The following is a 57,362-nucleotide window of genomic DNA, read 5'->3' as shown; positions in this document are numbered from 1 at the left end:
CGAGAAGAAGGAACCGTATGACCGGTTCCGTGGCCGGTTGATGATCCCGATCAAGGACGCGCGCGGCCGCGTGATCGGCTTTGGCGGACGCATCATCGGCGAGGGGGAACCAAAATATCTCAACTCCCCCGAGACCCCGCTCTTCGACAAGGGGCGGACGCTCTACAATCTCGACCGCGCGCAGGCGGCATCGCGCAAGACCGGGCGAGTAATTGCGGTCGAGGGCTATATGGACGTGATCGCGCTGGCGCAGGCCGGATTCGGCGAGGCGGTCGCTCCGCTCGGCACCGCGCTGACCGAGCATCAGCTGGAGCGGCTGTGGCGAATGGCCGACATCCCCTTCCTCGCCTTCGATGGCGACAATGCGGGGCAGAAGGCGGCGATCCGCGCCGCCCACCGTGCCCTGCCCCATCTCGGCCCGGGCCGCAGCCTCGCCTTCGTCACCCTGCCCAATGGCCAGGATCCCGACGACCTCGTTCGCGCATCCGGCCCTCAAGCGTTCGAGGCGCTGCTTCAGGCCGCTCAGCCGCTCGCCGACCGCATCTGGCAGCACGAACTTGCCGCCGAGCCGCTGGAAACGCCCGAGGCGCGCGCCGGCCTGAAGCGCCGTCTGTCCGATCTCGCCGCGACGATCCAGGATGGCAATGTCCGCCACGAATATGTGACGGAGTTCCGCAACCGCTGCGACGCGCATTTCGCCCCCGCTCCCCGCGCCTTTACGCCACGCGCGCAGGGTAACCGCACACCCGGCCGCCCCGGCCAGCGCTGGCAGCCGCCCGAACCGCCACCCAGCCCCGCCGTCCAGGCGCTGGGCGCCACCGGGATCGACCGCGTGTTGGCCAAGGCGGTGCTCGCCGGACTGATCCGGCACCCGGCCGAAATCGCCCGCCATATGGAGACATTGTCCAGCCTGCGCCTCGTAGACGGCGCACTTGGCCGACTATTCGAGGCGGTCATCGATGTCGCGTTGGAGGATCAGGCGCTTGATACCGCTCGCTTGCGTACCATATTGGCGGCGTCCGGTTTTGATCAGATAGCTGCGGAACTGCTCCGCGCCGACGCGCTGCGCTTCACCTTCACACAGAAGGACTGGGATGCGGAGCGGGCGGCGCTCGACCTTGGTGAAGCGATCGCGGTGCTTGTCGCAAGGCCGCAAGTCGACGCCGCGCTGGCGGAGGCAACCGCGGCGGTTCAGGCGCGTTTCAGCGACGAAGCGTTCGAGCGTCAGGTGGCGCTGGTACGGCGCAAGGCGGAGCTTGAGGCGCGACTCGCGAATCTGATGCTTGCGGACGAGGCGTAATTCAGGAATAGGGCGGCGTATAATAGCCGCCATCCGATACAAAGGCATTCGATGGCAAAGGCAATCATGGCAGACGACGGCGATACGACCGAAACCGGCGACGCGCCGCTGATCGACCTCAATGAGGGGTCCATCAAGAAGCTGGTCGCTCGCGCCAAGAAGCGCGGCTACATCACCGTCGATCAGCTCAACGAAATGCTTCCGCAGGATCAGTTCACGACCGATCAGATCGAGGACGTGATGTCGGCGCTGTCCGACATGGGCGTCAACGTCGTCGAGAATGAAGACGTCGGCGAGGACGAGCAGCCCGACGACGATACGCCGGACGAGGCCGATTCGTCCGACAAGGACGACGAGCCCTTCGAAATCGCGAAGAAGAAGGAGACGGTCGATCGCACCGACGATCCCGTCCGCATGTACCTGCGCGAGATGGGCGCCGTGGAGCTGCTCAGCCGCGAGGGCGAGATCGCGATCGCCAAGCGGATCGAGGCCGGCCGCGACACGATGATCCTGGGGCTGTGCGAATCGCCGATCACCTTCAACGCGATCATCGGCTGGTCGGACGCGCTCAACGAAGGCACGATGCAGCTGCGCGAGATCCTCGATCTCGACGCGATGCTGTCCAAGGGACCGTCGGCCGAGCAGGTCGAAGGCGCCGAGGAAGACGATAACGGCGAGATCAGCGAAAAGACCGCCGGCACCTCGTTCAAGGAAGAGGAGGAGCCCGAAGAGGCTCCCGCCGACGACGATGACGACGAGATGACCGAGCGCCGCACGCCGCGCCAGTCGGACGATGAGGAGGAGGACAACACCCTCTCCCTCGCGCAGATGGAAGAGACGCTGAAGCCGCAAGCGCTGGAGCGCTTCGCGAGCATCACCTCGATCTATAAGAAGTTCAGCAAGGTCCAGCAGCAGCGGCTCGATGCCATGGCGGCTGGCGGCGAACTCAGCGCCGCGGACGAAAAGAAATATCACAAGCTGCGCGAGGAGCTGACCGCTGAGGTCGAGTCCGTGCAGTTCCACCAGGCGAAGATCGAGTATCTCGTCGACCAGCTCTACAGCTTTAACCGGCGCCTGACCGCGCTGGGCGGCCAGATGCTGCGCCTTGCCGAGCGTCACAAGGTCAACCGCAAGGACTTCCTCGACCGTTATATGGGCCATGAGCTCGACGAGAGCTTCATCGCCTCAGTCGAGAAGATCGACAAGAAATGGGCGGCGTTCGCAGCCAATGAGGGCGCAGCGGTCGACCGCATCCGCGTCGAAGTGAGCGAGATCAGCCAGCAGACCGGCATGGCACTCACCGAGTTCCGCCGCATCGTCAACATGGTGCAGAAGGGCGAGCGCGAGGCGCGGATCGCCAAGAAGGAAATGGTCGAGGCGAACCTGCGCCTCGTCATCTCGATCGCCAAGAAATACACCAATCGCGGCCTGCAGTTCCTGGACCTCATCCAGGAAGGAAATATCGGCCTGATGAAAGCGGTCGATAAGTTCGAATATCGCCGCGGTTACAAGTTCAGCACCTATGCGACCTGGTGGATCCGTCAGGCGATCACCCGCTCGATTGCCGATCAGGCGCGCACCATCCGCATTCCGGTGCACATGATCGAGACGATCAACAAGCTGGTCCGCACCAGCCGCCAGTTCCTGCACGAGCAGGGCCGCGAACCCACGCCCGAGGAAATGGCCGAGCGTCTGTCGATGCCGCTCGAGAAGGTTCGCAAGGTGATGAAGATCGCCAAGGAGCCAATCAGCCTCGAAACGCCGATCGGCGACGAGGAAGACAGCCATCTCGGCGATTTCATCGAGGACAAGAACGCGATCATCCCTGTGGATGCCGCGATCCAGGCGAACCTCAAGGAAACGGTCACCCGCGTCCTCGCCAGCCTCACCCCGCGTGAAGAGCGCGTGCTGCGCATGCGCTTCGGCATCGGCATGAACACCGATCACACGCTCGAGGAAGTCGGCCAGCAGTTCAGCGTGACCCGCGAACGCATCCGCCAGATCGAGGCGAAGGCGCTGCGCAAGCTCAAGCACCCAAGCCGCTCGCGGAAAATGCGGTCGTTCCTGGATCAGTGAACTGAAGCGCCGATCATCAAACGCAAGGAAGGCGGAGGATAGTTCCTCCGCCTTCTTTTTGTTTCCGGCATATGAAAACCGACGACTCCGGCGCGATTGTCCAATGATCTGGTTCCACCCAGCCCCAAAGCGCGGTAAGCGACAGCCTCAGTCGTGTATCAGGGGCCAAGATGCTGAACCGTATCGGATATTATATTCTGCCCGCGGCACTCTCAGTAACGGCTCCCGCCCTCGCACAGACTCAGACCATTACGACCGTCGACGGGAGGATCCTCTCCTCCGACGGCTCGCGCATCCTCTATGTGCCGACAAACAGCCCGAACGAGTTGCGCATTCGCACCTCGGGCGGGCAGGAACAGATCATCACCTCCGGTTTGACCGGCTTGCCGACCTACGGATACTTGACCTCCACAGGAGCGATATTCGCAGCGGACATCGGCCAGATCTCGCAACGACTGTTCAATTTCAACGGTTCGGGACTTCAGGCGGTCGCCTCGCTCAACAGTAACACCTCGCTCATCGCACGAGGGGGCTATGCCGCGTTCGCCGGCGACATCACGTTACCGTCCGCAGCCTTGCCTCCCTACGTCTATCGAATGGATACCACCACCGGACAGATTATCCGGATGCCCGGCTCCAATGGGAACATAGACCTCGATATTACGTCTCAGGGAGTTTTGGCTTACTGGACAAGTGAAGGCTATAGCGGCCCCGGAGATCCGTCAATTGACTACAACATCGTTGCGTTTGACGGAACAACTCGACGCAATATCACAAATTTCACCAACAATATCGCCAATTTCCACCCGGTTACAGACGGAGTTAACTTCGTCTTCATTCGCGAGCAGGTTTGCTGTTCGAGCAGTTACTCAAATCTGATCCTTTCCAACGGAACGACAGAAATCATATTACGCTCCGGGGCGGGCGGGCAACGCCCCTCCCATCTGTCGGACTACCAGATCAACGCGGGTTGGGTCGCCTATCGCGCAATTGACGGCACGCTGATGCTGCGGGATCCATCCGGGACCTCCGTTGCAATCGGCAGCAGCCGTTCGATTCAAGCGGTGTCGGAATTCGGCGAGGTTGTCTTCACAAGAGGCACCGAGACTTTCCTTCGTTTGGCCAGCGGCCAGGTGGTGGATATCGGCAGCTACACGAACGCGTTCAATGTCGGCCGCGACTGGTATTTCTACGGCGCCGGCCGTTTGGTCCGCTACGTCGATGGCAGCATGGTGGCGCTCGACACCGCCTTCGCGGCAAATCTCAACCCCTATACCGCGATAGCGGGCGCGACGCTTTACGGTGTTTCCGACATCGCGATCGCACGTGCGATGACACTGACCGGACAGACGACGCTGGACACGCGCGGATACGCGATCCAGCTCAACGGCGTGATCGACGGTAACGGCAGTCTTGACGTCCGCGGCGGCGGCAGGCTGACCTTGCTCGGCGCGAACCGTTACACGAACGGCACCAGCATCACCGACGCTACCCTTATCGGAAATACGGTCAGCCTTGGAGGCGCCATCGCCAATGCCGGCACCCTCGTTTTCGATCAGACCTTCGACGGCATCTTTCGAGGAACCCTCTCCGGTAGCGGCATGATTACGAAGACCGGGACGGGTGTACTTGCGCTGGCGGGCTTTCAGCCCTTCTCGGGCAGCATCCATCTGAACGGCGGGGGCGTCAGCCTGCAAGCCATCGATACGCCGTCGAGATTTGAAGTCATCGCGGGGACATTATCGGGTGCTGGCCGGATCGGCGATCTGGTGATGACGGGAGGCGTCGTGCGGCCAGGCGGGCTACTCGCGAGCACGGGCAACATAACGCTCGGCCCGAGATCGACCTTCGCTTCGGACTTGTACAGCGATGGACGTGCGGGGCAGCTCTCCGCCGCGGGAACGGCGACCATCGGAGGCGGCAGGTTGGCATTGGCCTTCGCCCCCGGCGCCTACCGGCTTGGCACGTCCTGGAAGATTCTGAGCGCGGCAAGCGTCACCGGCAGGTTCGAAGCGATCGATACCGTTTCGCCAAGACTCATGGCTCCTTCCGTCAGCTATGACGCAGGCTCGGTGACCGTGCAGCTCGTATTGGATCGCACCGCCCTGGCCGCGATCGCGGTAACCCGCAATCAAACGGCAACTGCGGACGCCGCCTCACGATTGGCGGTGGGCTCGCCCTTGCTGAACGAGCTGATCAAGCTTTCGGACAATGGGATTCGTACAGGACTGTCCTCGCTGAGTGGTGAACTTCACGCATCGTCCATTGCCGCGATCGCGGACGCGACGACATTCGCCCGCGGCGCGCTGATGGACCAGCTGGACCGGGAACCGGGTACGGTGTGGGGAAGCGCGGCTGCCCGCCGCACGACGATCGAATCGTCCTTCGAGGCCGGCGGCCTCAATCAAAGCGGACGCGACTACATCGTCGGCGCGGATACAAGGCTGTTTGCCGGCGCTACGGGCGGCATCGCGATCTGGTACGGCAATGCGGAAAGCACGGGTCGGAACGGCAGGCTCGATTACGATCAGTTTGGTGTGGCCCTGTACGGCCGGACCAGCCTCGGTCCGGTCGTACTGCGGGGCACCGCTGGCTGGACCCGATATGATCTGAAGACAGATCGCCGGGTAGCGTTCGACACCGACACACCCTTTGCGAATCGTCTCACCGGCAAGTCACACGCCACCGCCGTGGACGCGACGATGGAAGCGGCACTCCCTTACACCATGGGCGATCTCACGCTGACGCCCTTTGGCGGCATCCGCTTTCAGGCGCTGGATCTCGACCGCCTCACGGAAACGGGCGGGGAAGCGTCACTCGCAGCCACGGCACGCACGACAAGCCGGGTGCTCAGTCGCCTCGGTCTACAGGGCAAGCTTGATATCACCGCGGGGTCGGCGAAAGGCTCGGTAAGAGCCGGCCTGACCTGGGAACATGGGTTGTCCGATTTGGAGATCGAACGCGGCATGGAATGGCCCGCCGCCGGTGGCGCTTCCTTCAGAGTCATCGGGGTAGGTCTGCCTGATGATGTACTCGAAGCCTCGCTGAGTGCCGAACATCAAGTGTCGGATTGGTCTCTACAGGCGGGCCTTCACTATAAAGCCGGCGGCTCATTGGAGATGACCTCGGCGAGAATCACGGCCCGCCTGGGCTTCTGAAGCGACACGGATCCTCGCGGTGCGGCAAAGGCCATTCATGGCGACCGGCTACTCCAATGTATCTCCATAACGCCGCACCGCGATCACCGCGAACACAGCGCCCAGCGCGGCGAGGATCAGCAGCTGCGTCAACGCCTCGCCGGGGTACCAACCCTTGAGCATGACACCGCGCACCACGCGGAGATAGTGGGTGACCGGCAGCAGTTCGCCTAGCCACTGTGCCCAGCGCGGCATCCCGGCATAGGGAAAGGCGAAACCCGACAGCAGGATGCTGGGCAGGATGTAGAAGAAGCTCATCTGCATCGCCTGCATCTGCGTCTTGGCGAAGGTCGACAGGGTGAAGCCGAGCAGCAGGCTCACGGTGATGAACACTAGGGTCGCCAGTGCCAACAGCCAGGCGGCGCCCGCAAACGGCACGTGAAAGATCAACCCCGCCAGCACCACGATGATCACCGTCTGCGCCGCGCCGATCAGCACATAGGGCAGGATCTTGCCCGCCATCACCTCCATCGGGCGCAGCGGCATGGCGAGCAGGTTCTCCATCGTCCCGCGCTCACGCTCGCGCGCCACCGCGATCGAAGTCATCATCACCATCGTCATCGACAGCACCACGGCAAGCAGACCCGGGACGATATTGTGGCTGGTGATCCCCTCCGGATTATAGCGGCGCTGGATCACCACTTCGACCGGCGCGGGAGTCGCGGCGCGCGCCGCGAGTGGTCCGATCAGGTCGTGGCGCAGGCCTGACAACACCGCCTGCTCCACCGCCGCGGTCGCATTGCCGGTGGCCGCAGGATCGGTCGCATCGGCCAGCACCAGCAACTGGGGCCGCTCGCCCCGGATCAGATCGCGGGTGAAGTTGCTCGGCACCACGATCAGGAACTGTACCGATCCGCGGCGCAACATCGCCTCGCCCTCGCCCGGCTTGCTCACCGGAACCAGCTCGAAATAGCTGCTCGCCCGCAGTGAGCTTTCGACCGTCCGGGTGATCGAACTATGGTCGTTCATCTCCAGTGCCGCGCGCAGGTGGCGCGGATCGTTGTTGATCGCGAAGCCGAACAGGATCAGCTGGACCAGGGGCAAGCCGACCGCCATGCCGAAGGTCAGGGGATCGCGGCGCAACTGGTGCACCTCCTTGACCAGCACGGCCCAGATGCGGCGCCATGCGAGGATGAAGCCCTGCGTCATGCCCGCGGCTCCGTGCTGTTATCCGTGGCCCCGCGCATCAGGTGGATGAACACATCCTCCAGCGTCGGATCGGTCTCGCGCCAGCTGATCTCGGGCGCGACATTGGCGACTGCCGCCCGCAGCGCAGCCATGTCGCGGCCGCAGACATGGACCGTCGGCCCGAACGCCGCCGCCATCGCGACACCGGGGGCTTTCTCCAGCTTGGGGGCAAGCCGGTCGGCGCCCGGCCCCTCGCCCGCCAGCGCGACCAAGCCCGACCGCGCCACGATCTCGTCGGCGGTGCCGCGCGCCAGCAGCACGCCATAGGCGATATACGCGATGTCGTGGCACCGCTCGGCCTCGTCCATATAGTGGGTCGAGACGAGCACGGTGGTACCCTCGGCCGAAAGCATGTGAACCTGATCCCAGAATTCACGCCGCGCGAGCGGATCGACGCCTGCGGTCGGCTCATCGAGCAGCAGGATCTCGGGGTCGTGCAGCACGCAGGCGGCCAGCGCGAGCCGCTGCTTCCACCCGCCCGACAGCGTGCCGGCGAGCTGGCCCGCGCGGGTTTCAAGACCCAGCCGTTCGAGCGCCGCGTTTACCCGCACTGCCTTGTCGTCCAGCCCGTAAGCATCGGCGACAAAGGACAGATTCTCGCGAATGGTCAGGTCTTCGAACAGGCCGAAACGCTGGGTCATGTAACCGATCCGGCGCTTGATCAGCTCGCGCTGCGTCAGCAAATCCATCCCAAGCACCTCGCCGCCCCCGCCATCGGGGATCAGCAGGCCGCAGATCATTCGCAGCGTGGTGGTCTTGCCCGAACCATTGGGGCCGAGAAAGCCGCAGATGCGCCCGCGACCGACCTCAAGGCTGACCTGGTCGACCACTGTCCGGTTGCCGAACCGCTTGGTCAGCCCCTCGACCGAGATGGCCGCGTCTGCCTTCACCGCGGCTGCACCTCGACAGGAAGGCCAGGACGCAGCCTTTCGACGCCGCTGTCGGGATAGGCCTCGACCAGGAAGACCAACTTGGCCCGCGCCCGTTCGCTGTAGATGACCGGCGGGGTGAATTCGGCTTGTGGCGCGACATAGCGGACCGTCGCCATGATTGGCCCGCCGCATCCGTCGCAGGTCACGCTCACCTTCGATCCCTGCTTGAGCGCGGAGACCGCCGCTTCCGGGGCGTAGAAGCGGATTTTCACCCGGCCCGGCGGAAGCAGCCGCACCACAGGGGTATTGGCCGTCACCCACTCGCCGGGGTTGAAATAGGTCTGTTCGACCAACCCCGCGGCGGGTGCGACCGGTGCGATCTCCTCCCCGCGCCGGCTCTGTGCCGCGATCGCCGCCCTTGCCGCCGCGATCTGCGCGTCGGCCGCGGCGATCTGATCGGTACGACCCGGCAGTTCGCCCGAGGCTTCACTCGCTTGTGCCTGGCTCAGCGACGCGCGGGCGCTCTCGGCGGCGGCGCGCGCGGCGTCGAGCTGCACCTTGGTCGCGAAACCGCGCTGCGCGAGCGTCGCGATGCGCTGATAATCGCGTGCGGTCCGCGTCACTTCGGCCCGCGCCGCCGCCTGCTGCGCTCTCGCGACATCGAGTTCGGCGGGCCGCTGCCGCGCCTTGGTCAGGTCGTCGCGTTGTGCTTGCGCGGAGGAGAGTTGTGCCTCGAGCCGCTGGAGTTCCGCCTGGGTCGTCGCCGCGTTGAGTGCGAACAACGCCTGCCCCGCGGTCACCTGTCCGCCGCGCTGGACGTTGAGCGCCGCGAGCTGGCCCGAAACCGGTGTGGCGACCTCGATCGCCTCGCCCTCGACATAGCCGAGCCAGGGTTCCGGCCCGTCGTCTCGCCGGAACGCCCACCAGATCAGTGCGGCGATCACCGCGATCCCGATCGCGGCCAGGGGCAATATCCGCTTCACATCCGCTCTCCCGTCGAAAGCCCATGCAGGATGATGTCGATATGCGAGGCGGCGAGCGCCCCCATGTCCAGTGGTTTCGCACCGACCGGCTCAAACACCGTTTTCCACAGCACGCCCAGCAGCAGCGCCCCCGCGACGCTTCGCGCCGTCAGATACGGATCGACCCGCCGGAAACTCCCATCCGCCACGCCCCGCGCGACGATATCCGCGACCAAAGCCAGAATCCGGTTGACCGCCCGATCGTGATAGGTGCGCGCGATCTCCGGGAAATTCCCGCCCTCACCGATCACCAGCCGGGGCAGGAACGCGATTTCCAGCTCAGCGAGCTGCGCCGCGCCTAGCCGGACCAGGCCCTCGAGTTGCGTAGCCGGTGAAGCAGAGTCGAGCGCAGGCGGAAGCGCAGCGGGCAGACGCGTTTCGAGCATCCAATCCACCATCTCGCGGAACAGCGCCGCCTTGTCGGAGAACTGCAGGTAGAGCGCGGCCTTCGAGATGCCGACCCCAGCCGCGACATCCTCCATCCGCGTTCCGGCATAGCCGCGCGCCGCGAATTCGATGCGGGCGGCGTTCAGAATGGCCTCGCGGCGGTTCGGCGGCGTACGGCGCGGCATATGAGGTAAATAACTGACCGGTCAGTTATTGAAAAGCGTTTCCGATCGGCCGATCGCACCCTGAGATCCCTTCACCGTGGTAAACTCGATATCAACCAGGTCTTTACGCGCTTCGGTATAGACCTGTGGGTCACATCAGTTCCGCAGGCGCCGGATTCTCCGGTGCGGATCAGGCATGGGGATCGAATGGCTTTGGAGTCGGTACAGACGGCGGGGCTTGGCGGCGCTTCGGGCACTCTGACGGCGCTGGTTGCCGCGGACGGTAGTGCAAGCCATCGTTTCCTGGCGCGGTTGACCACCGGCATCGCGCCGATGCGCGATCTGGCCGACGCCGTACACATGATCTGCCTGCTCCATGCTCGCCACCCCGATGTGGTCGAACAGGCCGCCACGCACTCGCGTGAGCCGGCCACCACCGGCTGGATGGCACAGGCGGCGGAAGGATTCTCAGCCGAGCGTGCGTTCATCGTCCGCCTTGTCGCCGCGGCTGGTCCGCTGCCCAGCACGCCGGGGCAGGCGCAGTCCGAGGCCGCGGTCGCAGCTCAGCGTCACGCGCTCGACATGCTCGCCCAGTCGGATCGTACCGGCTGCGCGGATGGCACGGCGATCGCGCTGGTACTGGATTGGCCCGCGATCCGCGGACTGCTCGACATCGCAGCCGGACGCCTCGGCCTCGACTCACCCGACTCAGCCCTTCCCCCTGTGCACGAGAGTGCAACGGTGATCGATGCGCTCGCCGCCACCTTGCCCGCCGAACGGGCGATGCTGTTCGGCGCGCAACAGATGCTGGCCCAGCATCGTGGCATCTGGGACGTGCTCGAAGCGCGCGCCTCCGCCCGCGATATGCTCTGAAGCAAGAGGGCGGGACGCGATCACTCGCACCCCGCCCCCAGCATCCCTACGCTAGATCAGCTCTTGCGCTCGCTGCAGCTCGAAACCTTCTTCTCATCGGCATCGGTGCCGCCGACCTTGCCCTCATAGAGCGTGCCCTCGGGGCCCTTGGTCCACCAGACCAGCGTCTTGCCTGCCGAACGCCCCTGATCGGTGACGTACTTCGCGCCGCTCGCCGCCTGCACACCGGTAAGATCGTAGCTCTTGTCACCGATGGTCAGCTTCGCCTTGGGGGTTGCGCCGCTATTGTCATAGGCCGCGCTCAACAGCAGCGCCGGCAAGCAGTCATAGCCCACCGAAACCGGGGCAGCAGCCGTCCCGTTTCCAAGCGGAGCCGTCTCATTCGCCATCATTGCGGGTTCGTTCGTGTTCGCCGGTGCGGTCTCACTCTTCTTGCCGCACCCGGCGAGCAGCGCGAGAGCCAGGACGGGTGAGCTGGCAAGAAGGATTCCGGAAGACGACTTGGGCATCGGACGTTCCTCTCTGTTGGCTATGCGGCGCGGACTCGAACCGCGCGCGGACAGTACGAAAGCGCCATCCGGCTGGCAAACCGCTTGCGTCCAGGCGTTCAACCCCGCTACCCGCATACCCGATATTCCAACTTCAGGCAGGGACGCAGATGCGCTTCGAAGGCACTCAGAGCTATGTCGCGACCGATGACCTAAAGGTCGCCGTCAACGCCGCGGTCACGCTGCGCCGCCCGTTGCTGGTCAAGGGCGAGCCGGGCACCGGCAAGACCGTACTCGCCTATGAGATCGCCAAGGCAGTCGGTGCGCCGCTGATCGAGTGGAACGTCAAATCGACGACCAAGGCGCATCAGGGCCTGTACGAATATGACGCGGTCGCGCGCCTGCGCGACGGCCAACTCGGCGACGAGCGCGTCCACGACATCTCCAACTATATCCGCAAGGGGAAATTGTGGGAGGCCTTCACATCCCCCACGCTGCCCGTCCTGCTGATTGACGAGATCGACAAGGCCGATATCGAGTTCCCGAACGACCTGCTCCAGGAACTCGATCGCATGGAATTCCACGTCTACGAGACTGGGGAGACCGTCCGCGCCACCGAACGCCCAATCGTCGTAATCACCAGCAACAACGAGAAGGAACTGCCCGACGCGTTCCTGCGCCGCTGCTTCTTCCACTATATCAAATTCCCAGATCGCGAGACGATGCAGGCGATCGTCGACGTCCACTTCCCCGGCATCCAGAAGATCCTGGTGAGCAAGGCCATGGATATCTTCTACGACATCCGCGAAGTGCCCGGCCTCAAGAAGAAGCCCAGCACCAGCGAATTGCTCGACTGGCTCAAGCTCCTGCTGCACGAGGACATGCCGCTCGACGTTCTCCAGTCGCGCGATCCCAGCAAGGCGATCCCGCCGCTGCACGGCGCGCTGCTCAAAAACGAGCAGGACGTGATGCTGTTCGAACGACTGGCATTCATGGCCAGAAGGCAGAAATCCTGACCGCAACCCCTTGGCGGGACACCGCTTGCATCTTGCCGACAACGATCTAGCGTACGGCCAACGGAACGCGGGGGAGCGTGATGCGGGGTACGGTTCTCGACTATGACAAGCTGGCCGGCGAAGGCGTGATTTCAGGCGCGGATGGTGGACGATATGCGTTCCGCGGCCTCGAGTGGAAGGCGGCGCCAAGCCAGTTGCAGCGTGGCGCTTCCGTCGACTTCGAAGTGACCGAAGGCCTCGCCACCGCGATCTACGCGACCGGACCGGCCCCCGCTTCAATCGCTGCCGGCGATCAGAAATCCCCCTTGGTGGCAGGACTGCTAGCGCTGTTTCTGGGTGGCCTGGGCATTCACAAATTCTACCTCGGATATAGCGGCCCCGGCATCACCCTGCTGATCGGAACCGTCGTGTCCTGGATCCTGACCGTGGTCATCATCGGCCTGCTGGGACTGATGCTCATCGGCGTGATCTGCCTGATCGAAGCGATCATCTATCTGACCAAGACCCAGGATGAGTTTACGCAGATCTATGTTGTGGGTCGAAGAGACTGGTTTTGAGGTAGAGCTATTGCTCAAGACGCCCAGCCGCCCGTGACTCGTCCTACCGGCGCAACGCGCTTCGCCCGCATTCGCGCGCGGCTTGAGGCTGCCCAGCCCATCTCGGGCTGGCAGGGGGCGTGCTACGAGTTCCTACTGTTCGGGTTCAAACAGGGTTGGGCGTGCCTGTTCGGCGGATTGATGCTCGCCTTGTTGATGGCGACGCATTTCTTCTATCCCGCCGAGGCGCCGATCGCACGCTACGACTTCCTCACCATCGGCGCCGTTGTGATCCAACTGGGGATGCTCGCCTTCCGGCTGGAAAGTTGGAACGAGGCGAAGGTGATCCTCGTCTTCCATATCGTCGGCACGGTGATGGAGTTGTTCAAGACCGCGTACGGTTCCTGGCTCTACCCTGAACCCGGCCTGCTCAAGATCGGCGCGGTGCCGCTCTTCTCCGGATTCATGTACGCCGCAGTGGGTAGCTATATCGCCCGCGTCTGGCGCATCTTCCACTTCCGCTTCGACCATTATCCGCCACGCTGGGCGACCTATGCGCTGGCGGCGGCGATCTACGTCAACTTCTTCGCCCACCATTGGCTGCCCGACATTCGCCTGGTACTGTTCGCCGCCACGGGCCTGTTGTTCTGGCGGACGAGGATCTGGTTCACACCGTTCCGCACACCCCGCTGGATGCCCTTGCTGGTCGGCTGGCTGCTGGTCGCGCTGTTCATCTGGTTCGCGGAGAATATTGGCACTTTCTCGCGTGCTTGGCTCTATCCGGGGCAGGAACATGGCTGGGCGATGGTCCACCCGGGCAAGCTCGGCGCCTGGTATCTGCTCATGATCATCTCGTTCGTTCTCGTGTCGCTGGCGCATCGCGAGCGTCCGTTGACCACTTCCGGGTGATTTGACAGCAACGGTGACGGCGTCCAAAGCGGCCGCCTATGTTTGAACTTGTGTGAACATCCTAGCGTCCCGGTGACCGGGACTGCCGGCGACCGTGGCCGACGCGCAACCGCGCGTGATGCGGGTCGCCTGAGGATCCGTCTCATCCACGAGTCATCCAATGAACGTTTCAAGACCGGAGCAGCGCGTCCTGCACGCACTGGCTCAAGGCGGCTATATTCGTCACCGTCGTGACGAGCATGGCCGCGTGTTCGAAGTCCTGTGCTTCACGCGCGAGGGCTATGTCCTGTCCAGCTGCACGATCGCGATCTTCAAGGCGCTGCGTCGCAAGCGCCTGATCGAATCCAGGGCTTCAGGACCCTATCGCATCTCCCAGATCGGGCGATGCTCGGTACGCGCGCAACCCGACAACCGGTAGCGCGCAGCGGCGAGCGGCCCAGCCGCTCGCCGCATCTGCCGGCTCAATCCGCGATCTTCACCACCAGCTTGCCGATCGCGCCACGACTGGCGAGTTTGGCGATCGCCTTGCCGCCATCCTCGAACGCGAAGATCTCGCTGACATGCGGGTTGATCTTCCCTTCGTCCCACAGGCGGAAGAGGTGATCGACGTTCGCCGCATTGGCTTTGGGATCGCGCGCGGCAAAGGCGCCCCAGAACACGCCGCACACGTCGCAGCTCTTGAGCAGCGTCAGGTTCAGCGGCAGCTTGGGAATACCCGCCGGGAAGCCGACGACGAGGTAGCGTCCCTCCCACCCGATCGAACGCAGCGCCGGTTCGGCATAGTCACCGCCGACGGGATCGTAGATCACCTGCGCGCCATCAGGGCCGACCGCCGCCTTGAACTGCTCGGCCAGTGCCTTGGACTGATCCTTGTCGAACGGCGCACGGCCATAGACGACGGTCTCGTCGGCACCGGCGGTCCTTGCCGCAGCGGCCTTTTCCTCGCTCGACACCGCCGCGACCACGCGCGCGCCGAATGCCTTACCCAGTTCGATCGCCGACAGGCCGATGCCGCCCGCCGCGCCCAGGATCAGCAATGTATCTCCGGCTTTCAGATGCCCGCGGTCGAGCAGCGCATGGATGCTGGTGCCGTAGGTCATCAGCAGCGATGCGCCCTGTTCGAAGCTCTTGCCTTCGGGCAGCGGGAAGAGCCGGCGCTGCTCGACCGCGATCTTTTCGGCCATCCCGTTCCAGCCGGTCATCCCGAGCACGCGGTCGCCGGGCTTCAGGGTTGTGACACCCTCGCCCACCGATTCCACGACTCCGGCGATCTCGCCGCCCGGCGCGAACGGGCGCGGCGGTTTGAACTGGTATTTGTCTTCGATGATGATGACGTCGGGATAGTTGAGCGCGCAGGCCTTGATCGCGACCACCACCTCGCCCGGCTTGGCGACCGGATCGGGTAGCTCACCGACGGTTAGAGTTTCAGGTCCGCCCACTTCCCGCGACAGCAAGGCCTTCATCCGCTCTCTCCCGTGCAATCCACGGGCGCGATTCGGCGACCGTCGATTCGTATTTCGAAATCACGGTATCTTTTGCCAGCGTCAGGCCGACCTCGTCCAGCCCCTGCATCAGGCAATCGCGGCGGAACGAGTCCATCTCGAAGTTGAAACGGTCCTGATAGGGGGTCGTCACGGTCATCGTCTCGAGGTCGATCGTGACCGGATCCGTCTTCGCCACCTCGACCAGCCGGTCGACAGCCTCCTGCGGCAGCACCACGGCGACAATGCCGTTCTTGAACGCGTTGCCCGAGAAGATGTCGGAATAGCTCGGCGCGATCACCGCGGTGATGCCCATGTCCTTCAGCGCCCAGGCGGCGTGCTCGCGGCTCGACCCGCAGCCGAAATTCTCGCCCGCGATCAGGATCGGTGACCCGGCATAGAGTTCGTCGTCGAAGATGTTGCCCGGCTCCGCGCGCACACTCTCAAACGCCCCTTTTCCCAGCCCTTCGCGGCTGATCGTCTTGAGCCAATGCGCCGGAATGATGATGTCGGTGTCGATATTCTTGGCACCCCAGGGATAGGCGCGTCCCTCGACCTTCTTCACCGGTTCCATGTGTCAGCTCCGTTCCATCGCCGGACGGTGCTCACCGGCAAGGGCGCCCGCCCCTGCCCGGACGGCCGTCCGCACGTCTTCAATCCAGTCGATCAGCGGGTGATGCGGCCCTGCGGCTTCGCAACCCCGGGCTTTGCCGTCGGTGCGCTCGCGTTCGCTGCCGCGTAGACCGCCGCCGCGCCGCTCAACACCGTGCCCGCCACCAGCAACACCAAAACACGCTTCACGGGTCATCCCCCTACAAGGTCACGCACATCGGTGAGCCTTCCCGTTACCGCCGCCGCCGCCGCCATTGCGGGTGAGACGAGGTGGGTTCGGGCCCCCGGACCCTGCCTTCCTACGAAATTGCGGTTCGAAGTGGAAGCGCAGCGTTCGCCGGCCGGCACCTTGTCCGGATTCATCGCCAGGCACATCGAGCAGCCCGGCTCACGCCATTCGAACCCGGCCTCCAGGAAGATGCGGTCCAGCCCCTCAGCCTCAGCCTGACGCTTGACCAGCCCGGATCCGGGCACGATCAGCGCCTGACGAATGCCGTCGGCGACATGGCGGCCCTTCACCACGTCCGCGGCGGCACGAAGATCCTCGATCCGGCTATTGGTGCAACTGCCGATGAAGATGTTCTCGACCGCGATGTCCTGCATACGCGTGCCCGGGGCGAGGCCCATATAGTCGAGCGACTTCTGCGCCGCGACGCGCTTGGCGGGATCGGCGAAGCTGTCGGGATCGGGGACGACGCCGGTGATCGGCACCACGTCCTCGGGGCTGGTGCCCCAAGTGAGCGAGGGCGCGATATCGCTGCCATTGAGCGTGACGACGCGATCGTAGGCCGCGCCCGCATCGGTCGGCAGCGTCTTCCACCACGCGACCGCCTGATCCCATTGTTCCCCCCGCGGCGCCATCGGGCGACCCTTGAGGTAAGCGAAGGTCTTCTCGTCCGGCGCGATCAGACCCGATCGCGCGCCGCCCTCGATCGACATGTTGCTGACGGTCAGCCGCCCCTCGATCGAGAGCGCCCGGATCACCTCGCCGGTATATTCGACGACATAGCCAGTGCCGCCTGCGGCGCCGGTCTTGCCGATGATCGCAAGCACCACGTCCTTGGCCGAAACGCCGAAACCGAGCGTACCGTCGACGCGAATCTCCATCGTCTTGGACTGGCTGAGCAACAGCGTCTGGGTCGCGAGCACATGCTCGACCTCGCTAGTGCCAATCCCGAACGCCAGCGCACCGAGCGCGCCATGCGCCGAGGTGTGGCTATCGCCGCACACCAATGTCGTGCCGGGCAGCGTGAAGCCCTGTTCCGGCCCCACGACGTGGACGATGCCTTGCTCCGCCGCGGTCGCACCGAAATAATCGATCCCGAACTCGGCGACATTGCGCTCGAGCGCGGCTAGCTGCTGCGCGCTCTGCTGGTCCGCGATCGGCAGCCGGTTGCCCGCCGCATCGACGCGCGGCGTGGTCGGGAGGTTGTGGTCCGGCACCGCCAGCGTGAGGTCTGGCCGCCGCACCCGCCGCCCGTTGGCGCGAAGCCCTTCGAACGCCTGCGGACTGGTGACTTCATGGACGAGGTGGCGGTCGATATAGATCAGGCACGTGCCATCGTCGCGGCGCTCCACGACGTGCGCGGCCCAGATCTTCTCGTACAAGGTGAGCGGTCTGCTGGACATGATGCCGCCCACTTACGCCTTTGTTGCGCCGGGGCAAGCGCAGGCGGCATTTTCGTGCGCGAAGCTCAGCTAGGCCGGATCGGCCGAATCCGCCCAGTCATCGCGCCGCTTGAGCCATGGATTGAGGAACAGCGCCGGCAGCTTGAGGAACAGCAGCTCGGAATGGATGAACCCATCAACCGCACGCTCCCACCAGCGCGGATCGCGCTTGCCATGCGCCTTGAGCCAGCCGTCATAAGGCGCCCAATGGCTCGGCTCGTCGCGGTGGATCACTTCGAAGATGCGGATCAGCGCGCGATCATGGCGCACCAGTGGGTGCTTCAGCAGAATCTCGACCTGCCGAAAACCACGCTGTTCGGTCAGGGAGATGACGCGGCACAGTTTCTCGAACAACTCATCCTGCGCGATGATCGCCCTGGTATCCAGTTCGTCGATCGTCTGACGAAACATGATCTCGACGAAGCGATCGATATGGCCACAGGTGCGATCGACCCGCAGCGGCATCTTTCCGCGCAGCTCGAACCAGCGCTTGAACATCGTGTAATGCTTGTGCTCGTCGGCACGGTGTTTCTCGATCGCGGCGATCAGCGCATGGTCGTCAGGCGAGCGCGCCCGCACCGCCTCCAATACCCGGTCGATGCTCGTGTAACCGCGATGCTCGTTATAGATGTATATCGAGCAGAGAAGGTCGAGATAGCGGCGGCGAAACCACGCGATCATCGCCGGATGCTACGCCTGTCGCGCACGGGCGGCAAGCAAGCGTTCGGCGTGGCTACGCGACTTCCTTGGGAGAGATATAATCCGCGTCATGTTCGAACGGCAGCGGCGTGTCGTCGCGGAGCGCGGCCAGGATCGTCGCGAAATCCGTATCGAACGCAAAGCCCAGCTCACGCATGATCCGGCCGCTGTCATAGACGCGCCCGATACGCGTGGGCAGTTCCCAGCCGCGCGCGGCGTAGAGAGCCGGCGCTTCGGGGAAATAGCGCGCGATCACCGCCGCCGCGTCATGCTTGAGCTCCGCCGCGTCCTCACGCACGAACGGCGTCGGCGCCGAGACGAGATAGGTACCAAAGCCGATCTCAGGCGCCTTCTCCAGCGCCGCGATATGCGCTCGTGCCGCATCCTCAACCGTCAGCCGGCGATGAAGGAACTCGTTCGCCTTGAGATTCTCCCCCGGCGGATGGCTATGCGTATCGTCCTCCTCGGGGAAGAAGCGGCCGGTACGCAGGACGATGTTGTTCAGGCCATGCTCGGCATGGAACAGGCGGCACAGCTGCTCGCCGGCGTATTTGGTGACGCCATAGATGTTGCGCGGCTCGATCGGGCCGCTGTCCTCGTCGAGCCATACGGCCGCGTCCCCGGCCTCGTCGCGGATCACCTGGCTGATCATCAGCGAGGTTGTGGAGGTTGAGACAAAGCGATCATGCCCCGCGCGCACTGCGGCTTCGAGCAGGTTGAGGGTGCCGGTCACGTTGACGTCGACAAATGTCTGCTTGGAGTAGCGGGCGATGTCGGGCTTATGCAGCGCCCCGCCATGGATGACGGCTTCGATCCCGTACTCGCCGAACACCCGCTCGATCAGAGCGGCATCGGCGACGCTACCGACCACCCCGGTATCCACGCCCGGCGCGACGTCGAGGCCGACGACCTGATGCCCCGCCTCACGAAGCATGGGCGCGAGATAGCGGCCGAGCCAGCCGGACGAACCTGTCAGAAGAATACGCATGGCCGCGCGATTAGCCGGTTCGCGCGCGCAGCGAAAGTGCCAGAGGGTCTGTAAGCCGGGTTCTGTCCACGCGGCCCTTTCCTTGCGGAGGTGTACGCGATGGGCGGCCATTCCTCTAGGCCGGCACTTGCGTGCAGGCTCAAGCAATCAACCCGGACCGCGGGGCGGAACACCCCATGCGCGGTCCCTATTCGATCTTGCTCCCGGTGGGGTTTGCCATGCCGCTTCCGTTGCCGGTCGCGCGGTGCGCTCTTGCCGCACCCTTTCACCCTTGCCCTTAGTCCAAAGACCAGTGGGCGGTCTGCTCTCTGTGGCACTTTCCCTGACCCCGGCCGAAGCCGGAACCGCCGGGCGTTACCCGGCACCGTGTTTCCGTGGAGCCCGGACTTTCCTCGGTGCACCGAAATGCAACGCGGCCGCCCGACCCTCTGGCGCGGCCGGGATAGGCGCAAAGTTTGCTCAGGGCAAACTAGTTACTTTTCGCCGCCAGCCTTCACGGTCGCGGGAAGCCGGTAACGCGCATTGTCGATCGCTACCTCGATCGCGCCATCGCCTACGACCGACACCTTCGCCTGCTGTGCGCCATCCGCCGCGACCACGCCGCGCCCGTCGGTGGTGACGCGCAGGCGATGGAAACCGCCATCGGCATGACGCACGGTCAGAATCAGCCCATCCTGCGTCCGCTCGCGCTCGATCGTGCAGTTGGTAGCGAACTCGGCCTTATCGCCGATCGCGCAGGGAATGCGCCCCTCCGCCTCGGCGCGGGCGAGGTCAGCCTTCTCGCGCTGCGCGCGTTCGGCATCGGTCTCGACTTTGGTACCACAAGCGGTGAGCGAGAACAGGGCCGCGCTCACCGCCAGCGTCTTAGATATCCGCGTAGACATGCTTTTCGGACTTTGCCCCCGGGTGCGTTACCGCTCCCTTATAGGCGGGTCCGACATTTTGCGCATAGCGCCAGAGTGCCCCGGATTGGTACGCATTCTCACGCGGCTGCCACTTCGCGCGGCGCGCGGCGAGCACGTCTTCGGCGACATGAAGATCAATCGTCCCAAGTTCGGCGTCGATACGGATGGTGTCGCCATCCTCGACCAGCGCGATCGGGCCGCATTCGGCCGCTTCCGGCCCGACATGGCCGATGCAGAAGCCGCGCGTGGCGCCCGAGAAACGCCCGTCGGTGATTAGCGCGACCTTCTCGCCCATGCCCAGGCCATAGAGCGCGGCGGTAGTCGACAGCATCTCACGCATCCCCGGCCCCCCCTTGGGCCCTTCGTAGCGGATGACGACGACCTCGCCCTCCCGGATCTCGCGCTTCTCGACCGCCGCGAAGGCATCCTCCTCGCAATCGAAGCAGCGCGCCGGTCCTTCGAAGACCAGCCGGCTCATCCCCGCGACCTTCACGATCGCGCCGTTGGGCGCCAAGCTGCCGCGAAGCCCGACCACGCCGCCCGTGGGGGTGATCGGCGTCTTGACGTCATAGATGACCTTCTGGTCGGGGTTCCACGTCACCTGATCGATATTCTCGCCCAGCGTCTTGCCGGTCACGGTCATGCACTCGCCATGCAGCAGGCCGTTCTCGAGCATCGACTTCATCAGCATGTAGACGCCGCCGGCCTCATACATGTCCTTGGCGACATACTTGCCGCCTGGCTTTAGATCAGCTGCATAAGGCGTTGATTTGAATACTTCAGCAACGTCGAACAAGTCGAAGTCGATCCCCGCCTCGCTCGCCATCGCCGGCAGGTGCAGCGCGCCGTTGGTCGATCCGCCGGTCGCCGCGACGATGCGCGCGGCGTTGATGAACGCCTCCCGCGTGCAGATGTCGCGCGGGCGGATATTCTTCTCGAGCAGTTCCATCACCTGATAGCCCGCAGCGACCGCGATCTGCTCGCGGCTGGTATAGGGCGCTGGCACCATGTTGCTGTTGGGCAGCGACAGGCCGATCGCCTCGCCGACACAGGCCATGGTGTTGGCGGTGTACTGGCCGCCGCACGCGCCGTGGCCGGGGCATGCGACCTTCTCAAGCGCATGGACCTCACTGATCGGACAGGTGCCTGCGGCGAACTTGCCGACCACCTCGAACACGTCGACGACGGTGACGTCGCGATCCTGATAGCGGCCAGGCAGGATCGATCCGCCATAGACGAAGATCGACGGGATATTGAGGCGAAGCATCGCCATCATCATGCCCGGCAGCGACTTGTCACACCCGGCGAACCCGACCAGCGCGTCATAGCAATGGCCGCGCACCGACAGCTCGACCGAATCCGCGATCACTTCGCGGCTGACGAGGCTGGACTTCATCCCCTGATGGCCCATCGCGATGCCGTCGGTGACGGTGATGGTGTTGAAGCGGCGAGGCAGGCCACCATTGTCCGTCACGCCCTTGCGCGCGGCATCGGCCTGCGCGTCGAGCGTGGTGTTGCACGGCGCGCTGTCGTTGCCCGCGCTGGCGAGCGCGACGAACGGACGAGCAATCTCCTCCTCGGTGATGCCCATCGCGTAATAGTAGCTGCGGTGCGGAGCGCGTTCGGGACCGACGGACACGTGGCGCGACGGCAGGCGGGACTTGTCGAAACGATTGGTCATGGCGCGAACGCCTATGTCGCCGGGGACCCCGTTTGCGCAAGTCTGTTGCGCACATCATTTGCTATCGACGCCAGAATCTGCGCCCAATGTGCAACACCTTCGGGGTCGGAAATCAGGTCATTGCGCACCTCGATCCCCAGATAGGGGATGCCGTTGCCTTCGGCATGCCGGTTCATCGTCGCGTTGAGGACCCGGCCCGAATAGGGCTCATTGTCGCCGGTGACGATGCCCGCCGCCTCCAGCAGCCCAATCCCGATCCGCGCCGCGCGCGCATCGCGGTTGTAGAGGATGCCGATCTCCCACGGCCGATCGGCCCCGTCATGCTGCTCGAGCCGGGACGTGAAGCTGTGAACCGAGACGATCAATTTCGGGCGTTTCGCGCGAATCGTTTCCGCGATCAGCCGATGATAGGGCGCGTGGAAGCGCGCGATGCGTGCGGCGCGGTCGACATCGTCATTGCCGGGGATCGCATGCCCATCGCTGCTGTGCGGGATCAATCCCAGACGATCCGGCTCGCGATTGAGATCAATGACCAGGCGTGAGACCGTGGCAAGGATCGCGGGCGCCCCAAGCTGCGCTGCCATCGTCCCGCTGACCTCAGCCGCGCCGATGTCGACCGCGATATGCTTGGTCAGCAGTTGGGGATCGATGCCCAGATCGATATCGGCCGGCACCGCACTGGAGGCGTGGTCGCACAGGATCAGTACGTCCGCTGCACCGTCGATCACCTGCCCCACGCTCATCTCTTACCCTCCAGAAACGCACCAAGACGGCCACGGAACCCATCCGAGCCGAAGGCATCGTCGAATCTCCGCTCGTGCTCCGCATCGCCCGGATCGCGCAGCACCGATTTGAGCGCTCGCACCGCTTCGGGCACATTCGCCGCGATCGCGTCAGCCATCTCGTGCGAGGCGAGCTGAGCATGCGCGACCCGGCGATGCGCCAACCCGATCCGAGCCGCCTCGTCCGCATCGATCCGCGCGCCGGTGAAGAGCATCAGCCCCGCCTGCCCCTCGCCCACCCGCGCCTTGAGTCGCGCGACATCGCGAGCGGGATAGGTCAGGCCGAGCTTAGCCGGGGTGGTGGCGAACACTGCCTGATCCCCCGCCAGGACGATATCACAGGCCAGCGTCAGCGCTACCGCCGCGCCAAAACAGCCACCATCGACCGCACAGATCACCGGCACGGGCAGTGCGGCAACGCCCTCGATCCCCGCCGCCATCGCTTCGCGGAAACGGACTCGCAGCGCCGGATTCTCGGTCAGTTCCCGAAATTCGGCGAGATCGGCCCCTGCCGAGAAGACACCCGGCATCGCCGAACGCAGGATCACCGCGCGGGCATTCGACGCCCCGATTTCAAGCGCTGCTTCCGCTAGCGCCTCCCACCCGGCACTCGCGATCGCGTTGCGTGCGCCATCCCGGTCGAGGGTGAGGATCGCGATATGGTCGCGAAGCTGCCAGCTAATCACGGCCGGCCTCGCCCTGTATTAGAGGGGCGGGATAGCGCCCGCTCGCATAAGCGAGCGGGGGCCATCCACGGACGTTTCGCTCCCGGCGCATGGCCCGCACCTAACCTACAGCAAATCTGGGGCCAATTTCGATTCCCCAGAGCGTGCGGGCGGCCCTTGCCATCAATTGCCTCATTTTGAAACAGCGAAGTGTCACAACAGCACCGTTTCGAGACACCACCAGCCGGGTTTCATCGCCTTCACCGCGCCAGCGGCAGCGTCGCGCGAAAGCGGAGTGTCGAACAGCGCGAAGCAGGTCGCCCCCGATCCCGACATGCGTGCGAGAAACACGCCCGGCTGTACTGCGAGCAGCTCCAGCACGTCCCCGACCACCGGCGCAACCGCCAGTGCCGGCGGCTCCAGGTCGTTGCGCCCGGCCTGAGCGACCGCCAGCAGGTCACCTTGATCCAGCGCCCTACGATCCACCCCGTCCCATCCGCCGAACACCTGGGCGGTCGAGACGGCAACGCCCGGGTTCACCAGCAGCACCGGCGTACCGCTCGCGCCCTTAATCGGTTCCAGCCGCTCGCCGCGCCCCCGCCCGATCGCGGTCCGGTTGTAGAGGCACGCCGGAACGTCCGAGCCCAGCGCATCTGCGCAGGCGAACAGCCGCGGATCGTCGAGCGCGACGCCTTCACGCCTTGCCAACAGCCGCAGCGTCGCCGCCGCGTCAGCCGACCCGCCGCCTAGTCCCGATGCCACCGGCAACCGCTTGGTCAGCGTGATCCGGCCAGCAACATCGACACCGAATACCTCCGCGAACTTCGCGGCAGCGCGGATGACGAGATTGTCGCCCTCCCCCGCCAAAGCACCAGCAAACGGCCCGTCCACCGCGAACCCTTCGCCCTCTTCCAACATCACCGTGTCGCCATCCGCCACAAAAGCGAACAGCGTCTCCAACTCGTGATAGCCGTCATCGCGTCGCCGCCGCACGTGCAGGGCGAGGTTGAGCTTGGCCGGCGCAGGCTCGGTGAGAATCAGTTTGCCGCCGTCCTCTGGCTGAGTCCGTCGGCGACCTTGGCCGAAAGCCGCGTCTTCTGTTCGCCCTCGGCATAGAGCGCCGCCGCGCTCCAGGCATAGCGCGCCTCGAACCGGCGGCCGGCCTGCCAATAGGCATCGCCCAGATGCTCGTTGATCGTCGCGCTGGACGGATCGCCCTGCGCCGCCCGTTCGAGCAGCGGCAGCGCCTTGGCGATGTCTCCCTGCCGGAAATAGGACCAGCCCAGCGAGTCGGTGATCGCCGCATCATCGGGCCGCAGCTTGCTCGCGCGTTCCAGCAACCCAGTCGCCTCGACCAGATTTTCGCCTCGTTCGACCTGTGCATAGCCCAGATAGTTTAGCGCCACGGGTTGTTCGGGCGCGAGTTCCACCGCCTTGCGCAGATGGGGCAACGCGGCTTCCCACCTGCCCGCACGCTCCAACGCACCGCCAAGCTGGAGGTGGTTGACCCAGCTCGCCCGGTCGCCCGCCTGCGCCAATGCCTGGGCATAGACGTCGGCTGCCTCGCTTTCGCGCCCTTGTTCGGCGAGCAGGTCCGCATAGCGCTGCCGATCCACCACCGCCGCACCGGGCACCTTCGCCAGCGAGGCTGCCAGTGTCAGCGCACCGGCCTTGTCGCCCTGTTTGCTGCGCAGTCCCACCCGCTCGCTCAGCGCGGCCGAATAGAAGGCGCTGTCCTTCTTCACCATGTCGAGCGTACCCAGCGCACGATCATACGCCCGCTCCCCGGCCAGCGCATCGGCGAGCAACAGGCGCGCACGATCGTCGGTAGGGTCAAGCAACAGGGCTGAGCGGGTCAGCAGGATCGAAAGTGCCTGCGTTTCCTGCCCCGCCAGATCCGCGGCCAAACGGGTAAAGGCACGGCTCGCCCCGAACGCGGAGCCCGGCTTCGGCCCCTTCTTCAGCCGCACGCGCAGTCCGGACAACACCGGATCGCTCCCCGCCAGCAGTGAGAGCGCAATGTCGCGTTTGCCCTTCGCCATCAGCAAGACCGCAGCATTCCAGCGCAGGTCGATGCTCCCGGGATCGGCGCCCACCGCGGCCTGCAGCGCCGCGACGCCATCCTCGGTCCGGTCGGTCGCAATCAACAGCAGCGCGCGATGCTCGGCAACATAGCGGCGGCTCAGTCCGCTCTCGTTCGCCTTGTCGAGCAACGGCATCGGGTCGGCACCCCGATCGAACGCAAGCCAGGCCCGCAGCACCGGTGCCAGGAAATCGAGCGGCCCGGCGCCGATCTTGCCGAGCGCATCTTCCGCGGCAGCCGAATTCCGCCGCTGCAAGGCAAAGGCGAAATCGAGGATCGATACATCCGCAGGCGCCACATCCGATCGGGTCAACACCCCCGCCGCCCGCTGCGCCAGCGCCATGTCGCCCGCCGCAAGCGCATTGCGATAGGCGCGGATCGCGATCACTTCGTCATTGGGCGCCGCCGCCATCGCCGCGGCATAGCCGGCCGCGGCCACATCCACCGCTCCGTCCGCCGCCGCCGCGCGAGCGCGGACATAGCCGCGCGCATCCGCCAGCGCGGCGCTCGGAAACGCCAACCCGCTCAGAGCCAGTGAAAGGAACAGGCGCTTACATGTTGGGATAGTTCGGTCCTCCACCGCCCTCCGGCACCACCCAGTTGATGTTCTGGGTGGGATCCTTGATGTCGCACGTCTTGCAGTGGACGCAGTTCTGAGCATTGATCACGAACTTCGGCATCCCTTCGGCCTCGCCCACGATCTCGTAAACGCCCGCAGGGCAATAACGCTGCGCCGGCTCGTCATACAGCGGCAGGTCGTACTCGACCGGGATGTCCGGGTCCTTGAGCGTCAGGTGGATCGGCTGATCCTCCTCATGATTGGTGTTCGACAGGAACACCGACGAGAGGCGATCGAAGCTCAACACGCCATCGGGCTTGGGATAGTCGATCGGCTGGACCAGATCCTTGCGCCACAGGCTCTCATGATCGGGCTTGTGACCCAGGGTGAAGGGCATCTTCACGCCCCAGCTCTCCAGGAACATGGTGACGTTGGCGAGGCCCGATCCGACCATGTCGCCGAACTTCTTCACCAGCGGCACGACGTTGCGGACGATGCTCAACTCCTTGTGCATCCAGCTCGCTTCGAAGCCTTCGGTGTATGCCGTCAGCTCGTCGCCCATCCGGTCCGCCTGCACCGCCGCGAACGCCGCCTCGGCCGCGAGCATGCCGCTCTTCATCGCGGTGTGCGTGCCCTTGATCCGCGGCACGTTCAGGAAGCCCGCGCTGTCGCCGATCAGCACGCCGCCGGGGAAGGTCAGCTTGGGGATTGACTGAAGGCCGCCGTCGCTGATCGCCCGCGCGCCGTACGACACGCGCTTGGCGCCCTTCAGGATTTCCGCGATCGCCGGATGCGTCTTCCAGCGCTGCATCTCGTGGAAGGGCGAGAGATAGGGGTTGGTGTAGTTGAGCCAGGTCACGAACCCCAGCGCCACCTGCCCATTGGCCTGGTGATAGAGGAACCCGCCGCCGTTCGATCCGCGCGTCTCGTTGAGCGGCCAGCCCTGGGTGTGGATCACGCGGCCCGGCTCGTGCAGCGCGGGGTCGATATCCCACAGCTCCTTGATGCCGATGCCGTAGATTTGCGGCTCGACGCCGTCGCGCAGGTTGAACTGGCGCTCGATCTGCTTGGACAGATGCCCGCGCACGCCCTCGCCAAAGAAGGTGTAGCGCGCATGCAACTCCAGGCCGGGCTGGTAGTCGGGCTTGCGCGTACCGTCGCGTGCCACGCCCATGTCGCCGGTCGCGACACCCTTTACCGATCCGTCCTCGTTATAGAGAATCTCGGCGGCGGCGAAGCCCGGGAAGATCTCGACCCCCAACCCTTCGGCCTGCTCGGCCAGCCATCGGCACAAATTGCCCAGGCTGCCGGTATAGGTGCCCTCATTGTGCATGAACTTGGGCACGATGAAGTGAGGGACGTCCCACTTGCCGGACTTGCTGAGCAGCCAGTGCTGGTTGTCGTTGACCGGCACCTGCGCCAGCGGGCAGCCCTGCTCGCGCCACTCCGGCAGCAGCTCGTCGAGCGAGCGCGGGTCGATCACCGCACCCGAAAGAATATGCGCGCCGACCTCGGACCCTTTTTCCAAGATGCACACGCTGATTTCGCCGCCGGCCTCGGCGGCAAGCTGCTTCAGCCGGATCGCCGCGGCCAGCCCTGCGGGCCCGGCGCCGACGATCACGACATCGTATGGCATCGACTCGCGTTCGCTCACATTCTGTCTCCCCTCGGGGACTCGACCTGCACATGTCGTCGCATCTGCGGCGCGTCCTGTCCCTCCCCCGATGGCGGTAGATTGACGGTGGCGTCAAGGCATGACTCTGTGAAATCCATGGGCAGTTCGGGGGTAATGGATTGGCGGGCCGAAGCCGCCAGCGCACTGGAATGGTGGCGCGACGCGGGCGTGGACATGCTCGTGGACGACGATCCCCGCGACTGGACAGCACGCGAAGCCGCACCTGCCGTAGCGTCGAACGGGCCTCAGCCCGTCGCGCTGGCCGAGCCGGAGCCGGAAGTTCCGCTCCCCGCGACGCTTGAGGCGTTCATCGACTGGCGTTTCGGCAGCGGCGCACCCGAATCGACGTGGGTCGAACGGATCGTCGCTCCCACGGGCAATCCTGCAGCTCCGCTGATGGTCATCACCGACTTCCCCGAATCTGGCCACGAATCGGAGGGCGAAACCCCATCGTTGCTCGCCGGCCCAGCCGGACGCCTGTTCGACCGGATGCTCGCCGCGATCGGTCTTGATCGCGACTCCGTCTATTTCGCCCCCCTCTGCGCCGCGCGCCCGATCACCGGATCGGTCCCACGCGATGCCGAGGCGCGGCTGGGTGAATTGATCCGGCACCACATCGCCCTCACCGAGCCGAAAAGGCTGCTTCTGCTCGGCCAGACGGTGAGCCGTGCGGTGCTCGGGGCCGATGGCGGCGTCCAGCGCGGTCGTTTACAGCCCGTTAACCAGGAGAATGGACAATCGCTGATGGTCGCGACCTTCCATCCGCGGTTCCTGCTGACCAGACCCGCCGCGAAGGCCGACGCCTGGAAAGACCTGCAGTTGCTTCTTGAGGGGCAAGCCAAGTGAACCCGCGTATCCTGCTTACCGCCACCGCCATCGCGCTGACCCTGCCGACCCTGGCGTACGCCGCCGACGAAAAGGCGGGCGAACGCGTCGAGAAGCGCGAGGGCGGCGACGGCGTCCCCTCGCAACTCGACTCGTCGGAACGCGACTCCTATCGCGCCGTCTTCACCGCAATCCGTGAGCAGCGCTGGTCTGACGCCCAGCTCCGCCTCGATGCGATGCGCCCCGGTCTGCTCCACGCCACCGCGCGCGCCGAACTCTATCTCGCCAAGGGTTCGCCCAGGGCCGAGCTTCCCCAGCTCATCGCCTTGCTTGGCGAGGCCCCGGAACTCCCGCAGGCCGAACAGCTCGCCCGCCTCGCCCGCACCCGTGGCGCGATCGACCTTCCGGCACTGCCGGTCGCGCAGCGCATGGTGTGGCACAACGCCGCCCCTGCCCGCGTCCGCTACAAAGCCACCCCGGCGGCAGACGCCGCCGCGATGCAGGTCGTTCTGGCGATGCAGCCGCTGATCAAGGCCGATGACGCCACCGGCGCCGAAGCCGTGATCGAGACGCGCGGCCCCGAGCTTTCACCTGAAGTCCTCACCGAATGGCGCCAGCGCGTCGCCTGGATGTACTACACCACCGGCCGCGACGCCGACGCACAGCGCGTCGCCGCCAAGGCGCAGGTCGGAAGCGGCGAATTCGCCCCGCTGGCCGACTGGGTTCAAGGTCTCGCCGCGTGGCGGCAAAAGGACTGTGCCACAGCACAGGCAGCCTTCACCTCGGTCGCCCAACGCGCCGTCGATATCGAGAAACGCACCGCTGGCCTCTATTGGGCAAGCCGCGCCGACATGGCGTGCGGCCGCCCCGATCTAGTCAGTGCCCGTCTCAAGAACGCCGCTCAGCATGGCGAGACCTTCTATGGCCTGCTCGCACGACAGATGCTCGGCATGAAGGAAACCGCGGTCCGCCCGGAGAAGTTCGTGTCGTCCGACTGGAAGGCGATCGAGCGACGGCCCAATGTCCGCGTCGCCGCGGCGCTGGTCGAAATCGGCGAGGATAATCTCGCCTCCGACGTGATCCGCTATCAGGCCCGGATCGGCGACGCGCGCGAGCATGCCGCCCTTACCCGCCTGGCCGCACGGCTCGCGCTGCCCGCGACCCAGCTCTGGCTCACCCATAACTGCCCGCCCGGCGCCAGCCCACTTGAAGAAGCGCGCTACCCCGCCCCCGACTGGACGCCCGACGGCGGCTGGCGGATCGACAAGTCGCTGGTGTTCGCCCACACGCTCCAGGAATCGCGCTTCAATCGCACGGTCGAAAGCCCCGCCGGCGCCTATGGTCTGATGCAGATCAAGAGCGGCGCCGCGATCGATGTCGGCCGCCGCCGCGGCGTCACCATCGGCCGCGGCGACCTGTCGCGCCCCTCGACCAACATGGAAGTCGGCCAATCCTATATCGAGCAGCTGCGCGACCAGAGCTTCACGGGCGGGCTGCTGCCCAAGGTGATCGCGGCGTACAATGCCGGACCGACCCCGGTGACCAACTGGAACTACCAGATCCGCGATAATGGCGATCCGCTCCTCTATATCGAGAGCATCCCCTATTGGGAGACGCGCGGCTACGTCATGACCGTGCTGCGCAACTACTGGATGTACGAGAAGAACGACGGCCGTGAGAGCGCGAGCCGTTCGGCGATCGCGCAGGGGCTGTGGCCCAAGGTGCCTGGCCGCAACGGCGGCGGTTCGGTGCGCGTTCAGGCCACGGTCGCGAGCATACCGAGCACCGCCAGTGCCAATTGACCCTGATGCCGCGTTCCGTCCGGTGCGGATCGCGGTACTCACCGTCTCCGATACCCGCACGCATGCCGATGACAGGTCCGGCGACACACTCGTCGAATTGCTAACCGGTGCCGGCCATGACCTCGCCGACCGCGCAATCGTCCCCGACGACCCCGATCTGATCGTCGGCAAGCTCCACGCCTGGATCGATGACGAGAGCGTCGACTGCGTGATTACGACCGGGGGCACGGGGGTAACCGGGCGCGATGTGACGCCCGAGGCGCTCGAACGCGTCGCCGACAAGATGATTCCTGGATTCGGCGAGCTGTTCCGCTTTCTCAGCTACGCCAAGATCGGCACCTCGACGATCCAGTCGCGCGCCACCGCCTGCGTCGCGCGTGGCACCTACATCTTCGCCCTCCCCGGTTCGACCGGCGCGGTGCGCGATGGGTGGGACGGCATCCTCGCGCATCAGCTCGACAGCCGCCACAAGCCCTGCAACTTCGTCGAGCTGATGCCGCGCCTCACCGAGCGCTAGCGGACCGCGCCTAGTTCGCCGCCGCCGGCGGGCGAATGGCATGGAAGAATTTGTTCATGATCTTCCATTGTCCATCGACTTTCAACAACGGCATATGGTCGATGAACGTCACGCCAGGATAGATCAACTCGACCCGAGCAACGCCCGTCGTCGCAGTCAGGTCGAGGATCCGGAAGCTCCGTTTGCGCTGTGCCTCGTCCGCGTTGGGGGTACCGGTCAGCCCCTTCATCCACTCCTCGATCGGCATCGAGATATAGCCGTTGCGCCCGTTCCCGATCATCCGCGCATCCTTGTGAAAGGCCAGCCGCGCATAGTCGATGCTGCTGGTCTGCAGCGCCTTGATATAGTTCTCCACCGGCACCGACGCGGCCTTGATCTCCGCCTCGCTCGCCGCCGTTACGGCTACCTGTGCCGGCGCGTTCGACGCCAGCGCGGACGACGCGAACAGGGGCGCCAGGAACAAGGCGGTGACTGCATATGCGATTTTCATAGATTGCCTCTCCACTTGAACGACTACATGTGTAGTCATCCAAGATGGCTCGCGCGTTACGCTTTGACCAAACCCCATTTCTGTTCGACGAACAACAAAATCAGCCGATCGCTCAGCTCACTTCCCCTCCGCCGCATTCCATGCCGCGACCTTGCCCCGAGCCTCCGCCAGCATCGCATCCAGCGCGGCGCGGTCATAGGTCTTGCCATTCATCACCACCGTGCGGATCGCCCGTGTCGCCGCGATATCCCGCAGCGGATCCTGGTCGAGCAGCACTAGGTCCGCCGCCATTCCCGGCCGAATCGCGCCATAACGATCGAGCTTGCCGAACCACGCCGGCCCCGCGCGCGTCGCCGCCGACAGCGCCTGAGCCGGGGTCAGCCCGTATTTCACGAACACCGACAGTTCGTCATGCAAACCGATGCCGGGATAGTTGTAGGAGTTGAGAAAACCCGCATCCGTCCCCGCGATGATCGTCACGCCTGCCTTCTGGAGCAGCGGAAGGATCGCGCCCATCCGGTCGATGTGCGCATGGCGCGCCGCGATCGCAGCGGCATCGGCCTGCGCGGCACGCTGGACCCGCCAGTCATAGGTCTTGCGTAGCTTTGGCCCGATATAGGCGAGATAGGGATCGTTCTTGTGATCGTCCTGGTCGAGCCAGGCGACGATCCGGCTGCCATTCAGCGTCGGCGTCACGAACACGCCCTTCGCCGCGAAGTTGCGATACGCCGCCATCGCGGTCGTGGCATCGAACCCCGCCGCCAGCCGACGGTTCGCTTCGGCCCGGTCGATGCGTCCCGCCGCAAACTCGGCCGCGATCAGGGCTTCGTCCTTCGCCCCCGCCTTGTAGGCATAATCGAGATGCTCGATCGAGCTGATCCCGGCGTCCACCGCCTGACCGACGGTCAGCGCCATCGGGATATGCCCGGACGTCCGCAGCCCCCGCGCCTTCGCCTGGCGCAGCGCATAGAGGAACAGCTCGGGCTTCAGCGTGCTGTCTGTGATCTTGACGAAATCAACCTTGTCGCGCTGCTGAAGCCGGTCAAGCGCGCGATCGATATCCGCCTCGCTCCCCGTCTCGATCGTGCCTTTCCAAATCGGCGCCAGCCCCTCGATCTTGGCGCCCGAGGTCATCAGATGCGGCCCGAACAATTCGCCGTTCGCAATCTCGCCGCGCCAGTTCAGTACCTGATCGGGCAGATCGCCCGACGCGTCGCGGATCGCGGTGATGCCGTGCGCGACATACAGTGGCAGCAGCGCCTTGTTCTCCTCGATCAGCTCGGGTCCACCGCCGAAATGGACATGCATGTCCCACAGCCCAGGGATCAGGAAGCGGCGCTTGCCGTCGATCGAACGCGTGGCGCGCCACTCGCGTGCGATCCGTGCGTCCGGACCCACCGCGACGATATCCTCGCCGCGCACCACCACCGCCTGTCCGGCCACCGGTTTGGCATGTTCGACATCGATCACGGTCACGTTGCGGATCACTACGTCCGCGGTTTGTTGCTTCGCCAACGCGGAGCCGCCAGCAGCCATCACCACGGTAGCCAGTGCCGCGAACAAGGTCTTCATCGCCAATCCTTCCGAGTCGAATGGCGCGCTTCTGCCACGGACGAAGCGCGCCCTCTACCCGTCGCTAGGGCGTCCAGGGTTCGATGGGGTTACGCCGCGAATATTCCACCCCCTGATCGAGATCGACGATCACGCGAAGCTTGTCGCGCAACCGCTCGAACATCAGCCGGTCTCGCGATTCCGGTTTCCCCTCGGCGACCGGCTTCGATTGCAGATATTTGCCGAGCACGCCCAACAAGAAATCGGGGACGCTGACACGCAGGTCCGGCTTGGACACGAACTGGATGTCGATCATCAGCGGATGGCGGTCCCTGCTCTGTCTCAGCGCGTCATAGGCGTCCGCGACACAGGCCCTGATCGCCTCGCGCGAAACCTTGTCATTCTCTTCGAAATACAGGGTCGCGGAGCGGCTTTCGGCCGCCTTGAGGCGCCGCGAGACCAACGCGCGCAGCAACCGCACATAGGTCGCCTGATAGTCAGCGGGGTCAGCGCAAACGGCGAAGGCGACGAAACCCTCGAACGGCATCTGCTCGAGCCGCTTCACATAATCGAGCCGCAGATCCTCGGTCGCGTCGGCGAAATGCATCCCCTTCTTCTCGATCGCTTGAAGATTGCCTGCCGCCCACAGATCCTCCAGCGTCGCTGCCAGAATCTCCCGCGTTTCGGTGACAATCCGCTGGGTGTACTGCGTCACCGCAATCCCCAGCGCGAGTATCTTTTGCCCGTCGCGCACCAACTCGGCTTCGTCAATGAACAGGTGGAACGGACTACGCTGCTGATTCTTGGGGGCAAAGGCGGACCGCATGCCGGCGGCACGCAAGGCTGCGGCCCAATCGGTCTTCAGACGCGCGGACAGACCCGGCTCGTGATGCGCGACGAACTTCACCAGGCCGTCGAGCCGGTTGACCTCCTCCTGCAAGCGCTGGGAATCACGGATCCCCAGATGCGCGAAATGCCCGTCGAGCCCGAACTTCCCGGCATAATAAAGTTCCTGCCGCAACGTGCGCTTCCGCGCTCTGGGCACATGCGGACGAACGGGGTCACTGATGCTAAGGCCCGTTACATAATGCGCCTGGCCAATCTTCGAGCGTCGCGTCTTCGCGTCCGCCAGCTCGAAACCGTGCCGCTCGATATATCCCCGGATCACCTCAACCTCAGGCAATGGGCCGTTGGCAGAAAAGCTCAAATCGTCGGCATAGCGGGAATAGGTCACTCCCGTCGCCTTCGCCATCGCCTGCAATTCGATGTCGAGCGGCACCAGGATCGCATTCGACAGCGCAGGGCTCGTCGGCAATCCCAGCGGCAATGCCCCGCCGATGGTCACAAACCCGCCGAGCAGCTTCGCCACCTCGGCTTCGACACCTAGTCCCGCGAACAGCCCCTCGATCCGTGTCTCGGAGATCGACGGAAAGAAGCTGGTGATGTCGAGCGCGAGCAGATGTTTGTGCCCGGCATGTGCCTGCGCATTCTCACGGATATTGCGGCCGGGATAATAGCCGAAGGCGCGGTCGTGCGGATAACCACTAAGCGTCAGCCGGAAGAAGGAATCGAGCCGGCGTGCCAGCGCCTTGTACTCATTGTTCAGGAACGCCGCTTCCCACACGGTTCGATAGCCACGGGCGGGATCGCGCTTGGGAATGTCGTGACGAACGAAGATCGAGGCAGCGCCACGAAAAATGTCCGCGTTCGCACTATATTCGGCGCTGCCATATGGCGGCGGCGGATCGAAGGCGATCACTGCATCCAGGCTGGCGTCATCAATCCCCAGCGCGCGGATCAGCGCCGCGCGGCTTTGAACTCGGCGAAGGTCGAAGGGATATGGCACCGCAGCTCAGGAGACAGTTGGAACAGCACAACACACGAAGCAAGTGGTCCCGAAATCGGCAGGTGCGACTCGCACCTTAAACCTTGTAGCCATGCTGCTCCGCCTCCTTGCTACGTCGCGCGCCGCCGCAGTGCAATCACGCAGCGCGAGCGAGCAGCCCTTCCAGCATCGCCTTGAACGCCGGGATCGCGCGGCGCGAGGTTTCGGCGGGATCCGGCGAATTGGCGATCCACATCGCCGCGTCGGTAGAGGAGCCGGTAATCATCCTCGCCGCCGCCTCGGCATCGATCTCCGCTCGCACCACGCCATCGGCCTGGAGCTGCTCGACGCTCCGCCGGATCGACGCGATACAGGCAAGCGCGCCTGGCCAGTTGGCCGGATCGCCCAGCACCGCCGGACCGTCGCGCAGCATGATCCGCTGCACGCCAGGCTCCAGCGCCAGCTCGATATAGCCGATATTCTCCGCCACCAGCCCTTCCCAACGGCTCGGTGCTGCCGCAGCGACCCCCTTGAGCCGCTCGGCCATCTCGTCGTCGATTTGCGCGATTACCGCCTCCAGCAGGCCCTGCTTCCCCCCAAAATGATGGTAGAGCGCGCCGCGCGTCAGCCCGACGGCGGCGGTCAGTTCGTCCATCGATGCCTCGGCATAGCCATGTTCGGTAAAGGCCTCGCGCGCCGCCGCGATCAGCTTGGCACGGGTTTCGGCAATCATCTCGGGGCGCGTTCTGCGCGACATCTTCGTCCTCGAACTTTTTTCCGGATCGGTGCATTGACATACGTAGCGTATGTCACCACCTCACTCGCATACGAACCGTATGTAAGCCGTAAAGGCCTGCATTTCCAGTGACGAGAGTGAGCGCCATGTTTTCAGCCTATCGCGAGATTTTCCGCGCACCCGGAACCAGAGGCTTCGCTGCTGCCGGCTTCGTCGCCCGTCTGCCGATCGCGATGGCGCCGATCGGGATCGTCACGATGATGGCGCAATCGGGCAGCGGCTATTGGCTCGCCGGTGCCGTCGCCGCGACCTTCACCCTGACCAACGCTGTGGCCGCGCCCCAGATCTCGCGCCTCGTCGACCGCTACGGGCAGAGCCGGCTGCTGGTCCCCGCCACCACGATCGCAGTCATCGCCTTCACGCTGCTGATGCTTGCCACCCACTTCGACTGGCCTGTCTGGACGCTCTTCGCCTCCGCCCTCGCCGCCGCCGCGATGCCCAGCATGCCGGCGATGGTCCGCGCCCGCTGGACCGAGATTTTCCGCGACACGCCCGAACTCAACACCGCCTTCGCCTTTGAATCCGTCGCCGATGAGTTGGTCTATATCGCCGGCGCTTCGATCTCGGTGGGACTCAGCGTCGCCCTATTCCCCGAAGCCGGCGTGCTGATGTCGACCCTGCTCCTCGCGATCGGCATGACCGCCTTCGTCCTCCAGCGCGCGACCGAGCCCAAGGTCCGGGTCACCGAAACCAACACCCACCGCTCGGCCATCTTCCTGCGCCCGGTCCAACTGGTCACGCTCACCCTGGTCTTCGTCGGATCGATCTTCGCAACCGCCGAAGTCACCACCGTCGCGCTGACCCGCGACTTCGGCCAGCCAGGCGCCGCCAGTCTTGTCATCGGCGTCTATGCGATCGGATCTTTCGTCGTCGGCCTGATCCTCGGCGCGCTCAATCTACGTTTCCCGCTGCATCGCCAGTTGCTGGTCGTGCTGGCAGTACTGCTGCTCACCACCCTGCCCCTGCTGCTGGTCGGCAGCGTCCCCGCGCTCGCCGCCGCGATCTTCCTGAGCGGTGTGGCGGTTTCGCCGACCTTCATCACCGCCTTCGGTCTGGTCGAACGCCGCGTGCCGCCCGAGGTTTTGACCGAGGGCATCACCTGGGTGATGACCGGTATCGGCATCGGCATGGCGCTGGGCGCGTTCGTCGCTGGCTGGGTGGTCGATCATTTCGGGGCGCAGAACGGCTTCTGGGTCTCCGCCGCCGCCGCCACGCTCGCCCTACTGGTCACGGCGCTCGGCCAGCGGGTGCTCGGCGGCGAAGCGGTAGTCGAGGCGGAACCGGCGGTCAGTGCTGCCTAGATCAACCGCACCACTGGATCATTGCGCCCAGCAGCACGTCGGGACCCACCAGCTGCCACAGCCACAGGCCGCCGCCCAGCACCGCCGCGAGCGCGATCAGGCTCAGCACCTTCATGTCGCGGCTTCCCTCAACCGCGGTACCGGCCGGTCGGGGATCGGAGCGTGAACGACCGCGGCGGCAAAGCCCAGCACGACCGACGCCACCCAGATGCTGTCATAGCTGCCCGTCAGGTCGAACATCAGCCCTGCGCTCCATGCGCCAAAGAAGCTGCCGATCTGATGGCTCAGGAACACGATGCCGTACAGCGTCGATAGGTAGCGGATGCCGAAGATCTGCCCGATCAGCCCGCTGGTCAGCGGCACCGTGCCGAGCCACAGGAACCCCATCGCTGCGGCAAAGGCAAGTGCGGTAAACGGCGTCAGCGGCAGCGCCAGGAACGCAATCATCACCACGCTGCGCGCGGCATAGAGGCCGCTCAGCAGGTATTTCTTGCTGCGCTTATCGCCCCACATACCGAACAGATACGATCCGAAGATGTTGAACAGCCCCACCAGCGCCAGCGCGTTGGCGCCGATCGACAGGCCCAATCCCTTGTCGGTCAGATAGGCAGGGAAATGCGTCGCGATGAACGCGATGTGGAACCCGCAGACGAAGAAGCCGGCATTAAGCAGCCAGAAGCCGCGATGCGCCGCCGCCTCGCCAAGCGCTTCCTTGAGCGATTGCGTCGGAGCATCGGCCGCCGTCTGTGCCGCGGCCGGTTTGCCCGCCACCCCGATCGCCAGCACCATCACCGCCGCGACGATGCCCGCCATCGCCACCAGCGCCATCCGCCAACCCAGTTCGCCGATCAGCAGCTGCCCGGTCGGCACCAGCAGGAACTGGCCCAGCGATCCGCCAGCGGTGACGATGCCGAACGCCACGCTGCGCTTCTCCGCCGGCACCGCGCGTCCGACCGCGCCGAGCACGACGACAAAGGTGGTCGCCGACAGCGCCACGCCGATCAGGACACCGAATGACAAATGCAGGCCGATCGCGCTCGTCGCCAGGGACGCACCGATCAGGCCGGTGATATAGACGAGGGTACCCACCGCGACGACGCGGCCCGCGCCGTGTTTATCGGCGAGCGCGCCGACAAACGGTTGGGCCAGTCCGAACAGCAGATTCTGGAGCGCGAGCGCGAGGCCGAAGCTCGACCGGCCGATGCCCAAGCTGACGCTCATGTCAGGCAGGAACAGGCCGAACGCCTGGCGCACGCCCATCGCAAGGGTAACGATGATCGCTGCTGCTGCGACGACGATGGATGCGCGCTTCATACTAGCCCCCCCTGCCAGCGGACAGGCGCCCTATATCGTGTATCCTCCCCGACTTTCCATGCCCTCTCGGTTGCGAAATGAAATCTTTTCAAGTGTCGTATGCTGGTGCAGCTTCACGCGACCGACTTCGGGGGAGGATAATCGATGCACGCACAGATTCTGGGACCGGTGATCGCGCTGGTCGGCTGGACGCTCGTCATGTGGATATGGCTCTACGCGCGCCGTATCCCGGCGATGCGCGCCGCGAAAATCGACATCGGCAAGCTCACTGGCGGCACCGGCCCCGATCTCAAGAAGATCGTACCGCCCAAAAGTCAGTGGCCGGCCGACAATTACAATCATCTGATGGAACAGCCGACGATCTTCTACGCGATCTGCCTGACGCTCGCGCTGATGGGCCAAGGCGACAATCTCAACGTCCTGATCGCCTGGGCCTATGTCATCCTGCGTATCGCCCACAGCCTCGTTCAGGTGACGATCAACCGCGTCGCGATCCGCTTCACGCTCTTCACACTCTCAACGATCCCGCTGGTGATGCTTACCGTCCACGCCGCGCTGGCGTTCTGGGGCGCGAGCCACCCCTAGGCGAACAAGCGGGCGAGACTCCGTTCGAGCATCATCAACTGCCACAGCGTCCGCCCATGTTCGGCGCGGCCGCTGCGGTGCTCTTCGGCAAGGCGGGCGATCGCCTTGGGCTCGAACCAGCCGCTGCCCGCCAGCACCGCCGATCGCGATAGCGCCGCCGCCTCGTCCGCCAGCGCCGTACGGAACCAGGCCGAAACCGGGGTCACGAACCCCATTTTCGGGCGATAGAGAATGTCCCTGGGCAAATAGGGCTCAAGCGCCTTCTTCATCAGCCATTTGCCCTGCCCGCCCCGGATCCGCATCGATGCGGGGATCGTCGCGGCGAACTCGACGAAGCGATAGTCGAGCAGCGGCTCGCGTGCCTCCAGGCTCACCGCCATGCTGGTGCGGTCCATCTTGGTCAGGATGTCGCCGGGCAGCCAGTGCTTGAAATCGGCATATTGCGCACGGTCCAGCCCATCACGCGCTGGCGCATTGCGCATCGTCTCGACATAGCGGTTCTCGGCGCGATGCCCGCCCAGCTGCGCGCGCGCCGCGTCGGTGTAGAGGCCCATGCGCACCGACGGCACCGTCACCCCCACCGCCTTGGCATAGGCCGCGCCTGAATCCTCGGCGAGCGCGAGCAGCGTCGTCTTGGCACGGAGCGGACGTGGCGCCCAGTCAGCCTTGGGATAGAGGTTGCCGATCGTCCCGAACACGCCCTGCCGCACCGCTGCCGGCAGCAAGCCGCGCACCCGTTCCTCGGCGGCATGGAACTTGTAGCGACGATATCCCGCCAGCGCCTCGTCCGCCCCGTCGCCCGACAACGCCACCGTCACCGTCTCGCGCGCCAGTTCGCACACGCGATAGGTCGCCAGCGCCGACGCATCGGCGAACGGCTCGTCGAAATGGTGGACAAGCGTGTCGATCAGCTGGAAATCGTCCGCGGCGACGGTCTTCACCCGATGTTCGGTGCGGAACCGCTCGGCGATCTCCCGCGCATAGACCCGCTCGTCATGGCCCGCCTCGTCGAAGCCGATCGTACAGGTCTTCACCGCATTGCGGCTCGCCTCGGCCATCAGCGCCACCACCGCGCTCGAATCCACGCCGCCCGACAGAAACGCACCCAGCGGCACGTCGGCGATCATGCGTGATCGCACCGCCGCGCGCATATGCTCGATCAGTTCGGCCTCGAGATCGCGCACCGATCCCTTCGTCCGCTTCGAGAAGTCGAGGTCCCACCATTCGCTCGGCGCCGGCACCGGCTTGCCGCGTTCGAGCAGCAGATAGTGCCCGGCCGGCAGCTTCTTCACCCCGGCCAGCACCGACGCATCGTCGGGCACATAGCCAAGCCCCAGAAAATCCTCGACCGCATTGAAATCGGGTTGCCGCCGGAACAGAGGATGCGCCAGCAACCCCTTGATCTCCGAGGCGAAGGCCACTGCACCGTCGGACAGCTCGGTATAGTGAAGCGGCTTCACCCCCAGCCGGTCGCGCGCCAGCAGCAGCGACTGCGCGCGGGCGTCGTACAGCGCGATCGCGAACATGCCGTTGAGCTTGTCCAGCATCGCCGGACCCCAGACGCGCCAGCCGTGCAGCAACACTTCGGTATCGCTGTTGCTGGTGAAGCGCGCGCCCTTCGCTTCCAGCTCGGCGCGAACCTCCAGGAAATTGTAGATCTCGCCATTATAACTGACGATCACGTCGCCTTCGGGCGTCGCCATAGGCTGGGCGCCGCCGGCCAGATCGATGATCGACAAGCGGCGATGCCCCAGCCCCACACCCGGCGCGGTCCACACGCCGGATCCGTCAGGCCCGCGATGTGCCAAAGCATCCGCCATCGCCTTGACGCGCAGCGGCTCAACCGGCTTCGGCACGCCCGGATAATATAGCCCCGCGATTCCGCACATCAGCTGATCGTTCCCACCCCGTACATTGCTCCCGCTTTCGCGGGGATGGCGTCAAGGTGCAAGCGTCGCGCGGTCGGCAACCTGCTCAACCGGGCCAATTGCACCCAGGAAGCGCTTGATCGCGGCGCGGGTGGGCAGTTCGCCCTTCTCGGCCGAGACCATCACCGCCACCGCGCTCTGCTTGCCGCCCAGCAGCTTGGCCTTGAGCGTCTCCGCCTTCACCCGTGAGTCGCTCGGTGTCAGCGCGTCACCGACGCGATACCAGGTCACTACCTCGCGCTCGACCGGACCGGGCGCGGTCATCCGCATTGCCTTGCCGCCGTCCAGCTCGGGAAGGTCCTCGATCCGCACCCATTTGTCGTTCTCGCGGATCGCGCCCTGGCCAAAGCCGACCAGCTCCTTGCCCTCGCGCTGGCTGCCATAGATGGCGAGCACAAGGTCTACCTCGGCGCCCATTCCGTCCGAATAGCGGCCCATCAGGAAATGGTCGGCACCGGGGAAATTAGGTTTCCACTCCGCACGCTTGCTCAACGGTATCTGCGTCCACCCCGCCACCTGCGGCAGCGCAACTTTCTCCGGCAGCGTGTCAGCGCGTGATGCGATCGCCCCACCCCAAGCCATAAACAGGCTCACGATGAACAGTCCGGTCAGCGCGACCACCGCCGACATCCGAGCGGTGCCCCACCAGCGCCGCTGAAGCTTCGCCGCATCAAACCATGGTGCATCGGGATCGCGGTCGAACCATTTCCAGCCGATCGCGAGCACGCCCGCCATCACCGCCCCAAAGAAGAACCAACCATAGACGATATGATCATAGCCCGTCGCGGCCTCAACCGAGGTCAGATAAGCGGCGTAGACCGTCCCGAACGCGCGCACGCCATTGGCCAGGATCGGCACGATCAGCGCCACCGCCATGAACGCCACACGACGCGTCCAGCTGACGTAACAGACGTTCGCGACCAACGCACCATAGGCGATCATCGCGATCACGAACTTGGATCCCGAACACGCTTCGGCCACCTCGAAATAACCGTTGGGTGTGGTGATCAGCACCCCATCGACATGCGCGGGCACCCCGAACAGGTCGAGCAACGGCACCATGATCGCGACCGTCAGATCCTGAAGCGGCTTTTCCAGCGATCCGCCGAAGGGGACGAGGAAGATCATGTAGGCGAGCGGGAAGAGAACGGCACGGACGACATTGGGACCGAGCAGCGCGACCACCGCGCCCTGCAACATGACGACCAGCCCAAGATGGCGGAACAACGCCACACCCGCTGCGTCGCCCAACAGCCAGGCAAACCCGCCTCCGCCGATCACCAGCAACCCCGGCCACCAGGCCTCGGGACGTACCGCCGGCAAGTCCCCGCGGCGTTGCCACACCAGCCACCCCACCACCGGCGCGATAAACAGGCAATGGCCGAACGTGGTGTTGGTCCAGTAGATCGTCGTCAGATCGGCGACGTCACGATGGAACAGCAGCAACAGCACCACCCACACGCCCACCAGGAGCGCCGCATGCCGTTTCCACACCGTGTCGAACCTGCCCGCAGGCGCTTCGACACCATCGTTCGCCAACGCCGTCGTCATGCCGCCGCCTTCCCGCGCCTATGCAGGCCGCTGCGCCCGTGCCCGAACCCCATGATGGGGTCGAGCGCCGCAAGCTTGGCGTCCCAGCCATAGAGATCGATCACCCGCTGTCGCGCCGCTTTGCCCAGTTCAACGCCGCGCGCGCGATCCGCGATCAGCGCGTTGACCGCATCGGCCATCCCGCCAACGCCCTCGCCGATTTCGATCGTGCCGCCATGATCGATCCCGGTCGCCGCCGCCGTAGAGGCAACCACCGGGCGCGCCATCGCCATCGCTTCCAGCACCTTGTTCTGCACCCCGCGCGCAAGCTTCAACGGCGCAACCACCACCGAAGCCGCCGCCAGCCAGGGACGCACATCGGGGACTTCGCCGGTCACGGTCACCCCGTCGATCTTCGCCAGCGCCTGCACCGCCGCATCCGGCTTGCGCCCGACGATCGCGAACTGCGCCTCGGGGTGACGAAGCCGGATATGCGGGAACACCGCCTCGACGAACCAGGTCACCCCTTCGATATTCGGGCGGTAATCCATCTGACCGGTAAAAACGATCAGCGGCGCCACCGCCTCCATCTGGGCGAACCGTGCCGCCGGATCGAAGGTCACCGTGTCGATGCCGTTCTCGACCGCGTGGACACGCTCCGCTCCGGAGCGTTCGCGAAACAGCCCCACTTCCGCCTCGCTGACGAACAGGCTGGCATCCGCCTTCGCCGCTACCGCTTTCTCGAACTGAGCCAGCAACCGCGCCTCGCGCCGCATCATCCAACCGGTGAAACCACTAGTGGTCTTGCCGTAAGTCGCGAACTTGGCCGAATCCATGTCGACGAAATCCATCACCACGCGCTGGCGCGGCTTCGACGGCAGATACTGCGCCATCTGGCTGGAAAAGACATAGATCGTATCGATTGATCGCTTGGCCAGCGCCGACGTCACCGCATTGCGCAATTCCGGGTTATCGAACGCCGTCAGCGAGAAGGGCCGCCGCCCTATCAGCGCCTGCACGCCCGCAGTCGCCTGTCCCTTGCCGCGCCAGATGATCTCTCGACTTGCCGTCAGCTTGTCCAGGCCGCCGCGATGTTTGAGGTCCGCCGGATCGTCGGCGAACGCGATCAGGTGAACGCGCTTGTGGCGCGACAGGTAGCGCAGCAGGTTGAAGGCGCGGATCTTGTCACCACGATCGGGCGGAAACGGCACGCGATGGGCGAGGAACAGGATATCGCCCATCAGCCGAGGCCTCGGGAAATCCACGGCCCCACGCGGTTGGTGATGGCAAGCGGCAGCTTGCTCCACACCGCCACTTGAAGCCGGTATTTGGGGTTGAGCGGGTTGGCGTCGCGGATCGCCGCGCCATCGGCCACCCGGTCGTAATAGACCAGAGGCTCCGGCTCGAACCCCCAATTCTTCTTGAACGCCGCAGCGCCGGTGCCGACCTTGGAGCGACCGAAGTCGAAACGAGTGCATCCGCGTTTCCGCGCATGACGCATCAGCTCGAAATACATGCGGTCATTGGCGCGCAGCCGGCGCGCGTCCGCGGTTCCACCGCCCCAATAGGGATAGACCGTCCCGCGCCAGTACAGGCTCAATACCCCAGCCACCGCATTCCCCCCGTCCCGTACGATCAGGACGTCGGCAGCTGTGCCAAATTCGTGCAACATTTCCGTGAACAGGCGTCGCGGAAAGACCGGGGTGCCCAGATTCCGTACCGATTCGGCATAGACGGCATAATGAGCTGCGACATCCGCAGCCTCCTGCCCCGCCGAAATGTCGAGGTCATAACCCAGCGACTTGCGCACTTCGGCCCGCTGTTTGCGCGGGATCTGGAGCAGCTCCGCCTCGTCATCCGCCGCCAGGTCGCGTGCAAAACCCAGATAATGGCTGTCGTCCACCGTCCATTCCGGGCCGGGCAATGGTCCGCCGCGCACCTCGGCGCTGGGGCAGCTCAGCCGCACCGCAAGCGTCCAGCACGCATCGGCGAGTTGCCGCGCCACTTCGGGCTTGTCGGTAAGGATGCCTCCACCCACACCGAACCCGGCCGAGGCAAGGACGCGCCCGAACAGCGGCGAGTGCAATTCCGTCAGCGGCATCACGCCGACGACGCCCTGACCATCACGCTCGGCGATCAGATAATGCGCCTTCTGCCCGCATCCCTTCTCGACCGCCACGCTCCAGGCGGGCAGGTGGAACGGCGTCCCATCGGGATGCGCTTCGACGAACGTCTCGATCCGCGACCGTTCCTCCGGGTCAACCAGATCGGCGACGCGCAGGCTCGTCATCGGCAGGCGCACCGGTGCATTCACCGCAGCTTCGCCGCTTCGGCGGCCGCGACGCGGTCGGTGCGGTCCCAACGGTGCCGGCCCATCAATGTGCGCAGCTTGCCCGCCATCGCGCCGAGCCGCGCATAATGCCGCAGTTTCGACTTGAGCGGCGCATTCGCGACGCGCGGCTGGCCGGGATCAACCTCCCAAGGATGGAAATAGAAGATCGCAGGCTTGCCAGCGCCATTGAGCGCATCGATCGCGCGATAGATGACGTTGCCCGGCAACAGCCGGAAAAAGCCGCCCCCGGTCGTGATCTCACGCCCCAGGAAGGTCGCCGTCGTCACCGGTAGCTCGATCAGGTCGCTGCCGGCAACCGGCCGGAACGCACTGCGCGGCGCGTCCGTCCAGCCATAATGGTCGTGCCCGATCGGCGCGACGCTCGACGAATAGGCATAGCCCTGCTCGGCAAGGATCTCGTGCGCCCAGGGGGTGCGGACATCGATCGAGAAGCTCGGTGCGCGATAGCCAGTCACCTTCTGGCCGCTCGCATCCTCCAGCGCCTTTCGGGCGCGGACGATGTCGTCGCGGAACTGGTCCGGCGTGAGGTTGAACACGCGCTGGTGGTCCCAGCCATGACTCGCCACCTCATGCCCCGCATCAACGATGCGCCGCATCAGCGCGGGATATTTGTCCGCGACCCAACCGAGCGTGAAAAAGGTCGCCTTGACCCCGCCCCCATCGAACAGTTCGATCACCTTGTCGGTATTCGCCTCGACACGATGGTCGAGACCATCCCAGTCGCCGCGCGCGATCACCTTTTCGAACGCACCGACCTGAAACCAGTCCTCAACGTCGACAGAAAGCGCGTTGGCGGTCATTGCCAGGCTGCGGTCTCGCGCCGTGGCGCCGCCATCCCCTTGGGGGGTTCTTCGCCCTCGATGAAGTCGACCATCAGCGTCAGCACGCGACGCAGCGCCGCATCCTGTTCCTCAAGCCGCGCCTCAAGCCGCGCCATCCGCACATGCAGCGCATCGATCGCGGCATGATCGACCGACGACCCGGTATCCTCGCGCGCTGCCGCTGCGGTGACTGGCGGGTAGGCTTCGACCGTGGCCGCCGCACTGCCCGTCGCGGCATTGGCCGCGGCCGCCAGCGGCCGCCCGGCGACGACGGTGTCATTGTCTAGATCGGCGATCACCGTCTCGACATCCTCTGCGCTGAAGCTGTCGAGCTGCTCGATCGCGCCGAACAGCATCACCCGGCCGGCCAGCTGGTTGACCTTGCGCGGAATACCGCCCGACCAGGCATGGATCGCATCGACCGCGCCCTTTTCGAACTGCGGGCGCCCAGTGCCGCCCACCACCGACAGACGGTGGAGCAGATAGGGCGCGAGTTCCTCCGGCCCCATCGGGTCAAGCTGGTGCATCGCGATCACGCGCTGGCGCAGCTGCTCCAGCCGCGGATCGGCGAACAGCGACCGGAATTCGGGTTGGCCGAGCAGGAAGATCTGAAGCAGCGGATAGCCGCCCGCCTGGAAGTTGGAGAGCATGCGCAGCTCCTCCAGGCTTTCCATCGGCAGCGCCTGCGCCTCGTCGACGATCAGCAGCGTACGCTTGCCGCTGCGCGCGACGGTGTGAAGTCCGCGCTCGATCGCCGCCAGCGTCTGTGCCTTGGCCAGACCGGTGGTGTCCGCGCCCAGCCCCTGGGCGACGAGGTGCAGCAGATCCTCCGCCTGAACCTGAGTCGTCACGATGCGGATGACGTTCAGCCGCTCGCGATCGATCGTGTCCATCAGATGACCGACCAGCGTGGTCTTGCCCGCACCGGGCGATCCGGTGATGACGATGAAACCCTCACCCTGGCTCAAGCCATAGCCCAGATAGGCCATCGCCTTGCGATGCGTCGCCGTATCGAACCAGAAGGCTGGATCGGGGGTCAGCTGGAACGGCCGACCCGTCAGGCCATAATGCTCGTCGTACATCATTCCACCCGTCAGAAGCCGTAGCGAAGACCGAGCAGCGCCTGGGCAGAAGTATTGCCCGCACCCTCGACATCGTACGTCGAAATCCCAAGCGTCGCCATCGCACTGAGCGATCCGAAGCTACGATAATAAGAGCCGTTGGCGCCAGCCCCGAACACGCCGGGCGATCCCGGCAGATTGCTCTCGTAATAGTTGGCATAGACGTTGCCGCTCAGGCTCGACACCGAGTCGAGCTGATGCGACGCGAAGAGCTGGCCATACCAGTTATCGTCGCTCGTCCCCGCCACGATCACACCCGGCGGCACCAGGTAGCGGCGATTGGCATAGCCCATCCCCAGCCCCAGGGTCGTCGGCCCGGCATTCATCGACAGTACGGCGTTGACGCCGCGCGCGCGATAGCTGGCGGTCGAGATCGATCCCAGCGAGTTGGTCAGGCACCCGCCTGCCGCCGTCGCGGTATCGCCGAACACACAGCCATTGAAGCCGTCGCCGAACGGATCGCGTGGTGTGTTGAAGCTGGTCGGCAGCGCCGCGAGATCGCGGACGAGCTGGCGGCCGAAGCTGTCGACCGAGTCATAGACCCCGACCTGAAGGCCCGAACGGCGCGAAATCTGCCACTGCAGCGATCCGGTGTAGCTCATCGAATCATAGCGGCGACCGACCCGCGCCTCGAGCATCAGCCGGCTGCTCGGCTTGTACATCACGCCCGCGTCCCAGAAGAGGCCGTCGGTCTGATAGGCGATACGCGGCGGCGAAGCCGGATCGGTCACGAAGCGGCCATTGCGGTCACGCACGATATTGCCCGCGCCGTCGCGCAGCGGGTCCTTCTGCGTGATCTTGATCTTCTCGTATCCGACGCCCGCGACCAGCGCGAGACCCGCGCCGACCGGCAGCACCGCATCGCCACGCAGGAACTTGCCGTCATAGACCTGATCGAGCTGGCTCGCATTCTCGCGCTGCCACACGCCCGCGACGCTAAGGCCGACGGGCAGGATCGTCCCCGCCTTCACCCCGGCGCGAAGCTGCGCCAGATGGCTGGTCGAGCTGTCATAGACGTCGAGCGGCGGGAGCAGCGGATCGATCCCGACGATATCGGGCGCCTCCGACTTCACATAGCCGAAGCGATAGGCTGCGCTCAGGCTCGCCGGACCATTGCCGGTGTGGAAGGTCGGCCCGGCGTAAACCGAGTAGATCTGACTGACGTTGCGGACGTTGCCGGCGAGGTTGCCGGGCGCGTCGCCGCGAATGTCGCTGCGGGTGCGCGTGGCCAGCGCGCCGCCCTCGACCGTCAGGCCGGGCGCAAGCTTCACCGCCGCGCGCGCGATACCGCTATGCGTGTCGCCGTCAGCCACATCGCGGCTGTAGGAGAAGCGATGCTCGTATTTGTACGAGAGCTGCACCTCGACCCGGCGGGTCTGGATCGACGCGTCCACGCCGACACCGACGCTGGTATAGGTCAGCACCTCGTCCGAATCGAAGTCGGCGACGAGTACCTGTGCCACCTCGACATAGGGCGTGATCGACTTCTGCCGATCCTTGGCGGCGGCCGGAACGGCGCTGAGGGCGGTGGCGGCGATCGCCGCGGCGAGCAGCCTCATGACTCGGGTTCCCCGTAATAGGCACCATAGCTGCCGAAGCGGCGTCCGCCCGGCTGGAAAGATACGCTGTTAAGGACGAGCTGGATCTGATCGCACCCGTCGAGCATCCCGACCGCTTCGCGCAGGTCGCTCTCGCTCGTACGATCGGCGCGAACCACCAGCATCACCTGCCCCACCAGCCCCGCGAGCACGGAGGCGGGCGACGCGGCCAGCACCGGCGGCGAATCGAAGATCACGATGCGGCGCGGATCGGCGGAAGCCAGCGATTCAAGAATCGTGGTTGCCCGCTCGCTCGCCAGCAATTCGGTATCGGCGTTCGACCGCGTGCCGGCGGGCAGCACCGAAAGCTGCGGCACATCGGTCGCGATCACACAGGATTCGACGTCGTCGATATCGCCAGCCAGCACGTCGAGCAGCCCCGGCCCCTCGCTCGCGCCCAGCCGGTTCATCACATCGGGCTTGGCAAAATCGGCATCGACCAGCAGGATTTCGACATCCTTCTCGGCGGACATCGAAAGCGCCAGGTTGATGGCGCAGAATGTCTTGCCGTCATTCGGCTTGGCCGAACAGACAAGGATCATCCGCGCGCGGTTCTCGTTTGCGTCATTGTCAGCGGCCCAGACCGTACGCGCCGTGTTGATCAGCTGGCGCTTGATCAGGCGGAATTCCTCGGCAAGCGCGGTCACCGGCGCACCCGGAACCAGCATACCTTCCTCGGCCAGCTGCTCCCGGTCGATCGCGATATGCCGGGCCGGCGCGTGCGCGCTTGCCTTTGGCGCGGCGCGCACGATCTCCGGTGCGACGACCGAAACCGGTTCGAACGCCTCCACCGGCGCTTCATCGGCAACCTCGACGATCTCCGCTTCGACCACGGCGTCTTCGATCGCACCCTCTTCGACCACAGGCACATCGGCATTGCCGAGCATCGGAGCGGGCGATTCCGCCGCCGCTTCCGGCTCGGGCTGAACGCGCGCGGGCTCCACCGCCGGAAGCGGCGGAAGCACGCGCGGTTCGTGCATCAGGTCATAGCGCTCGGCCGCCCGCTCGAGGAGCGATCCGCGATAGCGCCGAGGTGTCTGGTCGTTCATCGCGTGCCCCTTACGCTGCCACGCCGCGCTGGAACATCTCCAGCCCGAGCAAAGCGACCCATGCGAACACGAGCCCGCCGGTCGCCGCAGCGAATATCTGCAATCGTTTCTTACGCAACGCGGTCTGCGCCGCGGTCACCACTTCGCCGACCGAACCGATCACCGGCATGCCCGACGCCTTCTCCAACCGCTTGGACGTGGCGAAGGTGCCGGCGAGCTGGCTCAGGCCGAATGCCGCGGCCACGCCGCCACCCAGCCCGACGATCAGCACGCCGGTCAGCAGCAGCATCCGGTTGGGCGCGCTCGGCGCCGTTGGCGTCACCGGCGGATCGACCACATTGAACTTGACCGCATCGGTCTGGCTCGCCGCCTGGCTGCGCAGCTTCACTTGCTCGCGATCGGTGAGCAGCTTGTCATATTCGGTCTTCAGGACCTGATAATTGCGGTCGATCTCGGCCTGTTCCTGCGCTGCGGCGGGGTCGCCGGCGATCTTCTGGTCAAAGGCGTTGATGTCGGACTCGATCTGCGCCTTGCGGTTAGCCAGTGCAGCGACCTGTGAAGCCTTTTCGGCCTGCATCGTCTTAAGGCCCAGATAGAGCGGGTTGGCGCTGGCGCCACCGCCGCCGCCCGCGACTGGCTTCTCGCCCCGCGCGGCGATCTGCGCCTGGGCGAGTTGGCTACGCAGCGCCGCCACATCGGGGTGGCTGTCGGTCCAACCGCGCGCGCGGGCTTCGGCCAGCTGTCCTTGAATAGCCGTAACACGCGCGCGCGCCGGGCCTGCGACGGCAATGCCGCCAGCCCCGGGAGAGGTAGCGGTCGTTCCGGCCATTTGGCCGTTGACCGCGGCAAGTCCGCTTTGCGCAGCCGCAAGCTGCGAGTTGATGTCCGCAAGCTGGCTTCGCGCCGTCGCCAGCCGCTCGGTCAGCGTACCGGTGCCGGGCAGCGACCCCAGATAGCGTGCCTGGAACTCGGCCTGCTTCGCCTCGGCTGCCTGAAGCGCCTTCTGGCGATCCGCCAGCTGCTGATCGAGGAACGTAAGCGACTGGCTCGCCTGGTCGCGTCCCTGGGTCAGATTGTCCTCGACAAAGATGTCGATCAGCTTCTGCACGATCGAGCGCGCGAGCTTACCGTTCGACGCCGTCGCGGTGATTTCGAACAGATTATCCTGCTGCGCGACGACCTTGATCTTCTGCTGCAGGCCCGCGACCCGCGCCGCGACGTCCTTGTCGGTGGCGACGGTGTTGGCCAATTCGGTGCCGCGAACGACCTTTTCCAGGTTCACCGCGCTGGTCAACGTCTGGCGAATCCGGTCGATGTCCTTCTGCTGGTCCTGCTGGGTGGCGATGCTGTCGCCGGGCAGGATCTGGCGCAGCTGTACCTGAACGCGCGCGCGGCTCTCATACTGGTTGGGCATCTGCGACACGACCAGCCAGCCCGCCAGGCACAGCGCCCATGCGATCGCCAGCGCGATCCAGCGGCGTTGCCAGATCCCGTGAAGCAGTGTCCGGATTTCTTCCCAAAGGCCTCCCATCGCCGCGCCGCCCCTAGAACATGCTTTCGGGGATAATGATCACGTCGCCCGGCTCCAGCCGAACATTCGCGCTCGTATCCCCGTTCTTGAGCAGAGCCGACAGACGCAGACGATATTCGCGCTGCTGGCCCGTATTCTTGTCGAAACGCACCAGCCGCGCGCGGTTTCCGGCCGCGAACTCGGAAAGCCCGCCCACCGCGATCATCGCGTCGAGCAGGGTCATGTTCGCGCGATACGGGATCGACGCGGGCTTCTCGGTCGCGCCGACGATCCGAATCTGCTGGCTGAACGTGCCATTGAAATTCTCGACGATGACCGAAACGATCGGGTCCTTGATATATTCGCCGAGCGCGATCTTCAGGTCGTCGGCCAGCATCGCCGGGGTCTTCCCGACTGCGGGCATGTCGCTGATCAACGGCGTGGTGATACGGCCATCGGGACGCACCTGCACCTTGGCCGACAGTTCCGGATTGCGCCACACGAAGATCTGCAGGCTGTCGAGCGGCCCGATCACATATTCCTCGCCCGGCCCCTCACGGCTCGCGACGAAGGTCGTGGAGGGCAGCTCGGGCCGGTTGTTGCCGCCCGTGCAGCTCGAAAGCACGACTGCCGCGATCGACGCCGCCGTCACTACTCTCGCATTGTGCCGAAAACGCATCACCCAGTAACCTCCGTCCCGCGCAAAGGAGCCGGCGTCCCGCCCCCGAATATCACGCGCCTTACGGAACGCTTAGGGTTACATGGGTAAAGATACCGTTAGGGAGGAAGAGCAGGAATTTGTGCGCCACGCACGCTATAGCCGTTTGCAGCTACGGCCCGAATCGGTTTCAGGGCCTGCTAGTGGGAGAGAGACGGCAATGATCCGGAGCCATTCGCTTTCGATGAGCGGCCAGCATGGCGGCTATCCTCCGGCACCGGCGCCCTCGCCATCTTCGCCGACACCTCCGCCGACTACCCGCCCGCAAAAACCCACCAACCCTGGCTGACCAGGAGCCAATGGGTCCGGGGCACCTCTATTATCTGGGAATTCTGCTGACCGGCCTGTTCGTGGCGCCGTTCAGTCCGCTGGCGCGCGTGATCGTGCTGAGTTGGCTTGCCGGGGAGTTTGCCTGGTGGTTTGGCGCGCCCCATTACTGGGTCAATCTGGTCCAGCACCTTGTCGCCCTCGTCATCGGCAGCCGCTATCTGCGCAGCAAATGGTGCATCGCCGCGTGGGTGATGTTCATGCCGATGCTGGCGTGCGACGCGCTCGCGCTGCTCCGCGAGTATGAAGTGTTCGCATGGTGGGGCCTTCTATGCACGGCGCTCGCACAGCTCGTGCTCCTGCCGCTGGGCATGAGCCTCAAGGCGCCGTGGTCGGGCGTGTCAGACAAAGCCGAACCGCCCGAGCATCTGCGCTTTCGCATGTTTTCGGGCTGATCAGCCGCCCGCGACGATCTCCGTGGCGGGACCATGCCCCAGAAAGGCCGCCGGGCTCGCGCTCGCGCCATAGGCCCCCGCCAGGAAGATCGCGACGACATCGCCCGGCTCCGCGTGCGGCAGCGCGACCCGGTCGGCCAGCCGATCGAGCGGGGTGCAGAGCGGCCCGACGACCGACACGGTCTCAACCGGCTCCGCGTCCATCTTACCCGCGACCGCCATCGGATAGTTGCGGCGCACCACCGTCCCGAAATTGCCCGACGCCGCGAGCTGGTGATGCAGCCCGCCGTCGCACACCAGGAACGTCTCTTCCCCGCTGACCTTCCGGTCGATCACGCGCATCAGATAGACCCCGCACTCGCCCGCGATCCACCGCCCCAACTCGATCGCGAAGGCCGATCGCGCCAGCGCCGCCGGCCGCCCCGCCAGCACCTCGCCGAGCGCGACACCCACCGCATCGATATCGACCGGGGTATCGCCCGCGAAATACGGGATCCCGAACCCGCCGCCCAAATTCACCATTGGCGGTTCGGCGCCCGCCTCCTCCGCCAGCCGCGCCGCCGCGCCCACCGTCGCCGCCTGCGTCTCGATGATCGCCGCGGTGTCGAGCGACTGCGATCCGGCGAAGATATGGAACCCCCGCCAATCCGCTCCCGCCGCGATTAGGCGCTTCACCAGCGCCGGCACCCGCGCCGCATCGAGCCCGAAGGGGGAGGCGCGCCCGCCCATCTTCATCCCCGATCCGCGCAGCTCGAAGTCGGGGTTCACCCGCACCGCCAGCTTCGGCACGATGCCCAGCCGCTGCCCGATCGCCAGCGCGCGCTCCGCCTCGCCCTCGGATTCAAGGTTGAGCGTCGCCCCCGCGGCAATCGCCGCCTCCAACTCCGCATCGCGCTTGCCCGGCCCGGCAAAACTGATGTGCGCCGCGTCCTTGACCTTCAGCGCCTTGGCCAACTCCCCGCCCGACGCGACATCCAGCCCGCCCACCAGCGGTGCCACCGCCTCAAGAAATGCCGGCAAGGGATTGGCCTTGATCGCGAAATGGATCTCGCACAGCTCAGGCAGCGCCACCCGAAGCCGCGCCAGCCGTTCGCTCACGATCCCAACATCATAGACGAACAGCGGCGAGCCCGCCTCCGCGACCCAGCTCGCAGCGGTCCTGCCCGCGATCGTCAGCTCGCTTTGCCCCGCGAAATAGGGGGGGATCGGTCCGATTGGCTTCATGACGTCAACTCCGCCTTCAGGCCCGATCGGTCGAACTTCCCGTTCGCGTTGCGCGGCAGGCTCTCACGCCATTCGTAACGTGTCGGCTGCATGAAGCTCGGTAATTCGCGCCGCAGCCGTTCGCGCAGCGCCGCCTCGGCCACTGCCGCGTCGCCGCGTGCCACCGCAACCACTACGACCGCTTGGCCCAGCCGCTCGTCCTTGATCCCGAACGCCGCCGCCTCGCGCGCTTCTCCGCCCGCCAGCACCGCCTCCTCGACCTCTGTCGGGCTGATGCGGTTACCCTGCGACTTGATCATCTCGTCGTCGCGCCCGACGAAGCGCAACAGGCCATCGCTCCCCTCGGTCACCGTATCTCCCGAAAACACCGCCATCCCCCCGTACTCGGAAAAGGCCGGCGCGGGCTTGAAGCGCTGCGCGGTCCGCTCTTCGTCCTGCCAATATCCCTGCGCCACCAGCGGCCCGGCATGAACCAGCTCCCCCGCTTCGCCCGCCTCGGCGCGGGTCCCGTCCGGGCGCACCACCATGATCTCGGCAAAGGGGATCGCCCGCCCCATCGAATCCGGGTGTTCGTCCACCAGGGACGGATCGAGATAGGTCGAACGGAACGCCTCGGTCAGCCCGTACATTGGATAGAGGTCGGCATTAGGAAACTTGCTCCGCAGCCCACGCACCATGCCCGTGGTCAACGCTCCCCCCGAATTGGTCAACCTCCGCAGCTTCCGCGCGGTCAACTCCGGCCACTCCGCGTCCAGCAGTTGCACCCACAGCGGCGGCACTCCGGCGATCGTCGTCACCGCATGCCGCTCGACCGCCTTCATCACATCGCGCGCGGTCAGATAGTCGAGCGGGATCACCCGCCCCCCACCGGCCCAGGTCGAAAACAGCTGGTTCTGTCCATAATCGAAGCTCAGCGGCAGTACCCCCAGCACGCGATCTTCGGGCGTGATCTTCAAATAGTGCGCGACCGAAATCGCCCCCAGCCACATATTGGCGTGGCTCAGCATCACCCCCTTGGGCCGCCCGGTGGAGCCCGAGGTATAGAGGATCGCCGCCAGCGCCTGCGGATCGGCGGCCGAAATCGGCAGTCCCGGTCCGTCGATCACCGCCTCATCATCCCCTGCGATCCGGCAATCATCGGGCAGGTCGCCGCTCTCCAGCGTCATCGACCGCGCTGGCTGAGTGATCAGCAGCGACGCGCCGCTGTCAGCCAGGATATGCGCAACCTGCGCGCGCTTGAGCACCGGGTTCACCGGCACATGCACCAGCCCCGCTCGCGGCGCCGCGAGCGGCATCAGGCACGCCAGTCGTGTCTTGGGCAGCCAGGTCGCGACCCGCGCACCCGGCGCGAAGCCCTGCCGCCTCAGCCAGGCCGCCAGGGCGGCAACGCAGCCCTGCAGTTCGGCATAGGTCAGTGTGCCATTCCGGTCTTCCAGGGCGACGTCGTCGGGCGCGCCCATGCCGGGCAGCGCGTCGATTGTCCGCGGGGTCGGGTCCAGTACAACCATCGCGCTTCCTTACCCCGCATCGGTTAACGATACAGTTCCTGTTTGCTGTTAGCAGGTGCAGCACTTGGCAGCGCCGCGCGCAACCGGTATCGGGATCGCAAAAATAGCAGGGGGACGTACGTTGCAGCCGGACGGATTTCACGAGGTCGAGGAAACGGTGCGCGGTGTATTGCGCGACGTGCTGGGGATCAGCGCCGACCGCGCCGCCGCCTTCAACGAGGCGACCCCATTGTTCGGAGCGTTGCCAGAGCTCGATTCGATGGCGGTCGCCGGCGTGCTGACCGAAATCGAGGATCGCCTGGGCATCATCATCGAGGATGACGAGGTCGACGGCGACATGCTCGAAACCTTTGGCGCGCTCGTCACCTTCGCCGCGTCCAAGGCGCTCAACTGATAACGTTCGACGCCTATGACTGGCCGGGTGGCCGCGAAGCGATGCTCCGCTTCGGCCCAGCCACCGGCCCCGTCCCAAAGGCCGTCGTCGTCGTCGCATTGCCGCTGTTCGAGGAAGCGAACCGCACCCGCGCCTTCGCGGTCACGATCCTGCGCGCGCTGGCAGCACGCGGGGTGGCAGGGGCGCTGCCCGACCTGCCGGGTCAGGGTGAAAGCCTCGTCCCCACGCATGAAACCACGCTTGCGAAGTTGCGAACCGCCTTTGCGGCGGCGGTGGCCGGTCTCGAGCCGCCCGTCTTCACCCTCGCCATCCGCAGCGGTGCGTTGCTCGACGGTGAGGCGGCGGTCGCGGGCCGTTACCACCTTTCCCCCATGAACGGCGCCGATCTGCGCCGCGAGCTGGTACGCGCCCGCCAGGCGTCTTCGCGTGAGGCAGGCGAGGCATTCGACCCGGCATCGCTCGACACCGCGACCGAAGCGGTCGAACTCGCGGGCAATCTCATCGCCCCGGCGTTGCTCGCCGAACTCACCACCGCGACACCCGCAACCGGCATCGCGCGCACCGTCCGGCTCGAAACCGAAGCGAAACCCGCCGACACCAAGCTTCCCGGCAGCCCGCTCTGGCGCCGGGCAGAGCCGGACAACGACTTCGTCTTCGCCAACATCGTGGCCGACGATATCGCCCAGTGGATCGCTTCATGCGCCGGCTGACCAGCTTCCCCTGTGCGGGCGAAACCCTCGCCGCCACGCTCGATGAGGCCCCGGGAACCACCGGCCTGCTGATCGTCTCGGGCGGGAATGAGATCCGCATCGGTGCGCATCGCGGCATGGCCGAGCTCGCCGCCACCATCGCCGCTGCGGGCCATCCGGTGCTGCGCTACGACCGTCGCGGAATCGGCGATTCAACAGGCGATAACAACGGCTTCGAATCCACCACTGAGGACATTCGTGAAGCCGTCGCCGCCTTCCGCCGCGAAGCGCCGCACCTCACCCGCATCGCCGCCTTCGGAAACTGCGACGCCGCCAGCGCGCTGATCCTGTTCCACGCGGGCGCGGGTATCGACGCACTCGTCCTGACCAACCCCTGGACAATAGAAGTGGATGAGAAGGGGGGCGACGACCTTCCCGCCGCGGCTGCGATCCGCTCGCGCTATATCGCGAAGCTCAAGAACCCGCGCGAACTGCTCCGCCTGTTCACTGGCGGGGTGAATATCCGTAAACTTGTCAGCGGCTTGCTGAAAGCTTCATCCAAACCATCGCAAGCTCCGCAAGGACTTCCAGCCCGCCTCGCGGCTGCACTGAATGCGACGGAAATCCCTGTCGCCATCTTGCTCGCAAAGGCCGACAACACCGCCCTCGCCTTCGCCGATCACTGGAAGAGTGACGTCTTTACCCCTGCCCGCGCCCGCTGCGCGCTCGAAACCTGCGACACCGACAGCCACAGCTTCGCGCGCCCGCAGGACAAGGCATGGCTGACAGAGCAGGTGCTCGCCGTCCTTACCGATCGCTGACGGGATCATCACTGCGCACTCGATCTACGATATGATCCGCTATGGAACTAACCAATACCTGCCGCAGTTGCTCGGCAGGCGCCGGATCACTCTTCTTCCTCATAGATGCCGGTCCCAGCATTGCGGAAAAAGCGGGAACCAATCGGGGCATCGATCAGGCTGAGCCAGCTATCGTCCCTGTTGAGGACCAGTCCGAGGGCCACATATTGCAGCGTTCGGGCATCCAGCTCGTCGTCCGTCGCCTCCCCCATTCGTCCACGGACGCGCCAGCCGCTGTCGGGGAATTTGTCGTCGTCATCCTGCAAGTCCGGCGCTTCGCGATAGATGAATTCCACGGGTTCGGAGCCGTCGAGGACACAATCATCGACAATACATCGCTCCCAATATTCCCGACGATCACCAGGGCGAGGCGCGGCCTCGGGGCATGCCCACAGAATCGCGATGACGTGATGGCGCGCGAAACGAATCGTCGCACCGGCTTCCAGCAACGTCGTCGGCTCGCTCGGCTGATTATCGAGAATCCCAATGATATCTTCGCCTCGAA

General features: G+C 65.3%; 53 protein-coding genes, 1 tRNA gene and 1 other RNA gene (2 of these 55 cut by a window edge). 17 read left to right on the top strand and 38 right to left on the bottom strand.

Annotated features, from left to right (window positions below):
* From dnaG to AC07M1_RS09805, 3 genes are all read left to right on the top strand, one after another.
* Positions 1–1,300: the 3' portion of a DNA primase gene (gene dnaG, locus AC07M1_RS09815; RefSeq protein ID WP_495162357.1), read on the top strand. 554 nt of this gene lie to the left of the window's left edge; the window shows 1,300 of its 1,854 coding nt (coding positions 555–1,854); its start codon lies off the left edge, out of view; its stop codon occupies positions 1,298–1,300.
* 51 nt (positions 1,301–1,351) lie between these two features.
* Positions 1,352–3,376, top strand: coding sequence for an RNA polymerase sigma factor RpoD (rpoD, locus tag AC07M1_RS09810; protein WP_495162356.1), 2,025 nt, complete (start codon positions 1,352–1,354; stop codon positions 3,374–3,376).
* A gap of 170 nt (positions 3,377–3,546) precedes the next feature.
* Positions 3,547–6,534 carry an autotransporter family protein gene (locus tag AC07M1_RS09805; protein WP_495162355.1) on the top strand — a complete coding sequence of 996 codons (2,988 nt, stop codon included), beginning with the start codon at positions 3,547–3,549 and terminating at the stop codon, positions 6,532–6,534.
* 48 nt (positions 6,535–6,582) lie between these two features.
* On the opposite strand, the gene AC07M1_RS09800 is transcribed toward AC07M1_RS09805, so the two are convergent.
* From AC07M1_RS09800 to AC07M1_RS09785, 4 genes are read right to left on the bottom strand one after another with little or no spacing between them, the layout of a single operon-like run.
* Positions 6,583–7,722, bottom strand: coding sequence for an ABC transporter permease (locus tag AC07M1_RS09800; protein ID WP_495162354.1), 1,140 nt, complete (start codon positions 7,720–7,722; stop codon positions 6,583–6,585).
* Entirely contained in the window at positions 7,719–8,651 is a 933-nt protein-coding gene (locus AC07M1_RS09795; RefSeq protein ID WP_495162353.1) for an ABC transporter ATP-binding protein, read from the bottom strand. The genes AC07M1_RS09800 and AC07M1_RS09795 overlap by 4 nt, the downstream gene beginning before the upstream one ends.
* Complete coding sequence (locus tag AC07M1_RS09790) at positions 8,648–9,616, bottom strand: HlyD family secretion protein (RefSeq protein ID WP_495162352.1); 969 nt, start codon at positions 9,614–9,616, stop codon at positions 8,648–8,650. Before AC07M1_RS09790 ends, AC07M1_RS09795 begins: the two co-directional genes overlap by 4 nt.
* On the bottom strand, positions 9,613–10,227 hold the full coding sequence (locus AC07M1_RS09785; RefSeq protein WP_495162351.1) for a TetR/AcrR family transcriptional regulator: 615 nt from the start codon (positions 10,225–10,227) through the stop codon (positions 9,613–9,615). The genes AC07M1_RS09790 and AC07M1_RS09785 overlap by 4 nt, the downstream gene beginning before the upstream one ends.
* Positions 10,228–10,413: 186 nt before the next feature.
* Between AC07M1_RS09785 and AC07M1_RS09780 the strand changes: the two genes are divergently transcribed.
* Entirely contained in the window at positions 10,414–11,079 is a 666-nt protein-coding gene (locus tag AC07M1_RS09780; RefSeq protein WP_495162350.1) for a DUF6975 family protein, read from the top strand.
* Positions 11,080–11,135: 56 nt separating this feature from the next.
* Here the strand turns inward: AC07M1_RS09780 and AC07M1_RS09775 are convergent, their stop codons facing one another.
* Both AC07M1_RS09775 and AC07M1_RS09770 read right to left on the bottom strand, forming a co-directional pair.
* On the bottom strand, positions 11,136–11,588 hold the full coding sequence (locus AC07M1_RS09775; protein WP_495162349.1) for an MliC family protein: 453 nt from the start codon (positions 11,586–11,588) through the stop codon (positions 11,136–11,138).
* A gap of 17 nt (positions 11,589–11,605) precedes the next feature.
* Positions 11,606–11,706, bottom strand: a tRNA-OTHER gene (locus AC07M1_RS09770).
* A 31-nt stretch (positions 11,707–11,737) separates the two neighbouring features.
* On the opposite strand from AC07M1_RS09770, the gene AC07M1_RS09765 reads away from it, so the two are divergent.
* The 4 genes from AC07M1_RS09765 (at position 11,738) to AC07M1_RS09750 (ending at position 14,446) form a co-directional block, all read left to right on the top strand.
* Positions 11,738–12,583 carry an AAA family ATPase gene (locus AC07M1_RS09765; RefSeq protein ID WP_495162348.1) on the top strand — a complete coding sequence of 282 codons (846 nt, stop codon included), beginning with the start codon at positions 11,738–11,740 and terminating at the stop codon, positions 12,581–12,583.
* 80 nt (positions 12,584–12,663) lie between these two features.
* Positions 12,664–13,140, top strand: a complete 477-nt coding sequence (locus AC07M1_RS09760; protein ID WP_495162843.1) for a TM2 domain-containing protein — start codon at positions 12,664–12,666, stop codon at positions 13,138–13,140.
* Between the two features lie 33 nt (positions 13,141–13,173).
* Positions 13,174–14,028 (top strand): DUF817 domain-containing protein, encoded by an 855-nt coding sequence (locus AC07M1_RS09755; protein ID WP_495162347.1) that lies wholly within the window; start codon positions 13,174–13,176, stop codon positions 14,026–14,028.
* A 160-nt stretch (positions 14,029–14,188) separates the two neighbouring features.
* Positions 14,189–14,446, top strand: coding sequence for a YjhX family toxin (locus AC07M1_RS09750; RefSeq protein ID WP_495162346.1), 258 nt, complete (start codon positions 14,189–14,191; stop codon positions 14,444–14,446).
* 43 nt (positions 14,447–14,489) lie between these two features.
* Here the strand turns inward: AC07M1_RS09750 and AC07M1_RS09745 are convergent, their stop codons facing one another.
* From AC07M1_RS09745 to AC07M1_RS09680, 14 genes are all read right to left on the bottom strand, one after another.
* Complete coding sequence (locus tag AC07M1_RS09745; RefSeq protein ID WP_495162345.1) at positions 14,490–15,491, bottom strand: NADPH:quinone oxidoreductase family protein; 1,002 nt, start codon at positions 15,489–15,491, stop codon at positions 14,490–14,492.
* A complete protein-coding gene (gene leuD, locus AC07M1_RS09740; protein WP_495162344.1) occupies positions 15,454–16,083 on the bottom strand; it encodes a 3-isopropylmalate dehydratase small subunit in 630 nt (209 codons plus the stop codon). The genes AC07M1_RS09745 and leuD overlap by 38 nt, the downstream gene beginning before the upstream one ends.
* A 92-nt stretch (positions 16,084–16,175) precedes the next feature.
* On the bottom strand, positions 16,176–16,310 hold the full coding sequence (locus AC07M1_RS09735; protein ID WP_495162343.1) for a hypothetical protein: 135 nt from the start codon (positions 16,308–16,310) through the stop codon (positions 16,176–16,178).
* Between the two features lie 3 nt (positions 16,311–16,313).
* A complete protein-coding gene (leuC, locus tag AC07M1_RS09730) occupies positions 16,314–17,750 on the bottom strand; it encodes a 3-isopropylmalate dehydratase large subunit (RefSeq protein ID WP_495162342.1) in 1,437 nt (478 codons plus the stop codon).
* 69 nt (positions 17,751–17,819) lie between these two features.
* Positions 17,820–18,470, bottom strand: coding sequence for a ferritin-like domain-containing protein (locus AC07M1_RS09725; protein WP_495162341.1), 651 nt, complete (start codon positions 18,468–18,470; stop codon positions 17,820–17,822).
* Positions 18,471–18,522: 52 nt separating this feature from the next.
* Entirely contained in the window at positions 18,523–19,476 is a 954-nt protein-coding gene (locus AC07M1_RS09720) for an NAD-dependent epimerase/dehydratase family protein (RefSeq protein ID WP_495162340.1), read from the bottom strand.
* Between the two features lie 35 nt (positions 19,477–19,511).
* Positions 19,512–19,908, bottom strand: an RNA gene (gene rnpB, locus AC07M1_RS09715) — RNase P RNA component class A.
* A gap of 41 nt (positions 19,909–19,949) precedes the next feature.
* Positions 19,950–20,330, bottom strand: coding sequence for a hypothetical protein (locus tag AC07M1_RS09710; protein ID WP_495162339.1), 381 nt, complete (start codon positions 20,328–20,330; stop codon positions 19,950–19,952).
* Positions 20,331–20,340: 10 nt separating this feature from the next.
* The gene (ilvD, locus tag AC07M1_RS09705; RefSeq protein WP_495162338.1) at positions 20,341–22,062 is read right to left on the bottom strand and encodes a dihydroxy-acid dehydratase; all 1,722 of its coding nucleotides are present in this window, start codon (positions 22,060–22,062) and stop codon (positions 20,341–20,343) included.
* Between the two features lie 11 nt (positions 22,063–22,073).
* On the bottom strand, positions 22,074–22,805 hold the full coding sequence (locus tag AC07M1_RS09700; protein ID WP_495162337.1) for an N-formylglutamate amidohydrolase: 732 nt from the start codon (positions 22,803–22,805) through the stop codon (positions 22,074–22,076).
* Positions 22,802–23,530, bottom strand: a complete 729-nt coding sequence (locus tag AC07M1_RS09695) for an enoyl-CoA hydratase/isomerase family protein (protein ID WP_495162336.1) — start codon at positions 23,528–23,530, stop codon at positions 22,802–22,804. The genes AC07M1_RS09700 and AC07M1_RS09695 overlap by 4 nt, the downstream gene beginning before the upstream one ends.
* A 192-nt stretch (positions 23,531–23,722) precedes the next feature.
* Positions 23,723–24,547, bottom strand: coding sequence for a 4-(cytidine 5'-diphospho)-2-C-methyl-D-erythritol kinase (locus AC07M1_RS09690; RefSeq protein ID WP_495162842.1), 825 nt, complete (start codon positions 24,545–24,547; stop codon positions 23,723–23,725).
* Positions 24,547–26,112 (bottom strand): tetratricopeptide repeat protein, encoded by a 1,566-nt coding sequence (locus AC07M1_RS09685; RefSeq protein ID WP_495162335.1) that lies wholly within the window; start codon positions 26,110–26,112, stop codon positions 24,547–24,549. The genes AC07M1_RS09690 and AC07M1_RS09685 overlap by 1 nt, the downstream gene beginning before the upstream one ends.
* A gap of 31 nt (positions 26,113–26,143) precedes the next feature.
* Entirely contained in the window at positions 26,144–27,805 is a 1,662-nt protein-coding gene (locus AC07M1_RS09680) for an electron transfer flavoprotein-ubiquinone oxidoreductase (RefSeq protein ID WP_495162334.1), read from the bottom strand.
* Positions 27,806–27,940: 135 nt separating this feature from the next.
* On the opposite strand from AC07M1_RS09680, the gene AC07M1_RS09675 reads away from it, so the two are divergent.
* Genes AC07M1_RS09675 through moaB form a run of 3 tightly spaced genes read left to right on the top strand, consistent with a single transcriptional unit; the run spans position 27,941 to position 30,970 of the window.
* Positions 27,941–28,672: a uracil-DNA glycosylase gene (locus AC07M1_RS09675; protein WP_495162333.1), complete on the top strand. Its 732-nt coding sequence runs from the start codon at positions 27,941–27,943 to the stop codon at positions 28,670–28,672.
* Positions 28,669–30,453, top strand: coding sequence for a lytic transglycosylase domain-containing protein (locus AC07M1_RS09670; protein WP_495162332.1), 1,785 nt, complete (start codon positions 28,669–28,671; stop codon positions 30,451–30,453). The genes AC07M1_RS09675 and AC07M1_RS09670 overlap by 4 nt, the downstream gene beginning before the upstream one ends.
* Entirely contained in the window at positions 30,443–30,970 is a 528-nt protein-coding gene (moaB, locus tag AC07M1_RS09665) for a molybdenum cofactor biosynthesis protein B (protein ID WP_495162331.1), read from the top strand. The genes AC07M1_RS09670 and moaB overlap by 11 nt, the downstream gene beginning before the upstream one ends.
* Positions 30,971–30,980: 10 nt before the next feature.
* Here moaB and AC07M1_RS09660 read toward each other — a convergent pair whose 3' ends face one another.
* The 4 genes from AC07M1_RS09660 to AC07M1_RS09645 all read right to left on the bottom strand — a co-directional run bounded on the left by AC07M1_RS09660 (position 30,981) and on the right by AC07M1_RS09645 (position 35,593).
* Positions 30,981–31,460, bottom strand: coding sequence for a nuclear transport factor 2 family protein (locus AC07M1_RS09660; protein ID WP_495162330.1), 480 nt, complete (start codon positions 31,458–31,460; stop codon positions 30,981–30,983).
* A gap of 117 nt (positions 31,461–31,577) precedes the next feature.
* Positions 31,578–33,032: an amidohydrolase family protein gene (locus AC07M1_RS09655; protein ID WP_495162329.1), complete on the bottom strand. Its 1,455-nt coding sequence runs from the start codon at positions 33,030–33,032 to the stop codon at positions 31,578–31,580.
* A gap of 64 nt (positions 33,033–33,096) precedes the next feature.
* Positions 33,097–34,857, bottom strand: coding sequence for a reverse transcriptase family protein (locus AC07M1_RS09650; protein WP_495162328.1), 1,761 nt, complete (start codon positions 34,855–34,857; stop codon positions 33,097–33,099).
* A 136-nt stretch (positions 34,858–34,993) separates the two neighbouring features.
* Positions 34,994–35,593: a TetR/AcrR family transcriptional regulator gene (locus AC07M1_RS09645; protein WP_495162327.1), complete on the bottom strand. Its 600-nt coding sequence runs from the start codon at positions 35,591–35,593 to the stop codon at positions 34,994–34,996.
* Positions 35,594–35,718: 125 nt separating this feature from the next.
* On the opposite strand from AC07M1_RS09645, the gene AC07M1_RS09640 reads away from it, so the two are divergent.
* A complete protein-coding gene (locus tag AC07M1_RS09640; protein ID WP_495162841.1) occupies positions 35,719–36,933 on the top strand; it encodes an MFS transporter in 1,215 nt (404 codons plus the stop codon).
* A 111-nt stretch (positions 36,934–37,044) separates the two neighbouring features.
* Here AC07M1_RS09640 and AC07M1_RS09635 read toward each other — a convergent pair whose 3' ends face one another.
* Positions 37,045–38,247, bottom strand: coding sequence for an MFS transporter (locus AC07M1_RS09635; protein ID WP_495162326.1), 1,203 nt, complete (start codon positions 38,245–38,247; stop codon positions 37,045–37,047).
* A 144-nt stretch (positions 38,248–38,391) separates the two neighbouring features.
* Here AC07M1_RS09635 and AC07M1_RS09630 point away from each other — a divergent pair, with 144 nt between their 5' ends.
* Positions 38,392–38,832, top strand: a complete 441-nt coding sequence (locus tag AC07M1_RS09630; RefSeq protein WP_495162325.1) for an MAPEG family protein — start codon at positions 38,392–38,394, stop codon at positions 38,830–38,832.
* Here the strand turns inward: AC07M1_RS09630 and AC07M1_RS09625 are convergent.
* From AC07M1_RS09625 to AC07M1_RS09580, 10 genes are read right to left on the bottom strand one after another with little or no spacing between them, the layout of a single operon-like run.
* Positions 38,829–40,721, bottom strand: coding sequence for an XrtA/PEP-CTERM system amidotransferase (locus AC07M1_RS09625; protein ID WP_495162324.1), 1,893 nt, complete (start codon positions 40,719–40,721; stop codon positions 38,829–38,831). The two genes, AC07M1_RS09630 and AC07M1_RS09625, sit on opposite strands and share 4 nt — an antisense overlap.
* Positions 40,722–40,772: 51 nt before the next feature.
* Positions 40,773–42,311, bottom strand: coding sequence for an exosortase A (xrtA, locus tag AC07M1_RS09620; RefSeq protein WP_495162323.1), 1,539 nt, complete (start codon positions 42,309–42,311; stop codon positions 40,773–40,775).
* Complete coding sequence (locus AC07M1_RS09615) at positions 42,308–43,531, bottom strand: TIGR03087 family PEP-CTERM/XrtA system glycosyltransferase (protein ID WP_495162322.1); 1,224 nt, start codon at positions 43,529–43,531, stop codon at positions 42,308–42,310. Before AC07M1_RS09615 ends, xrtA begins: the two co-directional genes overlap by 4 nt.
* Entirely contained in the window at positions 43,531–44,604 is a 1,074-nt protein-coding gene (locus AC07M1_RS09610; protein ID WP_495162321.1) for a FemAB family XrtA/PEP-CTERM system-associated protein, read from the bottom strand. The genes AC07M1_RS09615 and AC07M1_RS09610 overlap by 1 nt, the downstream gene beginning before the upstream one ends.
* Positions 44,601–45,443 (bottom strand): XrtA system polysaccharide deacetylase, encoded by an 843-nt coding sequence (locus tag AC07M1_RS09605; protein ID WP_495162320.1) that lies wholly within the window; start codon positions 45,441–45,443, stop codon positions 44,601–44,603. The genes AC07M1_RS09610 and AC07M1_RS09605 overlap by 4 nt, the downstream gene beginning before the upstream one ends.
* Positions 45,440–46,546 carry an ExeA family protein gene (locus tag AC07M1_RS09600; RefSeq protein ID WP_495162319.1) on the bottom strand — a complete coding sequence of 369 codons (1,107 nt, stop codon included), beginning with the start codon at positions 46,544–46,546 and terminating at the stop codon, positions 45,440–45,442. The genes AC07M1_RS09605 and AC07M1_RS09600 overlap by 4 nt, the downstream gene beginning before the upstream one ends.
* Before the next feature lie 11 nt (positions 46,547–46,557).
* Positions 46,558–48,144: a porin family protein gene (locus AC07M1_RS09595; RefSeq protein WP_495162318.1), complete on the bottom strand. Its 1,587-nt coding sequence runs from the start codon at positions 48,142–48,144 to the stop codon at positions 46,558–46,560.
* Positions 48,141–49,232, bottom strand: coding sequence for an AAA family ATPase (locus tag AC07M1_RS09590; protein WP_495162317.1), 1,092 nt, complete (start codon positions 49,230–49,232; stop codon positions 48,141–48,143). The genes AC07M1_RS09595 and AC07M1_RS09590 overlap by 4 nt, the downstream gene beginning before the upstream one ends.
* Positions 49,233–49,242: 10 nt before the next feature.
* On the bottom strand, positions 49,243–50,763 hold the full coding sequence (locus AC07M1_RS09585; RefSeq protein WP_495162316.1) for an XrtA system polysaccharide chain length determinant: 1,521 nt from the start codon (positions 50,761–50,763) through the stop codon (positions 49,243–49,245).
* A 13-nt stretch (positions 50,764–50,776) separates the two neighbouring features.
* Positions 50,777–51,421, bottom strand: a complete 645-nt coding sequence (locus AC07M1_RS09580) for an XrtA/PEP-CTERM system exopolysaccharide export protein (RefSeq protein ID WP_495162315.1) — start codon at positions 51,419–51,421, stop codon at positions 50,777–50,779.
* 338 nt (positions 51,422–51,759) lie between these two features.
* Between AC07M1_RS09580 and AC07M1_RS09575 the strand changes: the two genes are divergently transcribed.
* Positions 51,760–52,182: a hypothetical protein gene (locus tag AC07M1_RS09575; RefSeq protein ID WP_495162314.1), complete on the top strand. Its 423-nt coding sequence runs from the start codon at positions 51,760–51,762 to the stop codon at positions 52,180–52,182.
* Here the strand turns inward: AC07M1_RS09575 and AC07M1_RS09570 are convergent, their stop codons facing one another.
* Together AC07M1_RS09570 and AC07M1_RS09565 are read right to left on the bottom strand one after the other, a co-directional pair.
* On the bottom strand, positions 52,183–53,406 hold the full coding sequence (locus tag AC07M1_RS09570) for a pyridoxal-dependent decarboxylase, exosortase A system-associated (protein ID WP_495162313.1): 1,224 nt from the start codon (positions 53,404–53,406) through the stop codon (positions 52,183–52,185).
* Positions 53,403–54,914, bottom strand: a complete 1,512-nt coding sequence (locus tag AC07M1_RS09565) for an acyl-CoA ligase (AMP-forming), exosortase A system-associated (protein WP_495162312.1) — start codon at positions 54,912–54,914, stop codon at positions 53,403–53,405. The genes AC07M1_RS09570 and AC07M1_RS09565 overlap by 4 nt, the downstream gene beginning before the upstream one ends.
* A gap of 121 nt (positions 54,915–55,035) precedes the next feature.
* On the opposite strand from AC07M1_RS09565, the gene AC07M1_RS09560 reads away from it, so the two are divergent.
* Genes AC07M1_RS09560 through AC07M1_RS09550 form a run of 3 tightly spaced genes read left to right on the top strand, consistent with a single transcriptional unit; the run spans position 55,036 to position 56,818 of the window.
* Complete coding sequence (locus tag AC07M1_RS09560; RefSeq protein WP_495162311.1) at positions 55,036–55,308, top strand: acyl carrier protein; 273 nt, start codon at positions 55,036–55,038, stop codon at positions 55,306–55,308.
* 41 nt (positions 55,309–55,349) lie between these two features.
* Positions 55,350–56,018: an alpha/beta hydrolase family protein gene (locus AC07M1_RS09555; protein ID WP_495162310.1), complete on the top strand. Its 669-nt coding sequence runs from the start codon at positions 55,350–55,352 to the stop codon at positions 56,016–56,018.
* On the top strand, positions 56,006–56,818 hold the full coding sequence (locus AC07M1_RS09550) for a hydrolase 1, exosortase A system-associated (RefSeq protein ID WP_495162309.1): 813 nt from the start codon (positions 56,006–56,008) through the stop codon (positions 56,816–56,818). Before AC07M1_RS09555 ends, AC07M1_RS09550 begins: the two co-directional genes overlap by 13 nt.
* Before the next feature lie 86 nt (positions 56,819–56,904).
* Here AC07M1_RS09550 and AC07M1_RS09545 read toward each other — a convergent pair whose 3' ends face one another.
* Positions 56,905–57,362: the 3' portion of an immunity protein Imm33 domain-containing protein gene (locus AC07M1_RS09545; RefSeq protein ID WP_495162308.1), read on the bottom strand. It continues 193 nt past the right edge of the window; the window shows 458 of its 651 coding nt (coding positions 194–651); its start codon lies off the right edge, out of view — the gene reads right to left on this strand; the stop codon is at positions 56,905–56,907.

This window comes from Sphingomonas sp. GW821-FHT10C01 (assembly GCF_059415525.1).
Note: the sequence above shows the minus strand (reverse complement) of the source record. Positions and strands in the feature narration are given on the sequence as shown.

Excerpts from the sequence above, each read along its gene's own strand:
- AC07M1_RS09805 (WP_495162355.1), top strand. The coding sequence starts at position 3,547 with ATGCTGAACCGTATCGGATATTATATTCTGCCCGCGGCACTCTCAGTA.
- rpoD (WP_495162356.1), top strand. The coding sequence starts at position 1,352 with ATGGCAAAGGCAATCATGGCAGACGACGGCGATACGACCGAAACCGGC.
- AC07M1_RS09570 (WP_495162313.1), bottom strand. The coding sequence starts at position 53,406 with ATGAAGCCAATCGGACCGATCCCCCCCTATTTCGCGGGGCAAAGCGAG.
- AC07M1_RS09645 (WP_495162327.1), bottom strand. The coding sequence starts at position 35,593 with ATGTCGCGCAGAACGCGCCCCGAGATGATTGCCGAAACCCGTGCCAAG.
- ilvD (WP_495162338.1), bottom strand. The coding sequence starts at position 22,062 with ATGACCAATCGTTTCGACAAGTCCCGCCTGCCGTCGCGCCACGTGTCC.
- AC07M1_RS09590 (WP_495162317.1), bottom strand. The coding sequence starts at position 49,232 with ATGAACGACCAGACACCTCGGCGCTATCGCGGATCGCTCCTCGAGCGG.
- AC07M1_RS09785 (WP_495162351.1), bottom strand. The coding sequence starts at position 10,227 with ATGCCGCGCCGTACGCCGCCGAACCGCCGCGAGGCCATTCTGAACGCC.
- AC07M1_RS09725 (WP_495162341.1), bottom strand. The coding sequence starts at position 18,470 with ATGATCGCGTGGTTTCGCCGCCGCTATCTCGACCTTCTCTGCTCGATA.
- AC07M1_RS09635 (WP_495162326.1), bottom strand. The coding sequence starts at position 38,247 with ATGAAGCGCGCATCCATCGTCGTCGCAGCAGCAGCGATCATCGTTACC.
- AC07M1_RS09630 (WP_495162325.1), top strand. The coding sequence starts at position 38,392 with ATGCACGCACAGATTCTGGGACCGGTGATCGCGCTGGTCGGCTGGACG.
- AC07M1_RS09565 (WP_495162312.1), bottom strand. The coding sequence starts at position 54,914 with ATGGTTGTACTGGACCCGACCCCGCGGACAATCGACGCGCTGCCCGGC.
- AC07M1_RS09555 (WP_495162310.1), top strand. The coding sequence starts at position 55,350 with ATGCTCCGCTTCGGCCCAGCCACCGGCCCCGTCCCAAAGGCCGTCGTC.
- AC07M1_RS09760 (WP_495162843.1), top strand. The coding sequence starts at position 12,664 with ATGCGGGGTACGGTTCTCGACTATGACAAGCTGGCCGGCGAAGGCGTG.
- AC07M1_RS09605 (WP_495162320.1), bottom strand. The coding sequence starts at position 45,443 with ATGACCGCCAACGCGCTTTCTGTCGACGTTGAGGACTGGTTTCAGGTC.
- AC07M1_RS09675 (WP_495162333.1), top strand. The coding sequence starts at position 27,941 with ATGGATTGGCGGGCCGAAGCCGCCAGCGCACTGGAATGGTGGCGCGAC.
- AC07M1_RS09750 (WP_495162346.1), top strand. The coding sequence starts at position 14,189 with ATGAACGTTTCAAGACCGGAGCAGCGCGTCCTGCACGCACTGGCTCAA.
- AC07M1_RS09575 (WP_495162314.1), top strand. The coding sequence starts at position 51,760 with ATGGGTCCGGGGCACCTCTATTATCTGGGAATTCTGCTGACCGGCCTG.
- AC07M1_RS09585 (WP_495162316.1), bottom strand. The coding sequence starts at position 50,763 with ATGGGAGGCCTTTGGGAAGAAATCCGGACACTGCTTCACGGGATCTGG.
- xrtA (WP_495162323.1), bottom strand. The coding sequence starts at position 42,311 with ATGACGACGGCGTTGGCGAACGATGGTGTCGAAGCGCCTGCGGGCAGG.
- AC07M1_RS09765 (WP_495162348.1), top strand. The coding sequence starts at position 11,738 with ATGCGCTTCGAAGGCACTCAGAGCTATGTCGCGACCGATGACCTAAAG.
- AC07M1_RS09780 (WP_495162350.1), top strand. The coding sequence starts at position 10,414 with ATGGCTTTGGAGTCGGTACAGACGGCGGGGCTTGGCGGCGCTTCGGGC.
- AC07M1_RS09775 (WP_495162349.1), bottom strand. The coding sequence starts at position 11,588 with ATGCCCAAGTCGTCTTCCGGAATCCTTCTTGCCAGCTCACCCGTCCTG.
- AC07M1_RS09600 (WP_495162319.1), bottom strand. The coding sequence starts at position 46,546 with ATGTACGACGAGCATTATGGCCTGACGGGTCGGCCGTTCCAGCTGACC.
- AC07M1_RS09800 (WP_495162354.1), bottom strand. The coding sequence starts at position 7,722 with ATGACGCAGGGCTTCATCCTCGCATGGCGCCGCATCTGGGCCGTGCTG.
- AC07M1_RS09550 (WP_495162309.1), top strand. The coding sequence starts at position 56,006 with ATGCGCCGGCTGACCAGCTTCCCCTGTGCGGGCGAAACCCTCGCCGCC.
- AC07M1_RS09580 (WP_495162315.1), bottom strand. The coding sequence starts at position 51,421 with ATGCGTTTTCGGCACAATGCGAGAGTAGTGACGGCGGCGTCGATCGCG.
- AC07M1_RS09660 (WP_495162330.1), bottom strand. The coding sequence starts at position 31,460 with ATGAAAATCGCATATGCAGTCACCGCCTTGTTCCTGGCGCCCCTGTTC.
- AC07M1_RS09615 (WP_495162322.1), bottom strand. The coding sequence starts at position 43,531 with ATGGGCGATATCCTGTTCCTCGCCCATCGCGTGCCGTTTCCGCCCGAT.
- leuC (WP_495162342.1), bottom strand. The coding sequence starts at position 17,750 with ATGTCCAGCAGACCGCTCACCTTGTACGAGAAGATCTGGGCCGCGCAC.
- AC07M1_RS09720 (WP_495162340.1), bottom strand. The coding sequence starts at position 19,476 with ATGCGTATTCTTCTGACAGGTTCGTCCGGCTGGCTCGGCCGCTATCTC.
- AC07M1_RS09745 (WP_495162345.1), bottom strand. The coding sequence starts at position 15,491 with ATGAAGGCCTTGCTGTCGCGGGAAGTGGGCGGACCTGAAACTCTAACC.
- AC07M1_RS09625 (WP_495162324.1), bottom strand. The coding sequence starts at position 40,721 with ATGTGCGGAATCGCGGGGCTATATTATCCGGGCGTGCCGAAGCCGGTT.
- leuD (WP_495162344.1), bottom strand. The coding sequence starts at position 16,083 with ATGGAACCGGTGAAGAAGGTCGAGGGACGCGCCTATCCCTGGGGTGCC.
- AC07M1_RS09655 (WP_495162329.1), bottom strand. The coding sequence starts at position 33,032 with ATGAAGACCTTGTTCGCGGCACTGGCTACCGTGGTGATGGCTGCTGGC.
- AC07M1_RS09640 (WP_495162841.1), top strand. The coding sequence starts at position 35,719 with ATGTTTTCAGCCTATCGCGAGATTTTCCGCGCACCCGGAACCAGAGGC.
- AC07M1_RS09595 (WP_495162318.1), bottom strand. The coding sequence starts at position 48,144 with ATGAGGCTGCTCGCCGCGGCGATCGCCGCCACCGCCCTCAGCGCCGTT.
- AC07M1_RS09700 (WP_495162337.1), bottom strand. The coding sequence starts at position 22,805 with ATGAGCGTGGGGCAGGTGATCGACGGTGCAGCGGACGTACTGATCCTG.